General features: G+C 64.0%; 51 protein-coding genes (1 of these 51 cut by a window edge). 27 read left to right on the plus strand and 24 right to left on the minus strand.

The window, feature by feature from the left end; genetic code table 11:
• Both IF809_RS24735 and IF809_RS24740 read left to right on the plus strand, forming a co-directional pair.
• On the plus strand, window positions 1–290 hold a 290-nt coding region (locus IF809_RS24735), incomplete at its 5' end, for an SMP-30/gluconolactonase/LRE family protein (RefSeq protein WP_462838804.1).
• A 130-nt stretch (window positions 291–420) separates the two neighbouring features.
• The gene (locus tag IF809_RS24740) at window positions 421–1446 is read left to right on the plus strand and encodes a histone deacetylase family protein (RefSeq protein ID WP_462838805.1); all 1026 of its coding nucleotides are present in this window, start codon (window positions 421–423) and stop codon (window positions 1444–1446) included.
• Between the two features lie 122 nt (window positions 1447–1568).
• Here the strand turns inward: IF809_RS24740 and IF809_RS24745 are convergent, their stop codons facing one another.
• The 4 genes from IF809_RS24745 to IF809_RS24760 form a co-directional block, all read right to left on the minus strand.
• Window positions 1569–2549 (minus strand): LLM class flavin-dependent oxidoreductase, encoded by a 981-nt coding sequence (locus IF809_RS24745; protein WP_462838806.1) that lies wholly within the window; start codon window positions 2547–2549, stop codon window positions 1569–1571.
• Window positions 2546–3277, minus strand: a complete 732-nt coding sequence (locus IF809_RS24750; protein ID WP_462838807.1) for a 4'-phosphopantetheinyl transferase family protein — start codon at window positions 3275–3277, stop codon at window positions 2546–2548. The genes IF809_RS24745 and IF809_RS24750 overlap by 4 nt, the downstream gene beginning before the upstream one ends.
• A 228-nt stretch (window positions 3278–3505) precedes the next feature.
• A complete protein-coding gene (locus IF809_RS24755) occupies window positions 3506–3673 on the minus strand; it encodes a hypothetical protein (protein WP_164938853.1) in 168 nt (55 codons plus the stop codon).
• A 139-nt stretch (window positions 3674–3812) separates the two neighbouring features.
• Window positions 3813–10196: an amino acid adenylation domain-containing protein gene (locus IF809_RS24760; protein ID WP_462838808.1), complete on the minus strand. Its 6384-nt coding sequence runs from the start codon at window positions 10194–10196 to the stop codon at window positions 3813–3815.
• Between the two features lie 182 nt (window positions 10197–10378).
• Here IF809_RS24760 and IF809_RS24765 point away from each other — a divergent pair, with 182 nt between their 5' ends.
• From IF809_RS24765 to IF809_RS24775, 3 genes are all read left to right on the plus strand, one after another.
• A complete protein-coding gene (locus IF809_RS24765; protein WP_462838809.1) occupies window positions 10379–13843 on the plus strand; it encodes an ATP-binding protein in 3465 nt (1154 codons plus the stop codon).
• Window positions 13836–14630 carry a protein-L-isoaspartate O-methyltransferase family protein gene (locus IF809_RS24770; RefSeq protein WP_462838810.1) on the plus strand — a complete coding sequence of 265 codons (795 nt, stop codon included), beginning with the start codon at window positions 13836–13838 and terminating at the stop codon, window positions 14628–14630. Before IF809_RS24765 ends, IF809_RS24770 begins: the two co-directional genes overlap by 8 nt.
• Window positions 14631–14725: 95 nt before the next feature.
• The gene (locus tag IF809_RS24775; protein WP_462838859.1) at window positions 14726–15676 is read left to right on the plus strand and encodes a DUF6492 family protein; all 951 of its coding nucleotides are present in this window, start codon (window positions 14726–14728) and stop codon (window positions 15674–15676) included.
• Window positions 15677–15693: 17 nt separating this feature from the next.
• Here the strand turns inward: IF809_RS24775 and IF809_RS24780 are convergent, their stop codons facing one another.
• Both IF809_RS24780 and IF809_RS24785 read right to left on the minus strand, forming a co-directional pair.
• The gene (locus IF809_RS24780) at window positions 15694–16761 is read right to left on the minus strand and encodes an endo-1,4-beta-xylanase (protein ID WP_462838811.1); all 1068 of its coding nucleotides are present in this window, start codon (window positions 16759–16761) and stop codon (window positions 15694–15696) included.
• A gap of 99 nt (window positions 16762–16860) precedes the next feature.
• Window positions 16861–17943, minus strand: coding sequence for a glycosyltransferase (locus IF809_RS24785; RefSeq protein ID WP_462838812.1), 1083 nt, complete (start codon window positions 17941–17943; stop codon window positions 16861–16863).
• Window positions 17944–18228: 285 nt separating this feature from the next.
• Here IF809_RS24785 and IF809_RS24790 point away from each other — a divergent pair, with 285 nt between their 5' ends.
• The 7 genes from IF809_RS24790 to IF809_RS24820 all read left to right on the plus strand — a co-directional run bounded on the left by IF809_RS24790 (window position 18229) and on the right by IF809_RS24820 (window position 26802).
• Complete coding sequence (locus IF809_RS24790; protein ID WP_462838813.1) at window positions 18229–19665, plus strand: lipopolysaccharide biosynthesis protein; 1437 nt, start codon at window positions 18229–18231, stop codon at window positions 19663–19665.
• Between the two features lie 254 nt (window positions 19666–19919).
• A complete protein-coding gene (locus tag IF809_RS24795) occupies window positions 19920–21152 on the plus strand; it encodes a branched-chain amino acid ABC transporter substrate-binding protein (protein ID WP_453980315.1) in 1233 nt (410 codons plus the stop codon).
• A gap of 120 nt (window positions 21153–21272) precedes the next feature.
• Window positions 21273–22220 (plus strand): branched-chain amino acid ABC transporter permease, encoded by a 948-nt coding sequence (locus tag IF809_RS24800; protein ID WP_128968067.1) that lies wholly within the window; start codon window positions 21273–21275, stop codon window positions 22218–22220.
• On the plus strand, window positions 22217–23509 hold the full coding sequence (locus tag IF809_RS24805) for a branched-chain amino acid ABC transporter permease (protein ID WP_462838814.1): 1293 nt from the start codon (window positions 22217–22219) through the stop codon (window positions 23507–23509). Before IF809_RS24800 ends, IF809_RS24805 begins: the two co-directional genes overlap by 4 nt.
• Window positions 23506–24255 (plus strand): ABC transporter ATP-binding protein, encoded by a 750-nt coding sequence (locus IF809_RS24810; protein ID WP_128968065.1) that lies wholly within the window; start codon window positions 23506–23508, stop codon window positions 24253–24255. The genes IF809_RS24805 and IF809_RS24810 overlap by 4 nt, the downstream gene beginning before the upstream one ends.
• Window positions 24255–24950, plus strand: coding sequence for an ABC transporter ATP-binding protein (locus tag IF809_RS24815; protein ID WP_462838815.1), 696 nt, complete (start codon window positions 24255–24257; stop codon window positions 24948–24950). Before IF809_RS24810 ends, IF809_RS24815 begins: the two co-directional genes overlap by 1 nt.
• Before the next feature lie 289 nt (window positions 24951–25239).
• A complete protein-coding gene (locus IF809_RS24820) occupies window positions 25240–26802 on the plus strand; it encodes a L,D-transpeptidase family protein (RefSeq protein ID WP_462838816.1) in 1563 nt (520 codons plus the stop codon).
• Between the two features lie 33 nt (window positions 26803–26835).
• Here the strand turns inward: IF809_RS24820 and IF809_RS24825 are convergent, their stop codons facing one another.
• The 3 genes from IF809_RS24825 to IF809_RS24835 form a co-directional block, all read right to left on the minus strand.
• Window positions 26836–27648: a class I SAM-dependent methyltransferase gene (locus tag IF809_RS24825; protein WP_462838817.1), complete on the minus strand. Its 813-nt coding sequence runs from the start codon at window positions 27646–27648 to the stop codon at window positions 26836–26838.
• Window positions 27649–27747: 99 nt separating this feature from the next.
• The gene (locus IF809_RS24830) at window positions 27748–28287 is read right to left on the minus strand and encodes a VOC family protein (protein WP_128968062.1); all 540 of its coding nucleotides are present in this window, start codon (window positions 28285–28287) and stop codon (window positions 27748–27750) included.
• A gap of 22 nt (window positions 28288–28309) precedes the next feature.
• Window positions 28310–29317 (minus strand): Bug family tripartite tricarboxylate transporter substrate binding protein, encoded by a 1008-nt coding sequence (locus IF809_RS24835; protein WP_462838818.1) that lies wholly within the window; start codon window positions 29315–29317, stop codon window positions 28310–28312.
• 162 nt (window positions 29318–29479) lie between these two features.
• Between IF809_RS24835 and IF809_RS24840 the strand changes: the two genes are divergently transcribed.
• The 6 genes from IF809_RS24840 (at window position 29480) to IF809_RS24865 (ending at window position 34444) form a co-directional block, all read left to right on the plus strand.
• On the plus strand, window positions 29480–30172 hold the full coding sequence (locus IF809_RS24840) for a TetR/AcrR family transcriptional regulator (RefSeq protein WP_462838819.1): 693 nt from the start codon (window positions 29480–29482) through the stop codon (window positions 30170–30172).
• Window positions 30150–30701 (plus strand): carboxymuconolactone decarboxylase family protein, encoded by a 552-nt coding sequence (locus IF809_RS24845; protein WP_128968060.1) that lies wholly within the window; start codon window positions 30150–30152, stop codon window positions 30699–30701. Before IF809_RS24840 ends, IF809_RS24845 begins: the two co-directional genes overlap by 23 nt.
• 9 nt (window positions 30702–30710) lie before the next feature.
• On the plus strand, window positions 30711–31556 hold the full coding sequence (locus tag IF809_RS24850) for an SDR family NAD(P)-dependent oxidoreductase (protein ID WP_462838820.1): 846 nt from the start codon (window positions 30711–30713) through the stop codon (window positions 31554–31556).
• A gap of 75 nt (window positions 31557–31631) precedes the next feature.
• A complete protein-coding gene (locus IF809_RS24855) occupies window positions 31632–32216 on the plus strand; it encodes a HutD/Ves family protein (protein ID WP_462838821.1) in 585 nt (194 codons plus the stop codon).
• 126 nt (window positions 32217–32342) lie between these two features.
• A complete protein-coding gene (locus IF809_RS24860) occupies window positions 32343–33563 on the plus strand; it encodes an adenylate/guanylate cyclase domain-containing protein (protein WP_462838822.1) in 1221 nt (406 codons plus the stop codon).
• 83 nt (window positions 33564–33646) lie between these two features.
• On the plus strand, window positions 33647–34444 hold the full coding sequence (locus IF809_RS24865; RefSeq protein WP_462838823.1) for an adenylate/guanylate cyclase domain-containing protein: 798 nt from the start codon (window positions 33647–33649) through the stop codon (window positions 34442–34444).
• A gap of 54 nt (window positions 34445–34498) precedes the next feature.
• On the opposite strand, the gene IF809_RS24870 is transcribed toward IF809_RS24865, so the two are convergent.
• Entirely contained in the window at window positions 34499–37696 is a 3198-nt protein-coding gene (locus tag IF809_RS24870) for a tetratricopeptide repeat protein (protein WP_462838824.1), read from the minus strand.
• A 5-nt stretch (window positions 37697–37701) separates the two neighbouring features.
• Between IF809_RS24870 and IF809_RS24875 the strand changes: the two genes are divergently transcribed.
• Window positions 37702–37872, plus strand: coding sequence for a hypothetical protein (locus IF809_RS24875; protein WP_164938850.1), 171 nt, complete (start codon window positions 37702–37704; stop codon window positions 37870–37872).
• A gap of 21 nt (window positions 37873–37893) precedes the next feature.
• Here the strand turns inward: IF809_RS24875 and IF809_RS24880 are convergent, their stop codons facing one another.
• Window positions 37894–38262: a rhodanese-like domain-containing protein gene (locus tag IF809_RS24880; protein WP_128968054.1), complete on the minus strand. Its 369-nt coding sequence runs from the start codon at window positions 38260–38262 to the stop codon at window positions 37894–37896.
• A 128-nt stretch (window positions 38263–38390) separates the two neighbouring features.
• A complete protein-coding gene (locus IF809_RS24885) occupies window positions 38391–39113 on the minus strand; it encodes a c-type cytochrome (RefSeq protein ID WP_462838825.1) in 723 nt (240 codons plus the stop codon).
• A 116-nt stretch (window positions 39114–39229) separates the two neighbouring features.
• On the opposite strand from IF809_RS24885, the gene IF809_RS24890 reads away from it, so the two are divergent.
• A complete protein-coding gene (locus tag IF809_RS24890) occupies window positions 39230–39988 on the plus strand; it encodes a CBS domain-containing protein (protein ID WP_462838826.1) in 759 nt (252 codons plus the stop codon).
• Window positions 39989–40033: 45 nt separating this feature from the next.
• Here the strand turns inward: IF809_RS24890 and IF809_RS24895 are convergent, their stop codons facing one another.
• The 7 genes from IF809_RS24895 to IF809_RS24925 form a co-directional block, all read right to left on the minus strand.
• Window positions 40034–40198 (minus strand): hypothetical protein, encoded by a 165-nt coding sequence (locus IF809_RS24895; RefSeq protein ID WP_462838827.1) that lies wholly within the window; start codon window positions 40196–40198, stop codon window positions 40034–40036.
• Window positions 40199–40226: 28 nt separating this feature from the next.
• Complete coding sequence (locus IF809_RS24900) at window positions 40227–40427, minus strand: hypothetical protein (RefSeq protein WP_462838828.1); 201 nt, start codon at window positions 40425–40427, stop codon at window positions 40227–40229.
• A 221-nt stretch (window positions 40428–40648) separates the two neighbouring features.
• Entirely contained in the window at window positions 40649–40828 is a 180-nt protein-coding gene (locus IF809_RS24905) for a hypothetical protein (RefSeq protein ID WP_462838829.1), read from the minus strand.
• 22 nt (window positions 40829–40850) lie between these two features.
• Window positions 40851–41573 (minus strand): CBS domain-containing protein, encoded by a 723-nt coding sequence (locus IF809_RS24910; protein ID WP_462838830.1) that lies wholly within the window; start codon window positions 41571–41573, stop codon window positions 40851–40853.
• A 70-nt stretch (window positions 41574–41643) separates the two neighbouring features.
• Complete coding sequence (locus IF809_RS24915) at window positions 41644–42162, minus strand: Hsp20/alpha crystallin family protein (RefSeq protein WP_453992801.1); 519 nt, start codon at window positions 42160–42162, stop codon at window positions 41644–41646.
• Window positions 42163–42397: 235 nt separating this feature from the next.
• Window positions 42398–43393, minus strand: coding sequence for an alpha/beta hydrolase (locus tag IF809_RS24920; RefSeq protein WP_462838831.1), 996 nt, complete (start codon window positions 43391–43393; stop codon window positions 42398–42400).
• 16 nt (window positions 43394–43409) lie between these two features.
• Window positions 43410–44333, minus strand: coding sequence for an MBL fold metallo-hydrolase (locus IF809_RS24925; protein ID WP_462838832.1), 924 nt, complete (start codon window positions 44331–44333; stop codon window positions 43410–43412).
• Between the two features lie 243 nt (window positions 44334–44576).
• Between IF809_RS24925 and IF809_RS24930 the strand changes: the two genes are divergently transcribed.
• A complete protein-coding gene (locus IF809_RS24930; protein WP_462838833.1) occupies window positions 44577–45524 on the plus strand; it encodes a LysR family transcriptional regulator in 948 nt (315 codons plus the stop codon).
• 30 nt (window positions 45525–45554) lie between these two features.
• Here the strand turns inward: IF809_RS24930 and IF809_RS24935 are convergent, their stop codons facing one another.
• The gene (locus IF809_RS24935) at window positions 45555–45866 is read right to left on the minus strand and encodes a c-type cytochrome (RefSeq protein WP_462838834.1); all 312 of its coding nucleotides are present in this window, start codon (window positions 45864–45866) and stop codon (window positions 45555–45557) included.
• An 81-nt stretch (window positions 45867–45947) separates the two neighbouring features.
• Window positions 45948–46160, minus strand: coding sequence for a hypothetical protein (locus tag IF809_RS24940; protein ID WP_462838835.1), 213 nt, complete (start codon window positions 46158–46160; stop codon window positions 45948–45950).
• A gap of 530 nt (window positions 46161–46690) precedes the next feature.
• On the opposite strand from IF809_RS24940, the gene IF809_RS24945 reads away from it, so the two are divergent.
• Complete coding sequence (locus IF809_RS24945) at window positions 46691–49735, plus strand: EAL domain-containing protein (protein WP_462838836.1); 3045 nt, start codon at window positions 46691–46693, stop codon at window positions 49733–49735.
• Between the two features lie 95 nt (window positions 49736–49830).
• Here the strand turns inward: IF809_RS24945 and IF809_RS24950 are convergent, their stop codons facing one another.
• The gene (locus IF809_RS24950; protein ID WP_453980291.1) at window positions 49831–50148 is read right to left on the minus strand and encodes a hypothetical protein; all 318 of its coding nucleotides are present in this window, start codon (window positions 50146–50148) and stop codon (window positions 49831–49833) included.
• 574 nt (window positions 50149–50722) lie between these two features.
• The gene (locus IF809_RS24955) at window positions 50723–51658 is read right to left on the minus strand and encodes a hypothetical protein (RefSeq protein WP_462838837.1); all 936 of its coding nucleotides are present in this window, start codon (window positions 51656–51658) and stop codon (window positions 50723–50725) included.
• Between the two features lie 776 nt (window positions 51659–52434).
• On the opposite strand from IF809_RS24955, the gene IF809_RS24960 reads away from it, so the two are divergent.
• From IF809_RS24960 to IF809_RS24970, 3 genes are all read left to right on the plus strand, one after another.
• Window positions 52435–53580: a bifunctional DNA primase/polymerase gene (locus IF809_RS24960; protein WP_462838838.1), complete on the plus strand. Its 1146-nt coding sequence runs from the start codon at window positions 52435–52437 to the stop codon at window positions 53578–53580.
• Window positions 53581–54222: 642 nt separating this feature from the next.
• Entirely contained in the window at window positions 54223–54924 is a 702-nt protein-coding gene (locus tag IF809_RS24965) for a recombinase family protein (RefSeq protein ID WP_462838839.1), read from the plus strand.
• A gap of 138 nt (window positions 54925–55062) precedes the next feature.
• Entirely contained in the window at window positions 55063–55173 is a 111-nt protein-coding gene (locus tag IF809_RS24970; protein ID WP_462838840.1) for a LysM peptidoglycan-binding domain-containing protein, read from the plus strand.
• Window positions 55174–55265: 92 nt separating this feature from the next.
• On the opposite strand, the gene IF809_RS24975 is transcribed toward IF809_RS24970, so the two are convergent.
• Window positions 55266–55553, minus strand: a complete 288-nt coding sequence (locus IF809_RS24975; protein ID WP_462838841.1) for a hypothetical protein — start codon at window positions 55551–55553, stop codon at window positions 55266–55268.
• 654 nt (window positions 55554–56207) lie between these two features.
• On the opposite strand from IF809_RS24975, the gene IF809_RS24980 reads away from it, so the two are divergent.
• Both IF809_RS24980 and IF809_RS24985 read left to right on the plus strand, forming a co-directional pair.
• Window positions 56208–56609 carry a hypothetical protein gene (locus IF809_RS24980; protein ID WP_462838842.1) on the plus strand — a complete coding sequence of 134 codons (402 nt, stop codon included), beginning with the start codon at window positions 56208–56210 and terminating at the stop codon, window positions 56607–56609.
• Window positions 56606–56764: the 5' end (the start) of a hypothetical protein gene (locus IF809_RS24985; RefSeq protein ID WP_462838843.1), read on the plus strand. The gene runs 429 nt beyond the window's last position; 159 of the gene's 588 nt are visible here — the first part of the coding sequence; the start codon lies at window positions 56606–56608; its stop codon lies beyond the right edge, outside the window. The genes IF809_RS24980 and IF809_RS24985 overlap by 4 nt, the downstream gene beginning before the upstream one ends.

Here is a 56764-nt window from a genome sequence, read left to right on the forward strand (position 1 = left end):
ACCCAAAGCTCGTCAAGGCATTCCAGCCCGACACCATCGACGGCCTCCGGACCGATGTCGCCGGCCGCCTCTACATCGCGCGCATCCTCAAGGGCACGATATCGCTGATGAAGCCCAACGGTGCGGTCGAGCGCGAGATCGCATTGAAGGCCAAGGAGCCGACCAATCTCGCCTTCGGCGGCAGCGACGGCAAGACCGTCTTCGTCACCCAGCGTCAGGGCGGTTTCATCGAGTCCTTCCGCACCGACAGGCAGGGCCGCGAGAACTGTCTCCAGCGTGGGCGCTGCTGAACTTCTCGGGCGATCTGCTTCCGACGCAGAGCGGCGCGGCAGGTGCGGCATTCTTCTTGCTTGCATCTGGCCGCCGCAGCGATCAAGACATCTGTGGCCCTGTCAAAGAGCGCGATCACGGAGTGTTTGAGTGAAAGCCGTCCATACCGAACTGCACCGCAGCCACGATCCGCAATTCTTCCTGGTTCGCGGGCTCGTCAAGCGCACCACCGAGCAGCCCGAGCGCGCTGATCGTCTGCTCAAGGGCTTGAAGGATGGCAAGCATCAACTGGTCGAGCCGACCACATTCGGCCAGGGCCCGCGCGCGCGCATTCACAGCCCGGAATATCTGTCGTTCCTGAGCGAGGCCTGGGACGCCTGGACGGCGCTCGGCGATTCCGGCCCGGAGATGATCGGCAACATCCATCCCGTGCGCCATGCCGCAACCTATCCCACCCACATCGTCGGCAAGCTCGGCTGGCATACCGCCGACACCGCAGCCCCAATTGGTCCGGGCACCTGGGCGGCGGCCTGTGCCGCGACGGATGTTGCGGTCACCGCAGCGCAGATGGTGTTGGACGGCGAGGATGCGACTTACGCGCTCTGCCGCCCGCCCGGCCATCACGCCTATCGCGACATGGCCGGCGGCTTCTGCTTCCTCAACAACAGCGCGATCGCGGCGGCGCATCTGCGGCAGAAGCACGAGCGCGTGGTCATCCTCGATGTCGACGTCCATCACGGTAACGGCACACAAGGCATCTTCTACGCACGCCCGGATGTCTACACGATCTCGATCCACGCCGATCCGACCGCCTACTATCCGTTCGTGTGGGGCTACGCGCATGAGCGCGGTGAAGGTCCGGGCCTCGGCACCAATCTCAACATTCCCTTGGCGATCGGCACCGGCGATGACGGCTATATTCAAGCCCTGGATGTCGCGCGCAAGGCGATCGAATCCTTCGCGCCCGGCGCGCTCGTGATCGCGCTCGGCCTGGATGCCTCCGAGCACGATCCATTGAAGGGCCTCGCCGTCACCACGCCGGGCTTTCGCCGCATCGGCCGGGCCATCGCGAAGATGGGCCTGCCGACCGTGTTCGTGCAGGAGGGCGGATATCTCTCGGATATTCTCGGTGCCAACCTGACCTCGGTGCTGGCGGGGTTTGAAGAGGCGCGGTGAGGCAGGCTCTTCACCGCGTAGGAGGTCGTCATGCCCGGGCTTGTCCCGGGCATCCACGTCCTTCGTGCTGTGTGGCAAGGCGTGGACGGCCGGGACAAGCCCGGCCATGACGCGAGGGATATCTAAAATATGCCACTTGCTTTCAGCGCCTTGCAGACGTGCCGCATCTCGCTCTCGTCGGCGACCATGTCGAGCATGATGGTGGTCAGGCCTTTCGCGGCAAATTCCTTCAGCCTAGCGCCGATTTCGGCATAGCTGCCGACAAGATAAGGACAGTCGGCCTGGAAAGTGAGATAGGGCAGCAGCCAATAGCCATTGTCGGTGAGTTCGCCGCTTTGCCCTTCATACAGCCGCCGCTTCCAGACGGAATCCGAGTTCTCCACCGTGAGTGCGAGCAGCTCGCGGTCGTCGGGGTCGTCGCGGAAGCGGGCCTTGGCGGCCCGTCGCGCCTCCTCGCTACTTTCGCGCGCGAAGATACCAAAATTCATGCCTGATGCGCCGAGGCCGCGATCGAGATCGGGCGGCAGCATCTGCATCTTGATGCAGCCGGTCTCCTCTGCGACGCGCTGCGCCGCATCCGATTGCCCCGCGACGAGAAATTCAGGCATCAGTTCGGGCGGCAGCCGTGGCCGCAGTTGCAGATTGCTGGCGCGGTAGAACCGGCCGCTGACATTCACCGGGCGGGGGTTCGCGAGCAGCTGGCGCACCAGGGTGACGAACTCGCCGAGCCTGATATAGCGGTCGGCATGCGACTGCTGGTCGCCGAGTCCCTGCAGGTCGCTGATCGCGGTGCCCGTGATCATGTTGAGATAGACCTTGCGGCCGTAGAGCTGCGCCAGGGACGACACGAACTTCGCCGCCGTGAACGGGTGCATGTAGACCGGATTGACCGCGATCAGCGGCGAAGATCGCGTCGTCGCGGCCATGATGTGCTGGGCCATCGCCCAAGGCTCGACAAACACGTCGTTGCCTTCGAACAGCAGAATGCCCTCGAAGCCGTTGTGGTCGGCGAACTCCGCCACCCGCATCAGCTCGCCGACATATTTCCTCGGATCGCGCTTGCGCGAGATTGCGGGAAAGATGCGCAGCCGCGCCGGCATCATTCCGCCGCTTCCTGGAGCGGCCAGGCGTTGCGGATGATACGAAGGCCGCCGGCCGCACGGGAGCCGTCGGCGATCGCCAAGCGGTGCGAGGGCGAGGGCGAGCACAGCGAGAAGCGCCAGCCTGCGGGATCGTCGGCGATGTCGGGCTTGAAGCTGATCCCGATTGCCTCCCGCGAGACCCGCATCGCGAAGGCATCTAGCGGCAGATTGAGGCCGAAACCTCTGGCCTTCAGATAGGCCTCCTTCAAGGTCCAATAGTCGAAGAAACGCTCGATTGCGGCCGGCTCCGGCAGGCCGCGCAGCGTTTCGACCTCCTCCGGCGCAAAGAAGCGGAGCGCGGTCGATAGCGGCGCGACACGCCGCGACACGGTCTCGACGTCGACGCCGACGGCCTCGTGCTTTGAAACGACGCAGGCGACACAGCCGTCGGCATGCGACAGGCTGAAATGGAGGGCCGTCGCCTGCCTGGGCGTTGCGACAAAGGGCCGTCCGTAGCGGCCGGTCGAAAACGACCATTCGGTGGGGGCGACATCGGGTGCCGCGTGCGAGAGCGCCATACGCAACATCGCGTGCGCGAAGATATATTGCCGCTGATGCCGCTCGAACTTGAAGCGGTCGGCGCGGGTCCGTTCGTCGACGGAGAGCAACCTCCGGCACGCATCGACCGCGCCCGGCGTATCGATGCTCTCGATCAGTCCGACAAACAGTTCAATTCCGTCGTTTGGCATCAAATGGGCCCATAGCGCCAGGTGGAGGCCAAATCCGGCCCTGACTGAAGAATCAACCGAACAGGAAGCGACTGAGCGGATCGCTTCTAGCGGTCCACCCGGGCAAATTCTTGTCGATCGCTGGCCGGATTACAGCCGCAAGCTTGTGCGAGACCCCAACTCGACAGGCGAGCGGCCCAATTCAAGAATTAGATCGGAAGATTCGTGCGGCGTCCCGGCCGCCGAGTCCTACTTTTTCTTCTTGGCCTTTTTCGAGCCACCCAGCACCGAAAGGCTGGCATCGACTTCCTTCAGGGCCGACTGGAGCTTCTTCTTCTCGTCGGTCAGCAGTTTTTGCAGGGCCTTGCGGTCCTTGTCGCTCAGCGAGGTGCCTTTGGTAAATTTGATGAAACCCATAACACTCCCCCGGTTTGAAATATCGTCCAAATCAAAACACGGGAATAATCTTGCGCGCTGGCGCCAAAGAATCAAGATGCAACTTCACCATGCGCAGCTTTGGCGAGTGGATATCCGTTCGGCGCCGACGAACGGCTGGTCATGCCGCGCGGCGGTCGAGTAGCCGATGGAGCACTGTATGGGGCTGGGAGAGGGCCCCCGCCAGCAGTGCGACGAGATCCTCCATCCACGTGCCGACCATGCCGCCGTCGAGCAGCTCGCGCTTGTAATTGCATGAACCGGTGATCCCGCTCGGGCGCTCCTTCAGCATCAGTGACAGCCAGGTCTGGTCGACGGGCAAAACCGGTTGGCCCTCGCGCGCGACGTTTCCAATCGACCGCACCGCGACATCGGGCAGGTCGAGCGGTTGGCGCAACGGATTTTGCAGGGTGAAGTAGACTTGGAGCAGCGACGCGGGGTCGATGCCCTCCTGCTCCAGATGGTCGGCCAGAATATTGAACGGCAGCTCCTGTCGCGCATGGCCCTCGAGCACGCTTTCCCGCACTCGCGCCAGTGCTTGCGTGAACGACAGATCCGGCGTGATTCGGCTACGGACGATCACCGTGTTCTCGAACGGACCCACGATTCGCTCGGTGTCCGGCTGGGCGCGGTTGGCCATGGCCGTGGCGACCGAAATGTCGGTGCGCCCGGTCCGCGCCATCAGCAGGGCCTTCAGGCCGGTGAGCAGGCACATGAACAGCGTGGCATTGTGCTGTCGTGCATAGGCCGTGAGCCGGGCGACGAGATCGCGCTCCAGGCTGAGCGGATGATGGCCTGTTGATGCTCCCGGCCGCGCTTCGCCGTCGAACAAGGGGGCTGTACCGCGCAAATTCTCGGTCCAGTCGGCCGCCTGCCGGCGGGCCGCCTCGGTGCCGCACCACCAGCGTTGCCAGCGTGCGATATCGGAGAATGCGAGCGGCACTTTTGGCAAAGGCGCCGATGGACGGCCCGCCAGCGCGGCATAACGACTCGACAATTCCTCGAACAGAACACCGATCGACCAGCCATCGGCGATGGCATGATGCAGCGTCAGCAGCAGGATGTGGTCCAGATCATGCAGCCGCAGCAGTCGCGTCCGCAGCAGCGGCGCCCGGGCGGCGTCGACCGGGGTATAGGTCTCCTGCGCGATCAGGAGTTCGATCTTCCTCGCTTCGAGCGCTTTGCGCCGCTTGTTGTTGTGGGGGCGCCCGTCACCGACCGTCTCGACGGTCAGCACCGGGCCGAGCGCAGCGGGCGCGGCGATGTGGCCGACTGGCTCCTCCCCATTCCAGCCGAACGCCGTCCGCAAGGAGTCGTGGCGGCGCACGATGTCGTCGATGGCCTGCGCCAGTAGTCGCGGATCGACGGGCCCGTCGAGGTGGAAGGCGAAGGGCAGGTTGAACAGCGGCAGATCGGGCAGGTGCCGCTCAATCCGCATCATCTGGTCCTGCGCGATCGACAGCGTGGAAGGTCCGCTCTCCACCAGGCGTGGGATCGCGGCCACTGGACCTTGCGATTTCGTGGCAGCAGCCTCGTCGACGCGTCGGGCGAGCTGCTCGATCGTCGGCGCTTCGAAGATGGTCTTGATCGGCAGGGAGACCCCGAGCGCGCGGGCCAGGCGCGCCATCGCCTGGCCCGCCAGCAGCGAATGGCCGCCAAGGTCGAAGAAATTGTCGGTGACGCCGAGACTCTCGACCCCCAACAGGTCGATCCAGATGTCCGACAGGACTTTTTCGGTGAAGCGTCGCGCCGGCACGGAAGCGTCGGTGCTTGCGGCCTCCTGCTGCACCGGGGTCGACAGGGCTGAGCGATCGAGCTTGCCGTGGGCATTCAACGGCACCTGATCCAGAAACAGGAACGCGGAGGGGATCGCATGAACAGGCAGGCGGCTCTTGAGGAAGTCGCGCAGCTCGCTGGCGCTGATCTGGGTGCCGGCCCTGGCGACGACATGGGCGATCAGCCTGACATCGCCATTGGCATCGCGGCGCGGCTCGACGATGCCGGCGCGCACGCTCGCGTGGTCGGCAAGCGCAGCCTCGATCTCCTTGAGCTCGAGGCGGTAGCCGCGGACCTTGACCTGCAGGTCGGCGCGGCCGAGGCATTCGATGGTGCCGTCGGCACGGCGGCGGGCAAGGTCGCCGGTGCGGTACAGCCGGCTGCCTTTCGCCCGCGCGAACGGATCGGGGATGAAGCGTTCCCGGCTTTGTGCGGGATCGTTGATGTAGCCGCGCCCGACGCCGGCACCGCCGATGCAGAGCTCGCCGACGACGCCGATCGGCTGTGGCTCCAGATTTGGATCGAGCACGTAGAGCTGGGTGTTGGGTAATGGCGCTCCGACCGGAACATTGGTCGTCGCCGTGTCCGGCGCCTTGGTCAGTCGATGCAGCGAGACGTCGTCGGAACATTCCGAAGCCCCGTAGGCGTTGATCAGCGGCACCTTCGGGCAGCGTGCGAACCAGGCGCGGCTGAGCTCGACCGGCAGCGGCTCGCCCGTCGAGATCAGCAGCCGCAGCTTGGCGAAGGCGCGCAGCATCGGCGCTTCGTCGAGGCGTTCCAGGATGACGCGAAGCAGCGAAGGGACGATCTCGAGCACCGTGATGCCCTCGCGTTCGATCTCCCGCGCCAGCATCATCGGGTCCTGCACGACCGAATTGCCGCAGACATGGACGCGCGCGCCGGTCATGGGACCGGCCAGGAACTGCCAGACCGAGATGACAAAGCTCTGCGGGGCCGTCTGGGCGATCACGTCCTTAGGGGTGAGGCGAAGCTCGGAAATCAGCGACGCCAGATGATTGGACAGCCCGCGCTGCTCGATCATGACGCCCTTCGGCGCACCGGAGGAGCCGGAGGTGTAGACGAGATAGGCAAGGCTCGTGCTTGTACGCTGCGCCGCACGGGCGGGCTTCGTCGGTTCGAGCGCGATCGCGTCCTCGAGCTCCGCCACGCGGATGCGCTCAACCAGCGGTTCGAGCAGGGCATCAACCATAGCCGACCTTGCGCGCCCCACGAGCAGCACGGTTGCGCAGCTTGATCCCAGGATGGTTGCGAGCCGCGCCGGCGGCTGCTCGGGATCGAGATTCAGGAACGCCGCGCCTGCGCGCTGCACCGCGATCATCGCCGCGAGCAGATCCGGCCCCCGGTCCGCCAGCAGTGCGACCACGCTTTCCGCGCCGACGCCTTCGCGGCTAAGCCAGCGTGCGATCGCCTGGCTGCGGCGCGCCAGCTCGCGATAGCTCAGGGCGAGATGCCCATCGGATATAGCGATGGCATCCGGCGTCTTCTTCGCCTGCCGTTCGAACCGTTCGCAGAGATTGCCGCGTGTGGCAAAATTGGCCGGCCTGCCTTTCGCCTGTAACCGCCGGCGTTCCACCTCCGTCAGCAGCGGCAGACGCGAGATGCGCTGCTCGGGATTGGCGATGACGGCCTTGAGCAGAGTTTTGAACTGATCCGCCATGCCCCCGATTGTGGCTGCGTCGAACAGGTCGGTGGCGTATTCGAAGAAGCCGGTAAAGCGGCCCTCGGCCTCGACCAGCTCCAGCGTGATATCGAAGCGCGCGACCTCCGGGTCGACCTCCAGCCGGCGTGAAGACAGGCTCGGGAAGCGCGCGGCCTCGATCGAAGCATTCTGTAGGATGAACATGATCCGGAACAGCGGATTGCCATCCGTCCTGCGCGCGATTTGCAAAGCGCGCAAGACTTCCTCGATCGGAAGGTCCTGGTTGCGATAGGCATCGAGCGTGACCTGGCGCACCCGCCGCAGCATTTCGCTGAAGGTCGGATCGCCGCCGAAATCGTTGCGCAGGATCAGCGTGTTGGCAAACAACCCGATCAGGCGTTCGCTCTCGATCTGGTTACGGTTCGCGATCAGCGATCCGGTCGCGACATCCTCGTGCCCGGTATGGCGGAACAGCAGACACTGAAAAACGGTGAGCAGCGTCATGAAAGACGTCACGCCCTGATCCTGACTCAGCGTGCGAATGCCGGCCGAAAGGCTTCTGGGAAATTCGAAATAGTGGCGGGCGCCGTGACCGCTCCAGATCTCCGGCCGCGGCCGGTCGGTCCGCAGCGGCAGCGTGGTGACGCCATCGAGCTGCGCCCGCCAGTAATCGAGCTGCTCCTTTGCTGCGGGCGTTTGCGCCCAGCTCAGCTGCCAGCGAGCAAAGTCGCGATATTGGAAGCTGGGCCGGGGCAGCAGCTCCGCCGTGCCTTGCTTGCGTGCCGCAGAATATGCGGCGGCGAGGGCCTCCCAGAACAGCCGCTGCGACCAGCCGTCGGTGACGAGGTGATGGACGTTGACAACCAGCGCATGGCTGGATCTGTCGAACGAGAGCAGCGTCACTTTGAGCGGCGGCTCCCGGGCCAGATCAAATGCGTATTGCGCGCGCTTCAGCGCCTCGCGCCGAATGAGCGCAGCCCGCCGGTGCGCAGGGCAGGGTTTGAGCTTGACCCGCTCGAGCCGCGGGCGTGCCTGAAGCACGCGCTGCACAGGTGCGCCCTCGCATTCGACGAAGACCGAGCGGAGCGCCTCGTGGCGCGCGCAGATCGCAGCAAGGCCCGCCTCGAGCGCGGCGAGGTCCACCTCGCCCCTGAGGAGAGCGACCTCGACCACGTTGTAATTGTAGCGCGTCGGATCCAGCCGCGAGAGCACATACATCCGCTGCTGCTGGAACGAGAGCGGCGCGTCTTCGTCGGAAGCCATGTGGCGCCATGCTGGTAGCATCCCGTCGCGATGCGTCGTGGCCTCGATCCGGGCCGCAAGACCACCGACGGTGGCGCAATCGAAGATGTCCTCGAACGAGAAGTCCACGTTGAAGCGCTCGCGCAGGCGCGAACGCATTTGCGTGACCGCGAGCGAGTCGGCGCCGAGCGCAAACACGTCCTGATCGACGCCGACTTGCGGAAGCTCGAGCAGACTGGCCCAGATCTCCGCGAGCTGGGTCTCCAGCGCGTTGCGCGGCAGCTGCGTATCGTCGTCGTCATGGGCAACCGAAATCAGCTCGGCCAGCGCATTGCGCTTGACCTTGCCGCTCGCGCCCTTCGGCAGAGCGGCCACGCTGCGGATCAGGCTCGGCACCTTGTAGGCGGCAAGACGCTTGCGTGCGAATTGGCGCAACCGATCCGAGCTTACCTCGGAATCGGGACGCAGAACCACGAGGGCGGCAACGTTCTCGCCTAGCTTTGCGTGCGGAATTGGGAAGACTCCGGCTTCCAGCACTGCCGGGTGGGCCAGCAGCACCTCTTCGACCTCCAGCGGCGACACCTTCTGGCCACCGCGGTTGATGATGTCCTTGATGCGGCCGACGATGAAGAGATAGCCGTCGGCATCGAGGTAGCCGAGATCGCCGGTCCGGAACCAGCCGTCGCGGAACGCGGCCTGGGTGGCCGCTTCGTCATTATGATAGCCGCGGCTCATGTTCGGCCCGCGCAGCACGATCTCGCCACGCTCGCCGGGCGCGAGCGTCCGGCCGGTTTCGTCCATGATCGCGATCTCAGGACCCGCGGCGCGGCCAACCGATCCGACCTTGCGCAGCTCGAACGGATTGGCAGCAATCTGCGAAGCCGCTTCGGTCATCCCGTAAGTCTCGAGCACGGGGACGCCGAACGCCGCCTCCAGGCCGTTGAGGATGGCGGGCGCGAGCGAAGACGAAGCCGAGCGGATCACGCGCAGCGATGACGATCGGACACGTTCGGGGCTGGCTTCCGCGGCTGTCAGCAATGCGCGATGAATGGTCGGCACTGCCGTGTACCAGGTCGGTTGCAGATCCCGCATCCAACCGAAAAAGGACGGTGCGTCGAACCCCCCGGTCACGATCACGCTGGAGCCGGCCGCGAGCGCCGTCAGCAGGCCGGAGATCAGGCCGTGGGCGTGAAACAGCGGCAGGACGTTGAGCAGGCGATCGTGCGGGGTGAGCGACAGCACGCGTCCGGCGTTCTGGGCGGAGAGGCAGACGTTGCGATGTGTCAGCGGCACCATTTTCGGTCGCGCCGCCGTGCCCGATGTCAGCAGGATGAACGCATCGTGCTCGGCGCTCGCTGCGCCGCCCGTGCTGGCCGGACCGATTGTCGGGCCGAAGAATCCACACTCGCCGAGATCCGTCTCCGGCCCCGGCACGAAGTCGATCACGGGAATGTCGAGCGTCCTGGCGATGTCGCGACTCGGCGAATTCGTGTCGGCTCGCGTCACCAGCGCCGCCAGCTTCATCTCGCTGAAATAGCGTTGCAGCTCGTCCATCGTCAGATCGGGGTTGACGGGGACACAGGCGCAGGCCGTGGCAACCGCGATCAGAGCCAACGCGCTGTCGGCCCCGCGCGGCAGCGCAACAGCAATCCGATGGGAGGGTGCGATGCCGAGCCCGCGCAGCGTACCGACGAGATGCTCGAGCCTGGCGCCCAGCGCGCCATAGCTCAAAGGCGGCCGGCCGGGGGCCAGCAGGGCAGGTGCTGCCGGAATGGTTCGCGCATGGAAGGCGAGTAGCCCGCCGATGGTATCGGCTCCGGCGCCCATGCCGGCCGACCCACCTCGCGCCCGGGATGCAATTGCCGACAATGCCATTCCCTTTTGACCTGATTGGGCTATTCTTTCCCGGAGTTAGGGAACGCGTCCAGTCTGAGGTGACGTTTGGGCCCCAAAATCTGTGGTTGAGGGCGCTTAAGCCCTTCGACGGAGGGAATTCGGGCGGAATCACCATGCTGGAGAAAGAGCCTCAGACGGAAGCCGGGTTGAGGCGCTGGCTCGAAGGCGCCGGCCTCGGCCACTACACCGACCTGTTCGCGCAGCACCGCCTCGATCTCGACGTCATTGGGGACCTCACCGAGGCAGACCTCGCCGAGCTCGGCCTGCCGCTCGGCGATCGCAAGCGGTTACAGCGTGCTATGGCCGCGTTGTTCCAGGCCGAGACGGCGGAAGCGTCGGTCGCACCCGCGCACCCGCCGGCCCGTACCGAAGTCGGCGCCGAGCGGCGCCAGCTCACCACCATGTTCTGCGACATGGTGGATTCCACCGCGCTCTCGGCCCAGTTCGATCCGGAAGACGTGCGCGACATGATCGCGAGCTTTCGCGAGACCTGCGTGCGCGTGGTCAAGCATTACGAAGGCTTCGCCGCCCGCTTCGTCGGTGACGGCATCCTGGTCTATTTCGGTTATCCGACCGCACACGAGGACGACGCCGAGCGCTCGGTGCGCGCCGGGCTCGAGATCGTGCGGGTGCTCTCGACGGCGCGTGCGATCGAGCCGCGCGGGGCGCTCAGCCATGCCCCCGCCGTCCGTATCGGAATCGCGACCGGTCTCGTCGTGGTTGGCGACCTCGTTGGCCAGGGCACCGAAGAGCGCGACTCCGCGGTCGGCGAGACCGTCAATCTGGCGGCGCGTCTGCAGGCGCTGGCGCCGCCCAATGGCGTTGTGATCTCCGCCTCGACGCAATCGCTGCTGAAGGGGAAGTTCGATTACCGCAATCTCGGCACCCATGCCCTGAAAGGTATCTCGGAAAAAACCCAGGCCTGGCACGTCGTGCGGGCGACCCGGGTGGAGACCCGCTTTGCCGCCGCCATGGGCACGCGGCTGACGCCGCTCGTCAATCGCGAGGAGGAAATCGCGCTGCTGATGGGGCGCTGGCAGCAGGTCAAGGAGGGCGACGGCCAGGTCGTCGTCAAGTTCGGCGAGCCCGGCATCGGCAAGTCCCGCATCATCCAGGAGATTTTCGAGCGGATTGCGGGCGACCGGCACGGCCAGGTCTCGTTCCAGTGCTCGCCCTATTACACTTCCACCGCGTTCTATCCGTTCGTCGAGCAGCTCAAATTCTCGCTCGGCCTCGATCGCGAGGATGCGTCCGCGCTGTCGTTGGCGAGCCTGGAGACGGCGATCGCCGCCGCGCACGGCGATATCGAGCAGGTGGCGCCGCTGTTTGCCGCGCTGCTGTCGATCCCGACCGGGGAGCGCTATCCCCCCCTCGACCTCTCGCCGCAGCAGCAGAAGGACGCCACGGTCGCAGCTCTGGTTAACCATTTCCTCGGCCTCGCACGCGAGATGCCGCTGGTGATGGTCTTTGAGGACCTGCACTGGATCGATCCGACCTCCCGCGAGGTGGTCGACCTCCTGGTCGACAGGGTGCAGAACCGGCCGATCCTGGCCATCCTCACTGCGCGCTCCGAATTCCAGCCGAGCTGGAACGCGCATTCGCACATCACCACGCTGGTGCTGAACCGGCTCAGCCGGCCGTTGCGCACGACGCTGGTCGAACGTGTCGCAGGGCGCGAGCTTCCCAAGGAGGTCGTCGAGGAGATCATCGTCAAGACCGACGGCGTGCCGCTGTTCCTGGAGGAGCTGACGAAGACGGTCCTCGAATCCAACCTCCTGACCGAGCGGCACGGGCGCTATGTGCTGTCGGGCCCGTGGCGGCAGCTTGCCATCCCGGCAACGCTGACGGATTCACTGATGGCGCGTCTCGACCGGATGGGCCCGTTCAAGCGTATCGCGCAGATCGGCGCCACCATCGGCCGCGAATTCTCCTACGAGACGCTGCACGCGGTCGCCAACACGCCGGCGGAGCAGATCGAGGCGGCGCTGACGCACCTGGAGGAAGCCGGGCTGATCATGCGCCGCGGTCATCCGCCCGATGCGCTCTACTCCTTCAAGCACGTCATGATCCAGAACGCGGCGCATGCGAGCCTGCTGCACAGCGAACGGCGCAAGCTGCATGCGAGCATCGCCCAGGTGCTTGTCGAGATGTACCCGGAGAAGACCGAGCGCGAGCCGGAGCTGCTCGCCCATCACCTCACCGAATCTGGCCAGAGCGAGGGCGCGGCCAGCTTCTGGCTCAAGGCCGGCAAGCAGGCGGCGAGGAGCGGCGCCAATCTGGAGGCGATCGGACATCTGCGCCGGGGCTTGAGCGTCGTGCAGGCCAATGCGCGTATGCAGGGCGCCGACGAGATGGAACTCGAGTTGCGCATTGCGCTCGGCAATGCGTTGATCGCAGCCAAGGGCTATGCCGTGCAGGAGGTCGAGGAGAACTATATCCGTGCGCTCGAGCTCGGCCAGCAACTCGAGGACGACGAAAAGGCGTTTGCAGCCACCCGCGGCCTCTGGGTCTGTCACTTCATCCGCGCCGATCTCACCCGCGCACACGATCTCAGCGTTGAGCTGCTGAAATTCGCCAAGCGGGAGCGGTTGAACGAGCAGGCGGAGCCGGCGCAGCAGACCGGCTATCTGATCGAGGCGCACCGTTCGATCGCGATGACGATGCTGTATCGCGGGCGCTTCGCCGCCGCGCAGCATCATCTGCATCGCTGCATCGATCTCTACAGCCCCGACCTGCACTCCGATCTGATGGAGCGTCACGGCACCGATCCCGGCGTCGTCTCGTTGTCTTATCTCGGCTATCTCCTCTGGTTCCTCGGGCAGCCTGACGCGGCGCGCCAGCACAGCGAACAGGCAATCCAGCTTGCGGAGAAGATCCGCCATCCTTTCTCGCTCGCCTTCGCATTGGTGTTCGGCGCCTATCTCAGCCAGCATCTGCGCGACATCGAGGGCACGCGCGACCATGCCAATCGCGCCATGATCATCGCCACCGAGCACAATTTCCTGCACTGGAAGCAGCAGGCCACGATCCTGCGGGGCTGGGCGCTGGCGCAGCTTGGCGAAGCCGAAGAAGGCATCACCCAGATGCGTTCCGGCCTCGATGAATACGAGGCGATGGATTCATGGCTCGCCGGCTGCTGGTTCCGCTGCCTGCTCGCGGAGGCCTACGCCAAGGTCGGCATGCGCGATGCCGCCCTGCGTGCGCTGGACGGTGCTCTTGCGACCGCAAGACGGACCGGCGATCACTCCTACCTCGCCGAGGTCTATCGCCTGCAGGGCGAGATCACGCTATCGGATGGCGATCCGGTCTCGGTGCAGGAGGCCGAAGACCTGTTCGGCCTGTCGCTGGAGACAGCGCGCAAGCAGAGCGCTTTGTCGTGGGAGCTCAGGACCGCCGTCAGCCTGGCGCGGCTGTCGCTCGAGGCCGGCAAGCGCGAACAGGCGAGCCTGTTGCTCTTGCCGATCGTCGGCAAGTTCAACGAGGGGTTTTTGACGCCCGACCTGAAGCTGGCCATGCAGCTCGTGCACGAGCTCGGGGGCGAAGCGCCCGTTAGTCCGCAAATCCCGCGAAATGAGTGAGCTGTCCGCCGCGCGTGCCCGCTACGCAGCGCTGATTGCCAGGCGGGAGCGGATTGCTTCGCCACGCTTGCTCGAAGCTCTGGCGAAGGTGCCGCGCGAGGAGTTTCTTGCGAAGGGCCCTTGGCGGATCAAGAGCGCGGCGGCACGCAGCTATCGGCTGACGCCCGATGCCGATCCCGTTCATCTCTACGACAATGTGCTGGTCGCCATCGACGCGCGCCGCAAGCTCGACACCGGGCTGCCGAGCTTGTGGGCGCACTTTATTGATCTGCTCGATGTCGGAGAAAAGGATCGCGTGGTTCAGATCGGATGCGGGCTCGGCTATTTCTCGGCGGTCCTGTCGGAGACCGTGGGTCCGAAGGGCAGGGTGCACGCCATCGAATGCGATGAGCGGCTCGCCTTGCGCGCCGCAGCCTATCTTCGCGCTTATCACAATGTCGAGGTCATTCATGCTGACGGCTGCACGGACATCATCGATCGGGCCGACGTCATCATCGTGCATGCCGGCTTCTCGCATCCGCATCCGCTCTGGCTCGGTGCGCTCCGCCCGCGCGGCCGGCTGCTGGTGCCGCTGACGCAGCGGGACCGCGAGGGTGCCGCCCTCAAGATCACGCGCAAGGGCAGGGGGTTCGAGGCCGAGGCTGTGCAGCAGATCCGGATCTTTCCCGGTCATGGCCGTGGCGTGACGGCGCTCGACGATCGCGTCGCCGATTGGTGGCAGCGAGCAGCGTCGCTGGCGCCGCTGCGCTTTCGCGGCATCGCGCAGGGGCTGCCGTCGGATGGCTAATAATTCGTTTCGTTTTACCTTGATTGCGAATCGAAGTTTCAAATACATCGCCTCGCTTGTATGAGTGCGGTCCGATGGCCATTTGAGCACGCATGATGCATTCCGTTGCCCTGCTGACCGCCAGCTATGCCAAGGATATCGAGCGCTTCTCGCTGCTCAGCGAGAGCATCGACACCTGGCTCTCGGGTTACACGCGGCATTATGTTCTTGTTAACGATGAGGACGTGCCGCTGTTCGAGCGGTTCGCGTCCGACAAGCGCGTCATCGTTCCGGCTTCGCGCTACCTGCCGAAATGGCTCTGGGCGCTGCCGCCGGCGCTGAAATTCATCAGCAACCGCCGTGTCTGGCTGTCGCTGCTGTCGTCACCTGTTCATGGCTGGCATATCCAGCAGATCCTGAAGATCGCCGGCGTGCTCAACGCTCCCGAGCAACGCGTCTGTATTCTGGATTCGGACAATCTGTTCTTCCGCGAATTCGACGTCGGCCAGTATGCCGGCGCGGAGAAGACGCCACTGTTCGTCACGCGCAACGGCATCGACGCCGATCATCCCCTGCATGTGCTGTGGCTCCGCACCATCGATCAGCTTCTCGGGATCAAGGATCGATCGTTCCCGGCCGACGATTACGTCGGCAATGCGCTGGTCTGGGACAAGGACGCTGCGCGCGCGATGACCGACGCCATCAAATCGGCGACGGGCCTCAGCTGGGCTCTGGCGCTGTGCCGGAAGAAGAAATTCTCCGAGTACCTGCTTTACGGAAACTTCGTCGCGAACTCGCCCAAACATCTGGCGGCCCATCGCGTGACGGAAGACAGCATTGCCGTCTCGCATTGGGACGACACCCGCCTCGACCGCGCCGCGATCGAAGCCATGATGGCTGCCGCATCGCCCGAGCAGGTCGCGCTCTGCATCCAGTCTTATTCGTCGACGTCGATCGACGACATCAGAGACGTGTTCCGCCTGAATTCGCGGGACCGTCGCGGTCCGAGCCTGTCTCCCGATCACATGGGCGATACGACCGCATTCGAGGCGCCGAAGACGCGCTAGAAACCGCGCGTCGGGCTTTACGCATCCTTCGTGAACTTGCTGATCACGTCCATGAACGGTTTTGGCTTGAACTCGCCGTCGAGCGGCAGCGGGCGGTTCGGCTGCTTGTCCACGCGTTTGAAGGTGCCGTTGATCCAGCTGTAGCGATCCGAGATGCCCCAGGTCAGGATCGAGCGAACCGGTCCACTGGTCGAGATCGCCGTCAGCAGGTCGTCGACGCGCTTGGCGACGATGGCGTCGCGCTCCGAAGCAGTTCCGGTGAGCTTCTGATCGTCGACGTCGAGTTCGGTGACGAAGACCTCGAGGCCCCATGATCTCAGCTCGGTGACGAACTCCGCGAGTCCATGGGTGTCGATCTCGAGTTCGGCATGCAGATGCGATTGCAGCCCGACCGCGTGCAGCGGCACGCCCTGGTCGAGCAGGCTCATGATGAGGTTGCGATAGGCCGCGCGCTTGGCGATGAACGAATCTTTTGCGGACTCGATGTCGTATTCGTTGATCGCGAGCTTGACGTAAGGGTCGGCCGCGGCCGCGGTGCGGAACGCCAGCGGAATCCAGCGATCACCGAGGTGCTGCGTCCAGAACGTATCGCGCCGGTCGGTGACGCCTTTGGGATTGTCCGGGATGGGCTCGTTGACGACGTCCCACGAGGTCAGCTTGTCCTTGTAATAGGACACGACGGTGTTGATGTGATCGACATAAGCGCGCTCGACGCCTTTGGAATCCTTGATCTGCTTGGTCCAGTCTGGAATGTCGTGATACCAGGCGAGCGCATGGCCGCGCATGCTCAGGTCGTTCTTCTCGGCGAAATCATAGATGGCATCGGCGCGCTCGAAGGCGAAGGTGTGCGGGTCCGGCCGCAGCATCGGCCATTTCAGTTCGAGCACCGGCACCACTTGGGTGCAATAGGTGCTGATGGCCTCGCCGAGCCGCGGATCGGCTTGCAAATCCCACAGCGTGGCGGCGGCGCCATAGCCCTGATGGCGCTGCGCAAATTTCGATACCGGTGCTGCGGATACTGACGCGCCCGCCGCGAGCGCGGCGGCGCTGCCGAGGAGGAATTCGCGTCTGTCGAGCTTGGTCACGTGGCTGCAGTCCTTTCGGAACCAACGCGCCATCGTACCAAGCGGCGCCTTCCGACGCCGCGGTTTCCTGTTGTTGGGTTAATTGTCGCGAACAGTCTGTCAGCGCATCCGACGCTGCATCACCGCTTCAGCGATCCCGTAGTAATGGAGCGCGCCCTTTTCGAGCGTGAGATTGTCCATCACATAGTCGCGAGGCGCGAAGCCGCCCGCCGTCACCTGCGACCAGAAGTCGCTCCAGCCCGAGATGAAGCCGGCCGCGTCGATGAAGGTGCGGCCGCAACGCGCATCGAAATAGGGCACCGAGGACACGCCGCCTTCGTATCGCACCTTGTCCGGAAAATATTCCGGGTCCTGCCACGGGCCGCCGCGATCCCAGGCGAACACGGGCACGCCGCTCGACAGCGCCTGCTGGCAGGCAATGCCCTGGCTCTCGTGCTCGCACAGGAAGACCATGCTGCGGCAACGGGCCAGCGCCGCCTTGTAGTCGTCTTCGTTGTAACGGCCGTAGCGGATCACCTCGACCGAGCGGCCGCTGGCTTCGAGATGCCTGCGGATCGGACCGATTAGCTCGCTCTCATAGCGCTCGTGGTCCCAGCGCACCTTGTCATAGAGCAGCACGTCGATGCTCTTCTGCGCTGTTGGTGTCGGGGTCCACAGATCGGTCTCGATGCCGACCGGCCAGACCTCGATATGGGGCCAGTACGGCCGGCACATCTGCGCATACCAATCGCAGGGCACCAGGATGGTCCTGGTGTGGAGGTCTTTCAGATGCCCAGGCGCATCCACCGGATGGTTATACATGGCAACGCCGAGCAGGAGCGGGTTCTTCCATTCGAACCAGTCCAGCACGAAGGGGCGCCCGATGATGCAGGCGAGCTCGTTCGGGTGCTTGCGGATATAGCCGTAGTCGTTGACGCGATAGCGGATGCCCACCCGGTCGAGCCCCGCACAGAGATTGAGGAACACGCGCCGCTGTCCGCTGATCCAGGACTTGCCGAGCAGCATCCGCCGCAGCACCGGGCGGACGTGGCGGTCGCCCGGAAACCAGCGGTCATCCCGCTCCTCGAAGAACAGATTGAGCGTCATCCGCTCGTCCCCGGGGGCGGCCGGAACCAGGGACGCATCTGTCCCGCCATGGGGCAGGGAGGCCGAATTTGCCCTGATACGCTCGGCAACATCCATCTTAGTCACGTCCACGCATTGTCTGGAGGTCGGGCGACCTCCTGAAATCATGGTTTCTTTTCGGTGATCGCGGCGGCCCGTTCAAGGACAGGGCAAATTTAACGCTAACGCGCGAAAGCGGTGGGGCGGCCCCATTCGGCCGCCGATTTGCAGACTTAAATGACTATCCTGGGAGATGCTGCGACGCGGTCCATCGCCAAGCCTTCGATCATCAAGCCTCTAATCGTCACGCCAAGGTCCAACTGATTAACGGCCGCTCGATTTCAAGGCCGGTCCCGTGCACGCATGCTGAATCGCCATTTCTCCATTTATCTCGTTGCCTACATCCTGCCCGCGGCGGTGGGCTTCTTCGCCGTCACCGCCTACACGCGGCTGCTGACGCCCGCGGAGTATGGCGTCTATGTCGTCGGCATCAGCATTGCCGGCATTTTGGGCGCGATCTTCTTCGCCTGGATCAAGCTGTCGGTGTCGCGCTACCAGGCCATGTCGGCAGAGGTGGATTTTCGCGGGACGGCGATGGTCGCGTTCGCGCTCACAGGCGTTGCCATGTGCGCCGCGACCCCGCTGGTGTTCCTGTTCCGCAGCGACGTCAGTGTCGAGCTGGTGCTCGCCAGCATGTTCGTCGCGATCATGTCGAATGCGGTCGATGTCGGCCAGGAGTTCGAGCGCGCCAAGCTGCGTCCCTATCGCTTCGCGGCGATCTCGATTGTGCGCAGCGTGTCGAGCGTCGGCTTCGGCCTGCTCGGAATCTGGCTGGGCTTCGGCGGCATGGGCCTGCTCGCGGCGTTCGGCCTGGGCTCGCTGACCGGCATCGTTCTCAATCTCGCCGGTGATCGCACCAAAATCGCCGCTTTCCAGCGCAGCCAGTTCATGCAGCTGGCGCGCTACGGCCTGCCGCTGACGCTGGCCGGACTTTCGGTCGCGGTCTACTCGGCCAGCGACCGCCTCATCGTCGCCTATCTCCTCGGCAAGGACGCCGCCGGCATTTTCGGCGTTGCCGCCGACCTGCCGCGCCAGTTCATGGTCATGATCGCCTCCAGCGTCGCCGCGGCCACGGTGCCGCTGGTGTTCCGCTCGCTCTCGGAGAAGAACAACGACGCGACGCGGGAGCGGCTGACCGAGAGCCTCGAACTGCTGCTCGTGGTCGTCGCGCCCGTGGCCGTCTGGCTTGCGCTCGCGGCGGACCATGTCGCCGGCACGCTGGTCGGCGTCGATTTCCGCGCCGGCGTCTCGGCGCTGCTGCCGACGCTGGTGCTCGCCCGTTTCTTCGGCATCGCCAATCAGTTCTACGTCCAGATCAGCTTTCAGCTCGCCGAGCGGCCGTTCATGCTGGCGGCGCAGTCGTTCCTGACGCTGGTCGTGAGCATCGCGTTGATGTTCGCACTGGTCGCAGGCTACGGCATTTACGGCGCCGCGCTGGCGACGCTCGCGACCGAGGCGATCGGCTTCGTCGTCGCCGTCGCGCTGATGCATCGTGCCTATCCCGTGCCATTCGATGTGATGAGACTCGCCGGCGTTGCGGCGTCGGCCGCGGCCATGGCGGGGACGATCTGCGTCGCGCGGTCGCAGGTCAGCGGCACTGGCTTCGTGGCGCTCATCATCGTGAGCGTTGCAGGCGGTCTTGCTTACATCACGGCTGCGTGGCTGTTGAACGTCGCGAACGTGCGGACGCTGTCGCTGCGCTTCCTCAGGACCTTCAATCGCAAGCCACTGGGCGTCTGACCGCCCGACGCAGCGCAGCCCGGTCCAAAGCGCCGCCTGTCGCGCACTATTTCTCCTTGCGTTCTATTCCTTGTCGCGGAATGTTGCAGACGAGCCGGGCGACCGTGTCAGTTTTCATGCCGGCCGGGCCGAGCCATGCTCCGTTGCGCTTGAAAAGCAAGGTTCGTTCTGCTCATTAGGGTTTCGAAATTGCGCTGCATCATGCGCAAAAAAGCCCGTCGACTAAAGTCGATAGCCAGCGAGGAAACAAAATAATGCGCAAGCTCACTTTGGCCATTGCCGTGATTGCCCCGATGCTCGGCCAAGCAGCGTCGGCCGAGGATACCATCAAGATCGGCTATATCGATCCGCTTTCCGGCGGCGGTGCCAGTGTCGGCGAGGGCGGCCTCAAGACGTTCCAGTATCTGGCCGACGAGATCAACGCCAAGGGCGGCATCCTCGGCCACAAGGTCGAGATCCTGCCGCTGGACAACAAGACCAATCCGCAGGAAAGCCTGGTGCAGGCCCAGAAGGCGATCGACGCCGGAGCCCACTACATCACCCAAGGCAACGGCTCCTCCGTCGCCGCTGCACTGGAAGACTTCGTCACCAAGAACAACACGCGCAATCCCGGCAAGGAAGTTCTGTACTTCAACTACGCCGCTGTCGATCCGAGCCTGACCAACGAGAAGTGCAGCTTCTGGCATTTCCGCTGGGATGCCAGCTCCGACATCAAGATGGAGGCGCTCACCAACTACATGAAGGACGTCCCGTCGATCAAAAAGGTCTATCTGATCAACCAGGACTATTCGTTCGGCCAGTCCGTGCGCTCCGATGCGCGCAAGATGCTGGGCGCGAAGCGGCCTGACGTCCAGATCGTCGGCGACGAGCTGCACCCGCTGCTCAAGGTGACGGACTTCTCCCCCTACATCGCCAAGATCAAGGCGTCGGGCGCCGATAGCGTCGTCACCGGCAATTGGGGCCAGGACTTCGCGCTGCTGCTCAAGGCAGCGGCCGATGCCGGCCTGAAGGTCAACTGGTACACCTATTATGCCGGTGGCGCCGGCGGTCCGACAGCGATCAAGCAGACCGGTCTCGATCACCAGGTCTTCCAGATCACTGAAGGTTTCCCCAACTCCGGCAATCAGACCGCGATGGATTTCGAGAAGGCCTTCCGCGCCAAGGTGAACCTATCCCTGTGGTATCCTCGTGCCGTCAACGAGATGCGCATGTTCAAGGCTGCGGCCGAGAAGGCGAATTCGATCGATCCGGTAAAGGTCGCAGCGGCGCTCGAGGACATGAAGTTCGACGTCCTCGACGGCGGACAGGGCTTCATGCGCAAGGACGACCATCAGTTCTTCCAGCCGATCTACGTCTCTTCCTTCGGCAAGCTCGCCGCCAACGAGCCGTTCGACGAGGAGGGCACCGGTTGGGGCTGGCATCTGGTTTCCAAGGTCGATACGCCGCAGGCCATGGTCTCCACGACCTGCAAGATGGTTCGCCCGTAATCACCGAGCACGTCGCTCTCCCGCGGCCACGAACGGTTGCGGGAGGGCGGCCGAAATGGATTTGATCGCTTGGACGAGGTTCGCCGGGGCCATGCGGCCCCGGATATTCATGAGTGAGCCGTGCTTGAACTCGTTGTCATTTCGACCCTGAACGGTGTGCTGTTCGGCATGCTGCTCTTCCTGCTGTCGAGCGGGCTCACCGTCATCTTCAGCATGATGGGCGTGCTCAATTTCGCCCATGCCAGCTTCTACATGCTCGGCGCGTTCTTCGGCTTCCAGCTCACCAAATGGATCGGCTTCTGGCCAGCGCTGGTGCTGGCGCCGCTTCTGGTCGGCGCGATCGGGATGGCCGTGGAGCGCTACGGCCTGCGCAACACCCACAAGCACGGCCATGTCGCCGAGCTGCTGCTGACCTTTGGTCTGGCATTCGCGATCGAAGAAATCGTCTCGATGATCTGGGGCAAGAGCCCGCTCGATTACCGCGTGCCGGCTTTGCTGGATTTCCCGGCCTTCACGATCTTCTCGACCAACTATCCGGCCTACAAGATTTTCATGCTGGCCGTCTCGGTCGTCATTTTCGTGGCGCTTCTGGTCGTGCTCAAGCGCACCCGCGTCGGCCTCATCGTGCAGGCGGCGCTGACGCATCCGCACATGGTCGGGCATCTCGGCCATAATGTCGGGCGTGTCTTCATGGCCGTGTTCGGGGTCGGCAGCGCGCTGGCCGGTCTTGCCGGCGTCATTGCAGGTCCCGCGCTGGTGACGCAGTCCGACATGGCCGCCTCGCTCGGGCCCATCCTGTTCGTGGTCATCGTGTTCGGCGGCCTCGGCTCCCTGCCGGGCGCCTTCATCGCCTCGCTCGTCATCGGCCTGGTCCAGACCTTTGCCGTGGCGCTGGATGGCTCGCTCGCGAGCGCCTTCGGGCCGCTCGATCCGTCGGCGGGTCCGTCGGTTCTCACCGACATCTGGAATGTCACGATCGCGCAGGTCGCGCCGATCGTTCCGTATCTTCTGCTCGTGATCATTCTGATCGTACGCCCCATGGGCCTGATGGGGACGCGCGAATCATGACCACGGCCCCGACTTCGACTTCCAAGGTGGCGGCGGATGCGTCCGGCGGAAGCCTGCGCTTCTACGGCGTCTGGCTGCTCGGCATCGCCGCGCTGATCGTGCTGCCGATGATCTTCTCCTCCGGCGGCTCGCTCACCTCCTTCAGCCTGATCGGCATCGCGATCGTGTTCGCGCTGTCCTACAACATCCTGCTCGGCCAGACCGGCCTGTTGTCGTTCGGTCATGCCGTGCATTACGGCCTCGGCGGCTTCGCCGCCTGCCACATGATGAATGCGGTTGTGTCGCACGGCTGGCCGATCCCGCTGCCTTTCATCCCGCTGTTCGGCGGGCTCGGCGGCCTTGTCTTCGCTGTTATCATCGGCTGGGTGATGACCAAGCGCGCCGGTACGGTGTTTGCGATGATCTCGCTCGGCATCGGCGAATTGGTGGCGTCCTCATCGCTGATCCTGCGCTCGGTGTTCGGTGGCGAGTCCGGCATCACCACGGACCGCACCGCGTTGCCGAAGATGCTCGGCTGGTCGTTCGGGCCGCAGCTTCAGGTCTATTATCTCATTGCGTTCTGGCTGGTGCTGTCGGCAATCGCGATGTACGCGCTGACCCGGACGCCGCTGGGACGGATCAGCAATGCGGTCCGCGATAATCCCGAACGCGTCCAGTTCATCGGCTACGATCCGCACGTGGTGCGCTATCTCGCCTTCTGTTTCGCCGGGTTCTTCGCCGGCGTCGCGGGCGGGCTTGCCGCGATCAATTTCGAGATCGCCAACTCCGCCTATCTCGGCGCAATCCAGTCCGGCCTCGTGCTGTTCTCGACCTTTATCGGCGGCACCGCCTATTTCTTCGGCCCGATCCTCGGCGCCATCCTGGTGACCTACCTGCAACTCGGGCTGACCAACCTCACCGGCGTCTGGCAGCTTTATTTCGGCATCATCTTCATCGGCATCGTGATGTTCTCGCCCGGCGGCATCGCCGGCCTGTTGATGATGCACCGACCGCTGATCCGTGCCGGGACGCTGTGGACGGTGATCCCATCCTATCTCGTTGCGATCCTACCCACGGTCGCACTCGCCTGCGGCGTCATCCTGACAATCGAGACCGTCGCACGTTTCTCCGGCGGCGATCCCATCAACCTGTTTGGCATTGCCTTCAACCCGACCTCGCCGGTGACCTGGATTGCCGCAGCCGTTCTCGTCGTTGGCGGCTTCTTCGTCGCGCGGCTGACCTGGCGACGGATCGCAGATGCGTGGGACAGGGCTGCGACGGTCGCCCGTGACCGGGGGTATCTGGCATGAGCGCAGCGATCGAAGTCCGCGCCGTCGAAAAGCGTTTCGGCAATGTCAGCATCATCCGCGACCTCAATCTCACCGTCGCCAAAGGTGAGCGTCACGCCATCATCGGCCCCAACGGTGCCGGCAAGTCCACGACGTTCAATTTGATTAGCGGCCACATCAAGCCGACCTCGGGAGAGGTGAGGCTGAACGGCGACGTGATCTCGGGCCTGCGGCCCTTCGAGATCAATCGTCGTGGCTTGTCGCGTTCGTTCCAGGTCACCAACGTGTTCGCGCGCATGACGGTCTGGGAGAACGTGCGCTGCGCCGTGCTGTGGGCGACGGGGCATCGCTACGCGTTCTGGAAGAATGTCGACAGTCTGCCCGAGGTGCGCGAACGCACCGCGCAGATCCTGGACGATATTCATCTCACGCATCGGCGTGACGTGCCGGCGGGTCTCTTGACCTACGCCGAACAGCGCGAGCTCGAGATCGGCATCACCATCGCCAGCGGTGCCACCGTCGTCATGCTGGACGAGCCGACCGCGGGCATGAGTCACGCCGAGACCGACCGCGCGGTGTCGCTGATCCGCCGGCTGACCGAGGGCAAGACGCTCGTCATCGTCGAGCACGACATGAGCGTGGTGTTCGGCCTTGCCGACCGCATCTCGGTGCTGGTCTACGGCCATATCATCGCCTCGGGCACCCCGGAAGAGATCCGGCGTGATCCCAAGGTCAAGGAAGCCTATCTCGGCGAGGAAGCGCACTGATGCTCGAGGTCAGGGATCTCCACGCCTATTACGGCAAGAGCCACATCCTCCAGGGCGTCGATCTCGACGTCGCCGCCGGTGAGGTCGTGAGCCTGCTCGGCCGCAACGGCGTCGGGCGTTCCACCACGGTCAAGGCGATCATGGGCGAGGTCGCCCCGCAAGGCACGATCCGCTTCAAGGGCAAGGACATCGCGGGCCTGCCCAGCTACAAGATCGCGCGTCTCGGCCTTGGCTACGTGCCTGAACATCGCGATATCTTCCCGAGCCTGACGGTGCGGCAGAATCTGCTGCTCGGCATCAAGGACACGCGCCGTCCCGGCAAGTGGCGGCTTCAGGACATGCTCGACATGTTCCCCAATCTCGCCGCCCGCGCCGACACGGCCGCGGGCGTGCTGTCCGGCGGCGAGAAGCAGATGCTCACGACGTGCCGGACGTTGATGGGCGATCCCGATCTGATCATGATCGACGAGCCGACCGAAGGGCTCGCGCCGCTGATCGTGCAGCAGGTCGGCGATCTCATCGCCCGCATTGCGGAGGTCGGCGTCGCCATTCTCCTCGTCGAGCAGAAGCTGTCGATCGCGATGCGTATCTCCAAGCGCGTCTACATCATGGGCCACGGCCGCGTCGTGTTCGAAGGCACACCTGATGATCTCAAGGCCAACGCCGCCGTGCGGCAGGAATGGCTCGAAGTCTGAGCGCTGATCAGCGTGTGGGCGGGGCGCTAAACCAATTCTCTGTGATTCGGGTCACACCCCTGCCGCCGCTCTAGCGGCGGGCATTCTGCCGCAGTGCCGCCGCCAGCTTCGGGCCAGCCCCGGCGGCGAGCCGCCCTTCCGCCTGCGCGGACCGTCGTATATGAGAGTTTCGCCGGTGGAACGGACCCAATATCGCCGGAAACGGAACAGATGGTGGCTGCGAATTCTTAATCCAAACAGCTCAATCTGACCGATGATCGAAAGTGCGGACAGGCAATCGGGGAATGGCATGAAAGACCTGATGACGACGGCGCAATCCAATGGAGCGATGCGGCGTTGGGGGCCTCCCGGAATTGTGATGTTCGCAGCGGCGCTCGCCCTGACCACGCTGACCCCCGCCGCCATGGCGGCGAAGCAGCCACGCCAGACCGCCGAGGCGGTGGCGCCGCGCGAGGCCGGCGAGCCGATCATGGCGATCGTCTCGATCAAGAGCCAAAAGGTCACGTTTTATGATTCCGAGGGCTGGATCCTGCGGGCGCCGGTCTCGACCGGCACGACCGGGCGCGAGACGCCCGCCGGTGTCTTCGCCGTCGTCGAGAAGGACAAGGACCATCACTCCTCCATGTATGACGATGCCTGGATGCCGAACATGCAGCGCATCACCTGGAACGGCATCGCGCTGCATGGCGGGCCGCTGCCCGGCTACGCGGCCTCGCATGGCTGCGTGCGCATGCCGTTCGGTTTCGCCGAGAGCCTGTTCGACAAGACCAGCATCGGCATGCGGGTGATCATTTCGCCCAACGACGCGGCTCCGGTCGATTTCTCGCATCCCTCGCTGTTCGTGCCGAGCAGGGAGGCCCTTGCGGCGGCGCCTGCGCGTGCCGACAAGCTCTCCGCCGAGGCGGAGGAGGTCGCCCAGGCCGCCGACGAAGCCAAAAAGGCCGCGGCGGCAGCGGCGAAAGACGCGCAATCGATCCCGGCACAGCTGCGCAAGCTCGAACAGCAGAAGGCCCGCGCCGATGCCGAGAACGCCTATGCGGACAAGCTGGTCGCGAATGCCAAGAACGACCAGGCCAAGGCAAAGGCCGACGAACTGAAGCAGAAGGCCGCGACCAAGGCCGCGGATGCAGCAACCCAGCTCGACGCCGCCAAGGCCGCCGCACAGCCCAAGCGCGATGCTGTGGCCACCACAAAGGAGGCGGCCAAGGTCGCCGCCGCCAAGAAGGCCGATGCGGTGAAGGCTGCGACCGACGCCAAGCTCGCGCTCGAACCGGTCTCCGTCTACATCAGCCGCGCAACGCAGAAGCTCTACGTCCGTCGCAATACCCACAAGCCCGCGCCGGATGGCGGCGGCGAGGTGTTCGACACCAGCATCGAGGTTCCCGTCACTATTCGCAATCCCGACCAGCCGCTCGGCACGCACATCTTCACGGCGATGGCCAAGACCGACACGGGCCCGCGCTGGAGCGTGGTCAGCATCGACGAGGGGGACGATGCCAAGGACGCACTCGATCGCATCACCATCCCGCAGGAGGTGTGGGACCGCATCGGGCCGACCGCCTTGCCGCGCTCGTCGATCATCGTCTCGGACGAGCCCTTGAGTGCCGAGACCAACTACCGCACCGAGTTCGTCGCGGTCCTGAGCAACCAGCCCCAGGGCGGCTTCATCACCCGCAAACCGACCGCGCCGATGGCGATCGCCAGCGACGATGGCTGGGATAACGGCGGCAACGGCTTCGGCTTCTTCTTCCAGCCGCGCGATCCCTATGTGCAACCGGCCAATCCGCGTCGGCGCGGCGGTCAATACCAGTACTACCAATCGACGCAGCCGATGCAGCGGAGCTTCTGGTAACGCGTGACGCCGGGAGCGCAGCGGCTCCGGCCATTACGGCCGGGCTGTGATTACCAGGGCCTGAATCTTGGCTTCGATCGGCCCCGGGCCGTGGCGTTTGCGGATCGCCTCGGCGACGGCGTCCGTTGCGGCCTCGAGCTTGCTCGTATCCCTGGCTTCGATCTCGCCGCGCAGCGGCGTTCCCTGGCAGTACGCGATCGCCACGTACTCGGCTGAGGGTCCGCGGCTCATTGCCGTCTTGGTTTCGATCGAGATGTCGCGGAAGCCCGCGCGCTCCAGGTCGGCTTTGATGGCGGCCTTGTCGTGATAGCCGTGCGGCGTTCGCGCCATGAAGAGCGGCGGATTGTCGGGAAACATCTTGCCGAGCGTGACGGTCGCATCATCCGCGAATACATTGTCCTCGATACGGTCCCAGACGCTGAACAGGTACGTGCCGCCGGGCTTCAATACGCGCTTCGCCTCGGCATAGCCCTTGCTGCGATCAGGAAAGAACATCGCACCGAACTGGCAGCAGACGACGTCGAACGTGGCATCGCCGAAGGGCAGCATCAGCGCATCGGCTTGACGCCAGGTCATGCGGGGATCCTCGCCCTGACGCTGCTTCGCAACTGCGAGCATAGGCTCGTTGAGGTCGGTCGCGACATAGCGGACGTCAGGAGGCAACAGCGCTGCCACGGCTCTGGTGACGGCGCCGGTGCCGGCGGCGACCTCGAGCAGATCCGAGGGCGACAGCGCAGCGATGCGCCTCGCAAGATCGTCGGCGTAGACGGAGAAGATCAGCGGGACCAGATATTCGTCGTAGAGCTTAGGGACCGAGCCGGCGAAAACCTTGTCAGTCGCAGACATGCTTGCCTCGCTGAACCCTGGGACGGGAGGCGACATGCTAGCACGGATCCTCCGCCCGGCAACGGCGTGACCCGTCCCGGCACCGGCGAAGCAGAGGGCTTAAGGCTTCGCGCCGCCGACCTCGCGGATCGGGCGCGTACCGTCCCAGCTCAAAGCCGCCAGCCTGACCTTCTCGAAGAACGGACCCTTGGTGCCGCTGATGTCGGAGATCTCGACAATCGTGCCCGGATGCGCCTGCGTGTCGAAATAGGCGAAGCGTCCCTTGTCGCCCCCGATCTGGCCTTCGTGGCCGATCCTGTAGCCGAGCCCGATCGCCTTGTCGTAGAGCGCCTGATAATCGTGGCTCCAGTACGACATGTGCTGGAGGCCTTCGTGGCCGGCGTCCAGAAACTCCCTGTACAGCGAGGGCGCGTCGTTGCGCTGCTGGATCAGCTCGATCTGGAGATCGCCGGAATTCGCCAGCGCAATGCTCATCTCGACCGCGGAATCCCGGCCGCGATGGCGGAACCAGTCGGTCTTGACGCGGTCCATGTAGTACCAGGGGCCGACACCCATGACCTCGATCCAGTGCTTCATCGCGGCCTGGATGTCGCGCACCACATATCCGTTCTGGCGCACCGCGCCGAAGATGCGGCTCATGCCCGCGCTCCTCTCAAGCTGATCACTTGACCTCGATGCCGGCGTCCCTGGCAACCTGCTTCCAAGCCGCGATGTCGCGGGCGTTGATGTCGCGCTGCTCGTCGCCGGGGACGAATTGCGGGGTGATGCCGAGCCCCAAGAGCTTCTCCTTCACCTCGGCATCGCCGAGCGCCTCCTTCAGCGCCGCCGACAGCTTTGCTGCGATCGGTGGGGCGAGGCCCGCGGGCGCATACATGGCCCAGGACAGGCTGCGGTCGAACGGCACACCCTGCTCCTGATAGGTCGCAACCCCGGGCAGGCTCGGCGAACGTTCGCCGCAGGCGGCCAGCGCCTTGATCGAGCCGTCCTTCACCAGCGGTGTTGCGGTCGCCATGTCGAGTGTCGCCAGCGCGATGTGGCCGCCGAGCAAATCGCCGGCGAGTTTTGCGATGCCGTTGAACGGCACGTGCTCCATCTTGATGCCGCTCTGCTGCATCAGGATCTCGGCGCAGAACTGCCCGGTCGAGCCGATGCCCCAACTGCCGTACTGAATCGGCTCGCCCTTCCTGGCGAGCGCGATCAGGCCCTTGATGTCGTTGGCGGCAAAATCCTTGGTCGCCACCAGCATGATCGAGGACGTTCCGATGCGACCGATGGTCGTAAAGTCCTTGATCGAATCGTAGGGTAGTTTTGGATAGATCGCCGGCGCCAGCACATGCGTGGTCATGCCTCCGACGGTGATGGTGTAGCCGTCATTCGCAGAGGTCGCGACCATCTGCGTGCCGAGCGTGCCGGCCGCACCCGTGTGGTTCTCGATGTAGATGCTCTGTCCGAGCGTCTTGCCCATCCTGTCGGCGAGCAGCCGGCCGATCACGTCGCCGCCGCCACCGGCCGCGTAAGGCAGCAGCATCCTGATCTTGTGAGTCGGGTAGGCGGCGGGGTCTTCCGCGCGCGCCGGCAGCGCCGCGGATAGGGTGAGCACCGACATCGCAACGATAGGCAGCGTCAGGATGGTTTGCCGCGCGGGCAAAAGGCGAGCGAAGCGCGCCATGGCGTTGTCCCCCAAATTGCTGTCCGCTTCTCAGATCGAGCGGAGTTGAATGCGGCCGTTTTTTTTGCAGAGCCGTAGCTGCCGCGAATTGCGTTCGCCCGCGGGGACGAACCATCGTTCGTCAGGTTGACTACCGAACGATCGTTCGTTAGTCAAGGCGACATGGCTGTCCACACCACAAGCGCGGCGGGAGCGGCCGCGCCCACGACCCGCGAGCGCATCCTCGACGAAGCGCTCAATCTGTTTGCGCAGAGCGGTTATGGCGGCGCCTCGATGCGAGAGCTGGCGCGCCGCGTCGGCATCCGCGAGAGCAGCCTTTACAATCACTTCTCCGGCAAGGCGGCGATCCTGGAGGCGATCGTCAGCGAACACGGTCCTGCAAGCTCGGCGAGCCGGCTGGAGGAGCCGCGCTACAAGCAGCTGGCGCGCCAGCCCGCCGCGTTCTGCCGGCAATTCGCGCTCGATCTCGTCGAGCAATGGTCCGATCCGCGCGAGCACCAGTTCCAGAAGGTCATCACCGCCGAGCGTAACCGCGTGCCCGGCATTCGCGCCAAGTTCGCCGACCAGTTTTACGCGCGCGAGCAGCGTCTGATGACGGACTATTTTCGCGGCTTTGCGCTCGCCGGCCTCGTCGCGACGCCTGATGCGCGCGAGACCGCGCGGCTGTTCGCGGCCGGCCTCATCTATATCAGGCTCGAACATTACGTGATGGGCGCGGCACCTTCGCCGCGAGCGAAGGTGATCGAGGCGATCGACCGTTATCTCGCCTTCTTCCTGTCGCTGATTGCGGCGGACAAGGACAACAAGAAGCGAAAACCCAAGGGAGAGAACCGTGGCAAGGCTGCCCCTGATTGATCCGGAGACGACGAGCGGCGATATCCGCGCCTCGTTCGACCGCATGCCGGTCAAGCTGAACATCTTCCGCATGATGGCGCATGCCGAGGCCAACATGATTCCGGCGATGCGGCTCGGCAATTCGATCCTGCACAAGCAGAAGCTCAGCGCGGTCAACCGCGAGCTCTTGATCTTGCAGGCGGCCCAATTGGAGGGCGGCGCCTATGAATGGCGCCAGCACGTGCCGATCGCGCTCGGGGTCGGCTGCACCCAAGCTCAGGTCGATGCGGTGGAGCACGCCGACTACGATGCCGCCGCGTTCAGCGAAGCCGAACGCGCGCTGCTGAAGTTCGGCCGCGAGGTGGTCGAGAACGTTCGCGTTTCCGAGGCAACCTTCACCGCTGCCCGGAAACATTTCAGCGACCAGGAGATCGTCGAATCCATCGTCGCACTCGGCTTCTACATGATGATGGCCCGCGTCACCGAAGCCACCGAGACCGATCTCGATCCGGCGGCCGGCATGAAGGTCTATGAGGGCGGCAAGAAGTAGGTAGCCGAGATGGCCGACACCGAGAGCAAGCCGGAACGCTACGTCCGCCCGCCCAGCACGGAGTCGTTGGGGGAAGCGCCGGGCAGAGACCGTCTGAAAGGCCGCCGCATCCTGATCGTCGGTGGCGGCCAGCGCGTGTTCGACGCGGCGACCGATCCGATCGGCAACGGCCGTGCCATGAGCATCCTTTGTGCGCGCGAAGGCGCGAAGGTTGTGGTGGCCGATCTCAATCGCACATCCGCCGAGCAGACGGTGAAGCGCATCACCGACGAAGGCGGCGAGGGCTTTGCGATCGCGGCCGATGTCACGTCGGAGACGGATGTCCAGCGCATGGTCGAGGAGGCCCAACGCGCCATGGGCGGCCTCGACGGCATGGTGCTGAACGTCGGCACCTTCGGCAGGACCGGGCTCGACAATGTCAGTCCCGACGAGTGGAACAGGATCTACGACGTCAATGTCCGCGGCCCGATGCTGTGCTGCCGCGCGGCCATGCCGCAGTTCGACAATGGCGGCGCCATCGTCTTCATCTCCTCGATCGCCGCGCTCAAGGCCGGTTCGCAGATGGCGGTGTACGATTCGTCGAAAGCCGCGCTCGGCGGTCTGATGCGCAACATCGCCCATCTCGGAGCGCGCCGCGGCATCCGCGCCAATCTCGTCTATCCCGGCCTGGTCGACACGCCGAACGGCCGCGAGGCCGGCGCCGGCCGCCCCAACCGCGGCAAGGGCCACATCCCGTTCGGCCGCCAGGCCACCGCATGGGAGATCGCCTATGCCGTGCTGTTCTTCCTGTCGGATGAAAGCGTCTACGTCACCGCGCAGACCCTTGCGGTGGATAGCGGGCTGAGCGGAATGTAGCGCCGCGCCTGTCGATGCATGCCGGCCCCAGATTCACGTTGCGCCCGCAATGATGTGCCAACATAGTCCGCGGACATGAAAGCTACGCTTCTGAAATCCGAAGACTATACCCGCTCGCCCTGGAAGAACGGCGGCGGCGTCTTTACCGATATCGCGGACGCGCATCGTCCCGGTGTGACGACCAGGGATTGGGACAGCCTGCTGTGGCGGTTCGCGTCCACGCCGATTGTGGCGCCGGGACCGTTCTCCCACATGCCCGGCATTGATCGCCTGCAGATGGTGACAGGCGGGCGCGGGCTGGTACTGAGGGCGCCCGGGCAGGAGTTCGACGAGCGCGAGCCCTTCATGACCGTCCGTTTCACCGGCGAGATGGAGATCGTGACCGAGCTCGAAGCCGGCCCGGTCGAGGTCGTCAACCTGATGGCGCGGCGCGGGGCGGCGGAGATCGAGCTCCTGGCGCTCAAGGAACCCCGCGAGCGGCCATTGCCCGCCGGCACGCACCTCATCTATGCGGTGTCCGGTGATTGCTGCATTCAACTGGAGGGCGAGGAATATGTCATTCCAAGCGGCTGCACATTGAAGATGGAGCTGTCTGCGGCCTCGAAGCTGAGCTTCGTTTCCGGCCTTGCCGTGCTGGGCTCGATCCGGCTCGTCGGCTAGGCGGCCGCCGCTACGCACAATCCGTGCAACTGGCTAGGTTGACGCAACCCATTCGGAATACGATATCTGCGACGATGCGGACCGCCGCCCAAGGACCGCCGCCAAGGCAAGTTAGATGGCCAGGACATGAACGCGCCCGACAACAATCCCGCTGCCACGCTTTCCGACGGCGTCATCGATTGGCTGACCAACGGCACGCGCGACCAGCGTTTCATCGACAACATCTTTGCCGAGATGTGCATTCGCCTGCAGCAGGCGGGCATTCCGCTCAAGCGCTCGACGCTTCATGTCCAGATCCAGCATCCGCAATGGCTGGGGGCCCGTATCATGTGGTCCGACGGCATGCGCGAGGCCGAGATTGGGCGCGTCGATTTCGACGTGAGGGGGCGTTCCGAATATATCGGTAGTCCCGCCAACGAGATGCAGGACGGCGCCACTGAAGTCCGCGAGAACCTCGAACGAGATCCCGCACTCGGCCGCAAGCACGCGCTCTATGACGAGATGCGGGCCAAGGGCCTGACCGACTATGTCGCCTGGCCGCTCTATCACACCCTCGGCAAGCGCCATCTCATCACCTTCGCGACGGACCGAAGCGGCGGTTTTGACGATGCGCATATCGCGGCGCTGAAGAAGGTGCTGCCGGTGCTGGCGCTGGTCAGTGAGATCCGCGTCAAGAATCGCCTGGCGCGCACGCTGCTGGAGACCTATGTCGGCTCCCATGCCGGCGAGCTGATCCTCGCCGGCGCCACCAGGCGCGGCACCGGAACGACGGTGCGCGCCGCGATCATGATCTGCGACCTCAGGGATTTCACCAAGATCTCCGATAATTGGCCGCGCGATGACGTGATCGATCTCCTCAACGATTATTTCGACGCGATGTCCGAACCGATCGCTCGGCACGGCGGCGAGATCCTGAAATTCATCGGCGACGGGATGCTCGCCATCTTCCCGCTGAGCCAGCCCAATGCCTGTGCCAACCTCCTGCGTGCCGTCACCGAGGCCCGCGACGCCATGGTCGCGCTGAACGAGCGGAACAAGGGCACAGGCCGCGCGCCGCTGAATTATGGCATCGGCGTTCATGTCGGCGACGTCATGTACGGCAATATCGGCTCGAGCAGCCGGCTGGACTTCACCGTGATCGGCCCTGCCGTCAACATGGCCTCGCGCCTCGAGGCGCTCACCAAGCAGATCGGCAAGCCGGTGCTGCTGTCGCGCGATTTTGCCGAACTGGTGGCGCCGGAGTTCGAGCTGGAGCGCGTCGGTCAGCACGCCGTGCGCGGCTTCAGCGAACCGATCGAGCTGTTCGCATTTCAGCCGGGCGCCGGGCTCAACGACCGGGTTGCTTGATCGCGCGCTGTTGCCAAGCCGCAAACGTCCAACTACGTTTCGTTCAGGTCCGCCAAGATGGCCCAGCGATTGGCCGTAAATTCATGCCCAAATTCCTCCGCATCGGCCTGCATCAGTCGAACGTATCGGGATACACGTCGAAGGCATGGTGCGTGCGGCGGGTCGGCTCGGCGGTGTTTCTGAAATGGGGCGCTGTCGAGGTCCAGGGCGCCGGCAAGAGCCGTAAGGTTTATTGGACGCGTCTGCCGCAGGAGAAAACGATCCGCTGCGGCACGGCGCAGCGCGCCCAGGACTACACCAGATCCGCGATCGCGCGGCGGCGCAGCCATGATTATGAGCCGCTGACAGGCGCCATTCTGGCGCGGCGCAAATCCGCCAATGGCAGCGCCGAGCTCAAGCAGGCGCTCGCCACGATCCTGATCGTCGACATCGTCGGCTCCACGGCAAAAGCGGCAAAGCTCGGCGATGCGCGCTGGACCAAGGTGATGGGCCTCTATTACGCGGCGGTTCGCAAAGAGCTGAAGTCCTCGCGCGGCAAGGAGGTCGTCACGACCGGAGATGGCGTGCTCGCGACCTTCAAGGCGCCGGCAGCCGGCATCAATTGCGCGACCGCGATCCAAAAGGCCGTGCGCACGCTCGGCCTGGACATCAGGGTGGGCCTGCACGCCGGCGAATATGCGATGAGCGGTGGCGAGATGGTCGGTCTCGCCTTCCATATCGGCACCCGCGTCGCCGCGAAGGCGCGCGCCGGCGAAGTCCTGGTCTCGAGCGCGGTCAAGGATCTGCTCGCCGCGCAATCACAGATTCGTGTGAGGGATCACGGCAGCCACCAGCTCAAGGGCGTACCGGCGCGGTGGCGGCTGTATCGGGTCGAGGACTGAAGGGGCTATGCCCCCTGCGCAACTGGTCCACTTCTGAGGCGAGGTCAGCCCTGGTCAGCGCGTTGGATGGCTGACGCGTACGCCGTTCGCTTTGTCGCGGTTGCGCCGCCCCGAAGCGAGCTCCTGGAGTTCGCGCCTGACAACATCCACGACGCCGACCCAGTCGCCTCGCTTGGGTTGCCTGAACAGCCGCATGGACTGATACCACGGGCTGTCGTCGCGGCGGAGCAGCCAGCGCCAGTCCGGGGTGAACGGCAACATCGTCCAGACCGGCGCGCCAAGCGCACCGGCAAGGTGCACGACGCTGGTGTCGACCGAGATCACCACGTCGAGGCAGCCGATCAGCGCGGCTGTATCGCTGAAATCCGCGAGCTGCTCCGTCAGGTCGATGATCTCAGGACGTTCGCGGAGGAAGGCCTTGTCCTGATGTCGGACGCCTTTTTGCAAGGAGACGAACTGGACGTCGCAATCCAGCAGCGGCGCAAATGTGCCCAAGGGGACCGAGCGGTTGTGATCGTTTTTGTGATCTGGATTTCCCGACCAGACGAGACCAACGCGGAGGCGGTTGCGGGGACCGAGCCTCTCGTCCCAGGCCTTCACCTGCGCCGCGGTCGCCGCCGGAATATACGAGTCCGCGAAGGGGATCGTATCGAGCCGCGTTCCGAACACCAGTGGCAGGCCCCCGAGAGGGCAGTGCAGGTCGAATGCCAGCGACGTTGCAGACGGCCGAGTGACACAATGGGCGACGCCGGACACCCCGGCCAGGAGCTGCCGGATCGGCGCCTGAACCTCCAGAATGACACGTGCCCCGAGTGCGGCGGCCATGGGCGCATAGCGCGCGAACTGAATGGCATCGCCCAATCCCTCTTCGGAATGGAGCAACAGGGTCTTGCCCTCGATCGGCTGGTCGCCGCGCCAAAGGGGCTGGGCAAAGCCGCGTTCGGGCAAACCGACAGGAAGTTTCCAGCGCGCTTCGCGTCCAAGCCAGCCGCGCTCGAAGTCTCCGGTCATGAGCTGAAGCGTCGCCAGATTATAGGTCGCCGGCGCATTGCCCGCCTCGACCGTCAGCGATCTGTGAAAAGTCGCCGAAGCGTCATCCAGCAACTGCAGATTCATCAAGGCCAGCGCCTTGTTGTTGAGCACGGCAGAGAAATCCTGACGAAGTTCAAGCGACCGATCGAAGCATGCAATGGCCTGCTCGAACCGGCCAAGCCGCGAATGAAGCAGGCCGAGATTGTTGTGCGTCTCCGCCAGGCCGGAGTCCAGCGCAATGGACTTCTCGTAATCGGCCTCTGCTTCCTCGAACCGGTTCGCCTCCTGGAGGCAGGCGCCGCGCATTTGATACAGGGCTGCGGAATTCGGATCCAGCTTCTCGGCGATATCGAGACATTCCAGCGCCTCCGCATAACGGCCGAGGTTGAAGAGCAGGCAGCCGCAGCTGTTCGCAGCTTCCAGGTATTGCGGATCAAGTTGCAGCGCCCGCTGGAAATGCAGCACAGCCTCTTCCATGCGCTTGCGTTGCCAGAACAGATGGCCGAGGCAATTCGAGAGGACCGCCTCCTGTGGTTTGGCGGTCGCGGATTTGCTCTGGTGCTGCCGTGCTCCCGGTCGCCATGCGGAAACCAGCCCTTCGAGTTCGCAGCGAACGCTGTCCACGACGCTGGCCCAGTCGCCTCGCTTGGGCTGCCTGAACAGCCTCATGGACTGATACCACGGACTGTCGTTGCGGTTGAGCAGCCAGCGCCAGTCCGGATTGAAGGGCAACAGCGTCCAGACCGGCGCGCCCAGTGCGCCCGCGAGGTGGACGACGCTGGTGTCGACAGAGATCACGAGATCAAGGCAGGACACCAGCGCGGCCGTCTCGCTGAAATCCGTGAGCTGCTCGGTCAGGTCGACGATGTCATGGCGTTCGCTGAGGAAGGCGCGGTCCTGATCGCGGACGCCCTTCTGCAGGGAGACGAACTGGACGTCGCAATCCAGCACAGGCGCAAGCATGCGCAGGAGGATCGACCGGTTGTGGTCGTTCTTGTGACCCGGATCCCCCGACCAGACCAGGCCGACACGCAAGCGCGTGTGCGGGCCGAGCCGGTCGTCCCACGCCTTCACGCGCGCCGCGGACGGCGGGGGGACATACGATTCTGCCAACGGGATCGTGTCGAGCCGCGTTTCGAATGCCAGCGGCAGGCTGCCGAGAGGGCAATGCAGGTCGAATGCCAGCGAGGGCGTCGACGACCGGTCGATGCAGGTTGCAACGCCGGGCATCCCGGCCAGCAGCGACCTGACTGCAGGCCTGACCTCCAGGACCACCCGGGCCCCCAGCGCGGCCACCATTGGCACATAGCGCGCAAACTGGATCGAGTCGCCCAGTGCCTCGTCGGCATGAAGCAATATGGTCTTGCCTTCGATAGACTGCTCCCCAAGCCAGAGCGGCTGGGAAAAGCTGCGACCGGCGAGGCCGAGAGACGACGCCTTCCACCGGACCTCGCGTCCGCGCCAACCCCGCTCGAAATCGCCAGTCAGCATCTGGAGCAGCGCCAGATTCCAGATCGTGTCCGCATTGCCGGGGTCGACGGCCAGCGATTGGTGAAAGATCGCAAAAGCCTCGTCCAGCAGGAGCTGGCTCCACAACGCCCGCGCCTTTTCGTTGAGCGCCGCGGGGAAATTCGGACGGAGCGCGAGCGCGCGATCGAAGCACGCGAAGGCCTGCTCCATCCGCTCCAATCTCGCATGAAGCGTGCCGAGATTCTTGTGCGTCTCCGACTCGCGGGGGTTCAGCGCAATCGATCTCTCGAAGTCGGCCTGCGCCTCGTCGAACCGGCCCAGCCGCTGCAAGCAAAGTCCGCGCGTCTGATAGAGAGGGGCGACGCCGGGATTGAGCTTGTCGAATGCGTTGAAGCATTCCAGCGCTTCCGCATACCGGCCGAGATTGAAGAGCGATTGGCCTCGTTTCGCGGCTTCCAGACTTTGCTGCACGGCGGCGAGACTTGGCGCTGCGACGTTCCGGGATGGCCTGGCCGCAGACCGGCGCTCTTGACGGTTCATAGGCTGATCAGAAACTGGAGGATATCGGGTTGCTGCCGAGCGCAATTGTGGCATCCCGGTCGACGCAGTTTCTGGTGCGAAGCTGGTGTGAGGCTGGCGCAGGTGGTGCTTTCGCACGCATCTGCGTCCGCTAGGAACCAAGGCTTGGCTTGCTGGTTCGCTCGGCACGCCTGCCGAAAGGCCGCTCCGCCGGTGGGCGAAGCGGGTCATCCTCTATGCATTACGACAAGGTTCGAGCGATGGAAAAGCCCACCCAGGAACAACTGGCCGAGCTCAGGAAATTGAGCAGGGAAGCGCGCGTGCCGGACGAGTCCGAGATCGTCACCTCCAGGGAAGAGGCCGAGCGACGGATCCGGGACCTGAAAGACAAGAGGTGGATGGAATAGGCCGGCGGCTGTGACGCCGCCCTATTTCTCGACCGCCCCGGTCCAGTCCTTGAATCCGCCGACGTTGAACACTTTCTCGTAACCCATGTCCTTGAGCAACTTGCCTGCCAGCGCCGATCTGCCGCCGGACGCGCAGTAGAGAATCACGGTCTTGCTCTTGTCGAACGCTTTGTCGTGATAGGGCGACTCCGGGTCGGCGCGAAATTCCAGCATGCCGCGTGAGACGTTCACGGCGCCGGCGATCTTGCCGCTGGCCGCGACCTCCGGTGCGTCGCGAACGTCCAAGACAAGCGTATTGCCGTTCTTGATCATCTCGGAAGCCTGTTCCGACGTGATCTTGGGAACTGCCGCATTCGCTGCTTCGAGCATTTGCTTGACGCTGGTGGCCATTGGTTCTCTCCGGTTCTTTCTGTTGCCGCCGGAGAAGATAGCATATCGCTCGCGCTTCGCCTCCTCCTATCGGAGGAGTATCGCGGTTTTGGGCGCGGAGCCATGGGCGCTGGGAAGCAAGGCACGGCCTAGCGCGACGAGCGGGCCTTCAATGTTTCGAGATACGCCACGATCGCGTCGATCTGGTAATCCGCAAGTCGCGGGTTGGGCATGGCTTGGTCGGGTCCAAGCCTGCGGTGGCTCGACGTCAGGAATTGCCTGAGGGCATCAGCGGAGAACGAAGGACGATTGATGATCTCAAGGAAGCTCGGTGGCGAGGGGCGGTACGCCGGCGATTCCTTGGCGGCATCCTCCACGATATGGCACGGTCCGCAGGACCCATGGGCCTGCGCCCGGCCTTCCGCAATCTGATCGACGAACAATTGGTTCTCGACCGGCGGCCGAAGCGGTACCTGGATTGTGATCGCGGCGAACCCGCTGGCTCGATGGCAGCTGTTGCATTCGTCCGTCAAGGCCGAATAGGCTTTGGTGAACCCGGGTACATCTTTCTGCTGTATCGCTTGTCGCACCGCTTGCAGTTGAAGCTTGGCCGGCGCGGTGCGTGCCGGATCAGGCAAGAGCTTGCCCACCCTTTCAAGGCCGTCGTCCAATTGCAGGGTTTCGTAGTTCGCCAGGCTCCAATTGCTGAGCTTGCCCGCAAACCACAGCTTGGCATGCTGCAGCTGAAGCCGGGTCATGAGGTCGGAAAGCGCGGCGGAGCCGCCGACGGACGTGCCTTGAGCCGGCGCCTCGACGTTCGATGCGGCCACTGCCGTCAAGATCGCAGCGATGAGCAAAGCTGGCAGACGCATGGCCAATATCCCGGATTTCACGGCAGCATGACAGTCGATCGCGGCCGGGAGTTGATCTCAATCAAGACCCCGTTGGAGCCAGCAACTACCTGTAGGCTCTCTGCGGAGTGTAAGACATGCGCGCGCACCAGATAATGTCCCGGCGGGTCATAACTATTCGGCCTGAAGCCTCCATCGCTCAGGCCATCAAGATCATGCTGGCGCATCACATCAGTGGTCTGCCGGTCACGGATCCGGCGGGAAAGCTGGTCGGCATCATCTGCGAAAGCGACTTTCTCAGGCGGGCGGAGCTGGAAACGGAGCACAGCCACAACCGGCTGCTGAGCGTCCTGCTTGGAGCGGACCGGATTGCGCGCGAGTTCGTGAAGGAGCATGGGCGCAAGGTCGAGCAGGTGATGACGCGCGATCTCGCGACGGTCGAGGAGGACGCGTCCCTCGAGGAGATTGCCGATCTGATGGAGCGCCGGCATCTCAACCACGTCCCGATCATGCGCGATGAGCACATCGTCGGCATCATTACCCGCTCCGACTTCCTGTCTGCGGTTGCCGGTCCCCTGATGGGCGCCTCCGGCTATTCGGAGGACGATGACCAGATTCGCCGAACCGTTCTCGCGGCGATGGCGGGGAAGTCCTGGCAGCCCCTCGGCTTGAACGTCAGCGTCAGGAACGGCGTGGTGACGCTGCGAGGCGTCGTGAGCGGCGACAATGCGCGCCAGGCGGCGATCGTGGCATGCGAGAACGCTTCGGGCGTTCGCGAAGTCGATGACCGCCTGTGCCTTCAGTCGACCCGCCCCGATCCGGAGGACGAGTATGGCGGTGGGGACTTCGTTTCGGTGCAGGCGGAGCCATCCACGCTGGATGATGAGCCGTTGTAACGCCCGATCAGGAGACCGGGATTTGATTGGGCGAGCAGCGATTGCCTAGTCTGCTGATGCGCGACGGGTGAAATTGCGCGCTGCGTGGGGGCCGTCGTTCGAACGGACCGGCTGCCTGGCAGGTCTGGCCATCGAGGAAAAATAGAGTGCGAGTTCGAGAACGCCAAACATCGCGAGAACCATCAGCGCCTTGATTGCTTCGTTGGTCATCTGGATATCCTCCGCAAGGCCTTCTCTGCTAGCGTTGTGCGATCCTGGTCAAAACATGGGCCGGGTGAGGCTGGTGAACCGCCACCGTCGTCGGCTTCTGCACGTCCATGTCAGGATAGGTCAGGTGCAAGGCCAAAGCCGTCCCGACGATCGCGGTGCCGGCAATCAACCCGGCCACGACTACCTTCAGATGTGTTGCTCTGTCTGCCGTGTGGATCGAGTGATTCATTGCAGGCCCCTCGCTGGTGCGTGCTGATGAATCCTTTCTAGGGCATAAATTCTCCGCCCGAAATTTGGGAGCATCACCTAAGGGGATGTCCGTAGCTGCGCGGGAGAGACAGCAGCCGTCACGTCCTCGAATCCCGCCGGACCGTGGACACTCAATCGGTTCGGCAGCAGCCGGAGAACCAACGGGTCGGGAATGAGGACGCCGCCGCGTCCCGCCGGCCGCTACCGGGGGGCTTGTCGGTCTCGCCCGGAGAAGGCGGCTATCAGCCCGACCAAGCCGGTGACCAGCAACATGGTCACGATGGTCTGGATCAAGCCGAAGTTCAGGGCATCACGTGCCACGAACAGCGCCGTGATCGGCGCTGCTATGGCAAAGAGAATCCGAACGATCCATCCGAGCATTGTCGCTTCGCTCCGCGGGCGTTCAGCCCGCGGCCTTCATGTCGTCGGGCGATTCCACGTAGAATCCGGAATAGGTGTCGACGAGGCAGAGATGGTCGTGGACTTTCCTGACGCCGGAGGTGTTCTCGGCGGCGACGATTGCGGCTTGACGGGCCTCATCGGTGGTAATCAGGCCGTGCAGATGCACGACACCCTCGCGGACATTCACTTCGAAGCCGATCGGGCGCCAGTCGGTAGCGTTGACGGCGCGTGTGATGCGTTCGCGGATGTGCTCGTCATCGGCGGTCGGATCGGGAATTTCATGCACCAGGCTCGCCACGGCCTGCAGCATATTCGTCCTCGTGACAATTCCGATCGGCGCCTTGCCGCGCAGGACGGGGACGCGCTTGATGTCGTTCTTCTCCATCAGGTCGACCAGTTCGGCCAGACCGGTATCTTCCTGCACCGCGATCACCTGCCTGGTCATGACGTCCTCGACCTTGCGGCCGCGCTCGTGAACGAACTCCGCAGCTGCCCGTCCCGGTCCCATGAAGAATTTCAACCATGCAGCGTGCCTGCGGCCGGTGCCGATCTCGCTGCGACGCAGGAAGTCGCTTTCCGAGACCATGCCGACGAGATTGCCCGCATCGTCGATCACCGGCAGACCGCTGATGTGCATCTGGAGCATGATCTTGGCCGCCTGCTCGATCGTGGTGTGCGGTGTTACGGAAACGACGTCTTTTGTCATGATATGATGCGCGCGCATGTTCGATCCTTGTTCGCCGGCGAATGGGTGAGGCGAGGCTGCAGTGCTCGCAGCCTCGCGTCGGTGGGCCTCAGGCGGCCTTCACGTCGATGGTCTTGGCCGGCTTCTGGGCCTCTTCGGTCTTCGGCAGGACGACCTTGAGCACGCCGTTCTTGAACGTCGCCTCGATCTTGTCGGCATTGACGCCGTCCGGAAGCGCGAAGTAGCGCTCGAAAGAGCCGTAGCGGCGCTCGGACACGTAATAGTCCTTCTTCTTTTCTTCGGTCTCTTCCTTCTTCTCGCCGCGGATGGTGAGACCGCCGTTGACGAGCTTGACGTCGATGTTCTTCTCGTCGAGGCCGGGAAGCTCAGCCGTGATCTCGTAGGCCTTCTCGCTTTCCGCGATGTCGACGGCCGGCGCATTGAAATTCCTGGACAGGTCACGCTCGAGCCGGGCCAGCGAGCGGAACGGCCGCTTCCAGAAGCCGTTGCCGAAATCGTCGAAGATCTGGTCGATTTCGTTTCTCAGCGCCTGGAACGGCTGCCACGCCTCGCCGGTCGCGGGGGCGGCGGAGGTTTTGGTGACGGGTAATTTGGTCTCGGTTGCCATGATCATGCTCTCCTTTCGCGGTCGACCATTCCGGTCGCCGCGAAGCGTAGTCCCGGCTCCTGATGCACAGGTTGATTTCGCGCAAATTTGCACGCGGCGTCGGTGCATCAGTTGCATGGCTGCGAGTTGCCGGGATCATGGCCAAGTCGGCTTGCAGCGCGTGGATACCTGCTCAATCAAGCATCATAGGACAGCCTTGCAGGCGTTTTTGGCCGCCGGTAGTCAGCGGTGTCCTTCATGTGCAGCGTTCGGCCAGGAACTGACTGATGGCATTGAAAGCCTGCAGCCGGTTCTTCTCGAGCAGCACCATGTGGGTGCCTTCGCCGATTTCCACCCATCGCCGATACGGTGCCCGTTTGAGCGAGAGGAAGAGATCCTGCGTCGAGGACATGGTCACGTCGCGGTCCCATTCGGCGTGGACGAGCAGCACGGGAACGCGAATGTCGCTGGCGTCATAGAGCGGCTTGCCGGCGGCCCAGTAGTCGCGGATGTCCTGGATCGGACCGTTCACCGCGCGCATCACGCGGGGGCGTTCGGTGTTGCCTTGCGGATCCGTCGCGAGCGAGGCTTCCGCCCAGCGCTCGAACCAGCCCTCCGGAATGAGGCTCGCGCGTGCCGCCTCAGGCGCCGCCGCGAGCCAGCGCTCCCTGAAATCCAGCACGGGGACCTTGCGATAGGCACCAAGTGCGCCCCCGGAATCGATCGGAGCCGGAGTGTCCAGCAGCCACAGCGGCGCGATCAGCGCGAGCTTCTCGATCTTGTCGTTGTTGTCGGCGGTGTAGGCGCCGGCCACCGAGCCGCCCCAGGACATGGCGACGAGATTGAGCCGCGGGATGCCGCGACGCTCGAGGATGTACGCGACCGCACGGGCGAGGTCGCGCACCGCGACATCGGTGCGAACGAGCGGCGGCGAAGCCTCCGCCGGCGCGTCCATCTCCGGTGGCCGGGTCGATCCGCCATAGCCGCGCACGTCGAGCGCGAAGACATCGTAGCCCTGCGCGGCGAGATGATCCATGAAGGAGGTGCCGCCGAGCGGCACATCGAACAGGCTCGCCGACGAATAGGTCGCGCCATGGACCATCAGGACGGTCCGCTCGGCGGAGCAAGCCTTTTGCGCGGCGGAGCGCTTGTTGCGAAGGTGAAGCGAAATGCCGGCGCTGTCGCTTGGGATCATGAAATCCTCGATGACGAGCTCGGCGCTGTATTCATGTGGAGGAACGTGCTGGTCCATCGTCGTTCTTCCCCGATCAAAGGAACTGCCAGGTGAAGCGCTCGCCGTTGCGCGTGATGCGCCCGGCGGAGGATTGCGCGAAATGGGTGGTGAAGACGGCAGCGTCGCGCTCGGCCGCGTCCTCCAGCGCGAATTTGCGCGAACGGAGCGCTGCTTCCGGGAATTCGCAGAAGCAGGAGTTGAGCGAGGGCTCGTAGACCTGGAGCGGATGATGCATCACGTCGCCGGCGAACAGCGCTGTCTCGCCGCGCGAGACGAGGCGGATCGAGGCGTGGTCGACGCTGTGGCCCGGCGTCGGGATGAACGAAATCCCCTCCAGGACCTCGCCGCCGTCGACCGTGACGAGCCGTGCCAGGCCGGCATCGATCACCGGCCGCACGCTGTCGTCATAGACCCGATCGGCGGGCTTGCGCAGGGCAGGGCCGAGTGCCGGATTCGTGTCCGGCTCCGCGCCCTTGGCCAGGCTCTCGCCATAGGCCTGCTCGGCGCGCGAGAAGATGTAGGTCGCGTTGGGGAACGTCGGGACCCAGCGACCTTCGACAAGGCGCGTGTTCCAGCCGACGTGATCGGCATGGACATGGGTGAGGAGCACATAGTCGATGTCCTCCGGCGTGACGCCTGCAGCGGCGAGCCGCGCGAGGAAGGGTTGGTTCAGTCGGTGCAGCGGCGGTATGTCGGGTCTGTCCTTGTCGTTGCCGGTTGCGGTATCGATCAGGATGGTGTGGTGCGGCGTTCTGACCAGCCAGCTGTGGATGCTCTGGATGAATGTGCCGGTCGCAGGATCGAACGATCCGGCTTCGAGCCGCCCCCGCTGGCGTTCCAGCGCCTCCGGTTCCGCGCCGGGATAGAGCGTGCCGAACTGAAAGGCCGCCAGCGCCAGTTCGTCGATCCGCGTGATGGCCGCATCACCAATGTGGTAGGTTTTCGTCTCCTGCGTCACCGAGGCCTCCTTCGCTTCGCTCGAGGCCGGACGCGGCGTAATTGCCGACGTCCCGGACCCGCCGTGGTGGCCGTGAGGTACGAGCCGGGCTGCGCCGCCGGGAGTACCGCGAGCTCGATAGGTCTCATCGATGCCGGTGATGCCGCGGGCTGGCGGCCTGCCTTTTCATGCCGGCGCGAAAGCCCTAACTGTGTCTCCGCGGCTCATCCGGCCGCGCTCGTCTGCGTAAATGGAGATGTCTCGATGACGGATGTCGAACGTGGTCCGGGCCGGCCGGTCGACGATTCCGATCTCGCCGAGATCGACCTCGGCCTGCTGCTCGCTTTGGAGGCGCTGCTGCGCGAGCGCAACGTCACCCGTGCGGCGTTAAGGCTGAACATCGGGCAGCCGGCGCTGTCGGCCCGGCTGAACCGGCTGCGGCAGGTGTTCGCCGACCCGCTGTTCGTGCCCGCAGCGTCGGGGCGTGGCGTAGTGCCGACGACGCGGGCCGTGGAGCTGCAGGCGGAGCTCGCAGAGGTGCTCGGCCGGCTGCGCCGCATGGTCGAGGGACCGGCGGTCTTCGACCCTGCGCGGGACCAGCGCACCTTCGTCGTTGCCATTCACGAGAATCCGGCGGTGACGCTGGCGTCCGGGTTCGTCGCCCAACTGACCGCGATGGCCCCGCGCACGCGGCTTGCGCTTGTCCACCCCACGCCCGATATCGTCGATCGCCTCGAACGCGGCGAGATCGATGTTCTGGTCACAGGGCCCGACCGGACCAGCGGCGAGCTGATGCAGCGTCCACTGTTCGAGGACAGCTTCCTGACCGCGCAGCGGAAGGGCCACCCGCGCGGAACAGGCGCTCTCGATCTCGACACGTTTTGCGCATCCGACCATCTGCTGATCTCCGCGGATGGCGGCGGCTTCGCAGGCCTGGTCGACGACGCGCTGGCTGCGCTCGGCCGTTCCAGGCGCGTCGCCGTCTCGATCCAGACCTATGCGCTTGCCCCCGTCATCCTCGCGCACAGCGATTGCATCTGCACGCTGCCGCGGCGCTTCCTGATGCGCTTCGCCCACGAGCTCGACCTCACGCCTCCGCCGCTCGACCTGCCGCCCGCCCGCATCGTCGCGCTGTGGCACCCGCGCAACCAGGAGGATGCAGGTCACGCCTGGCTGCGCGATCGGCTCTACCAGGCAGCTGCGGCGACGTGAGGGCGGCCGCGGCCAGGGCGCCCGTGTCATTCATTTCAGCGAACGGATGTAGTCGGCGAGGTCGGAAATTTCGGCCCTGTTGAGCGAGACCTGAGGCATGTTCGGGTGCGGCATGAGCAGCAGGAACGCGAGCTTGTTCTGATCGAAATCAGGCGATCGTGCCAGGTAGGAGAATGGCGGAGCCTGGTCCGTCGCGTTCGTTTGGCCTTTCTCGACGATGTGGCAACTCGCGCACCAGCGCGTCGCGATGTCCTTGCCATGAATTGCATCGGCTGCGGTCGCCGGTTTGGGAGGTGCAAACACGACCACGGCAAGGATCAAGAGACTCAGCGCTTTCGACATGCCAGACCTCCGGGCTTCGGGGAGAGAAATGGGGCCGGGCCGCTCGGGACTTCGACCCATGGTGAGACCTTTTGCTCGAAATCAGGATGGAAAATCGGCCGGGTCCACTTTGATGCGATCGGCATGCAGAGACCACTCCTCCGTGCCGTGCATTCGACAGAAGCGATCCTTGGCCTTTTGCTCGGCTTCTTCCGCATTGCGAGCGTCCAGCTCGACGGCCGTCTGACAGACTTCCGAGCTCTGCCCTCTTTCGCCGAGCACCTCCTTCATGAAGCGAACGATGAAGCGGGTCATGGTGGCTGCTGCTCCTTCACGTGACGTTCTGCGTCCCTGGCAAAGGCGCCGCCGGAATCCGGCCAAGCCCTTACGTACTGCTCCGCAATTTCGCTGCCGCGTGCGAAGGCGCATATTGGGTCCATGGATCGCAACATCCTCTTCAAGTGCCCTCGCACGGGCATGAACGTGCAACACCGGCTTTCGGGTCCGTCTGCCGACGTATCCGAGGCGGGGAACTCGCATCTTTCCGTCACGTGCCTCGCCTGCGGCTCGGTCCACTTCGTCAATAGCGCGACCGGCAGGCTGCTGGCTGACGAGAGCCACGGTCGCCTCGCACGAGCGCAGTTGGATCGGCGGGAGCGGGCGTCCTGATCCGTCGCCCCCTCGACGAGACGGAGGGCATGGAACTCGCTCTCTCCATAATTTCAGCACTCCGTTAAGCTCCGAGACACCAAGCGCTTTTACGGGTCCTTCGCCTCTTGCCCCTAGCCTTCGGGTGGCTGGGACAACAGGTGATGGGCTTCGCGCGGCTTCGCAACTCTTTCTCCGTGGGTGATACGACCGATCCTCTCGGTCGTTCGCTGCTCGTCGAGCAGTTCCGGGTGCTGCGCGAGCAGGTGCCGGTTCTCTATGCCGTGCTGCTCGTCAACAGTATCAGCGTAGGTCTGTTTCTTCCCAACACGGTTTCGCCCTGGCTGAGATTTGCCTTGCCGGGCGCTCTCCTGACGGCCTGTCTCTTCAGGCTGGCGCAGTGGCTCCGGCTGAAGAAGGCCGAGTTCACCGCCGAGGAGGCGCATCGGGAGCTTGCAAGGGTTCGCCTCGCCACGGTGGTGATCAGCTCCGGCTTCGTGATCTGGATCCTGGCGCTGTTCATGGTGGTCGATCCCGCCCTGCGCGCCTCGATCGCCCTGCTGCTCTTCATGGGATGCGTCGGGACCGCCTATTGCCTCGGCAGTTTCCCGCCCTCGTCCCGGCTGGCGATGCTGATCGCCGGCGTGCCGATCGGCACGCTGCTGCTGCTCTCGGGCGAGGGGATGCTGGTCTCGGTCGGGATCAATCTGCTGGCGCTGCTTGTCCTGCTTGCCCGGATGATCGGCACCAATTTCCGTTCTTTCGTGAAGCTGGTCGAGACCCACGCCCGGCTGTCCGAGGAGGGCGACCGCGCCCGCGCCGCCGAGCAGACCGCGACCGCCTTCGCCGAGCGCTTCGACAGGGCGCTCAACAACATGTCCCAGGGGCTTTGCTTCTTCGACGAGGATCAGCGCCTGATCGTCTGCAACAGGCAGTATCTCGAGGTCTATGATCTCGATCCGAAGCTGGTCCGGCCGGGCATGCAGCTGAACGAGATCGTCGATCTTCGCTACTCCGTCGGCAGCGCGCCGAAGATGGAAAAGCAGGACTACCTGGTCTGGCGAAACAGCGCCGCTGTGATTGCCGCGCCGTCGGACACGACGGTCGAACTGACCAATGGACGCATCGTCCGCATCCGGCATCGCCCCATGCAGGGCAACGGCTGGGTCGCCACCCACGAGGACATCACGGATCGTCACCGGACCGAGAGGGCCCTTGCGGAAGCGAAAGCGGCGGCCGAGCAGGCGGAAGCTGCCGCGCGCGCCGCTCATGCTCACCTGACCGAAGCTCTCGATGTCGTCCCCGAAGGTCTGGCCGTGTTCGACAAGGACGATCGCCTGGTCCTCTGGAATCATCAATACGCCGAATTCTACTCGGCAAGCCGGCAGGCGCTTGCGGTCGGCACGCCGTTCGAAACCATCCTCCGGACTGGCCTCGCCGGGGGACAATATCCCGATGCCGCCGGGCGCGAGGCGGAGTGGTTCGCGGAGCGCATGGCCCACCACGCGCTTCCCCATCACTCGCACGAGCAGCATCTGGCGGGCGACCGCTGGATTCGCGTCGAGGAAAGACGCACCGTTGATGGAGGCAGCATCGGGGTTCGCATCGATATCACCGACCTCAAGCGCCGTGAGGCTTCCTTCCGCCTCCTGTTCGAGGAGAATCCGCTTCCGATGTGGGTGGTGGATGCGAAGACGCGGCACCTCATTGCCGTGAACGGCGCGATGTGCCGGCACTACGGCTATTCGCGCCAGGAGCTGCTGGCGATGTTCGAACATCAGCTCGAATATGGCGAGCAGCAGGACGCCGAAAGCGATCACGGATTGCACAGGACGGCCGACGGTGAGGCGATCGAGGTCGTGATCGAATCACGGCCGCTCGTCTACGAGGGGCGGCCGGCTCATGTCTGCGTGGCCTTCGACGTCACCGAACGCAACCGGGCACAGCAGCGGGTGAGCTATCTCGCCGGCCACGACGCGCTCACCGAACTGCCCAACAGGGCGGCCCTGGACCAGCAGATCGGCGCCGCGATCGAACGCGCGGACATCACCGACAGTCCATTCGCCGTGCTCTGTATCGATCTCGACCACTTCAAGGCGATCAACGATCGTTTCGGCCATGCCGTCGGCGATGCCGTGCTCCGCGAAGCTTCGCGGCGCCTGCAGGACGCCGCGCAAGGCTCGTATGTGGCGCGTGTCGGCGGCGACGAGTTCGTCGGCATCACCGACCGCTTGCCGCTGCCGGCGGCGGCCGAGCTGCTCGCTACGCGGATGCGGGCCGAGTTCGAGCATCCGATCGAGGTCGATGGTCACGCCCTGAAGATCGACCTCTGTGTCGGCGCGGCGATGTATCCCCGCGACGCGGACAATGCCGTTTCGCTGCTGGCGAACGCGGACGCTGCCCTTTACCGCGCCAAGCACGAGGGCAGGGGCGGGATACGCCTGTTCACCAGTGCCATGGACCAGCAGCTGCGGGACCGCCGTGCGCTGGAGCACGATCTGCGCCTCGCCGTGGAGCGCGGGGAGCTCTATCTGGAGTACCAGCCGCAGCAGCATCGGGACGGCACTCTTGTCGCCTACGAGGCGCTGGTGCGCTGGCGGCATCCGGTGCGCGGTGTCATTCCGCCGGGAGAGTTCATTCCGATCGCGGAGCAAAGCGGCACCATTGCGCAGATCGACGATTGGGTGCTGATGGAAGCATGCAGGGAAGCGGCGTCATGGGACCGCCCGCTGCGCATCGCCGTGAACGTCTCGGCCGCGCAGTTCCGCCGGGAAAACCTCGACGGCGAGGTTCGCCGGGCGCTGCGGGAGAGCGGGCTTGCGGCCACGCGTCTCGAGCTCGAAATCACCGAGGGCGTGCTGATCGAGGACATGTCCCGCGCCAAGCGGACGATGCACTCGCTCAAGGCGCTCGGAATCCTGATTGCGCTCGACGATTTCGGCACGGGATATTCGTCCCTGTCCTACCTCGAAGCGTTTCCGCTCGACAGGATCAAGGTCGATCGGTCTTTCGTCGCCGCGCTCGGCCAGAGCGAGCGCTCGCTCGCCATCGTCCGGGCGGTGATCGGGCTTGCCCATGGGCTCGGAGTCCCGGTTCTCGCCGAGGGCATCGAGACCGAAGCCCAGATGTCGCTGCTCGTCGAGGAAGGCTGCGACGAGATGCAGGGCTATCTGCTCGGCCGCCCGCAACGGCTCGAGTCGTCCGATCGCAACCGGAATATTCCGATACGAGCGGTGTCCTGAACGACCGGCGAGGGAAGACTCCATCCTCGACCGACAATTAGCTCCGAACGTCATTAGGAGAGAGGCCGCCTCCAGGGGCGGCCTCCGCTTGGGCTTTACCAGCGATCGGGTCCGACGCCGATGGTGACACCGGGGCCGTCATATCCGCGATCGTAATAGTCGCGATCATAAACGGTGCGGGCCGGCGCCCGATAATAGCCGTAGCTGTCCCGCCACCTGGCGTGGCGATGACGACAGTTTCCGACGCCGGCCATCAACTGACCGCCGTTCATCGCGGGGCCTTCCACGCCGACTGCGCTGTTGCCCGAGCTCGTGCAGGGTCCGGGACCCGGCCCTTGAGCAAAGCTCGGAGAAGCCACCGCAGCCGCGACGAGCGACGCTGCAATCAATCCAATGCTTGGAACAATTTTCATCTCTGTCCTCCAGTTTCAGCAGGGGTCAACGACCCGCAGCTTTCGACGTTCCCATCGCGCGGGGGAGCTGAGGCGGGCGTCCTGGGAAGGAACGGGTTATCGTCGGGCTGGAACCTGGCGGGGCCGACGGATCTTCAACAGCCTCGGAGGAGCGCGAACGAAAGGCTACTGACATGCCGCTCGGGGAACACCGTCGGGCAGGGTCATGAGGTTGCGATGGCTGATCGCGGGTGTAGCTGCTGCTGTTGCGGTAGCGCTGGCGTATCTCGTGCTCACCCGGCCTCAGCGAGGCACCGTAGTGACCGCTCCGTGCAGCAGAGCGGCCTTGGGAGAGACGGTCTGTCCTCCTGAATATCGTCCGCCGGGGTAGCCGTCAGGATTCGTCAGTACTGCCGTGGCAATGCACTCAATTGACGAGTGTAGGCATTGCGGCGCCTGGTGGTTGCGCGCAGTCACCGTAGTCTTCGTTCGCTCTCTCTTATCGCTGGTTGTTGGTTCAAACGCGGCTATGCAGATCTGCGGTGAAGGGGCTCCGTGTCGATGCAGCCATCGAGGAAGAAGAGGCATGTGCTTTCTAACGGGACACCAACGGTTGAACAGCCGTTAAAGCGCTCTGAAAGTCAGCCTTAAGGGTGACAAGCTGCTTGAGACTCGCATCCACCGACTGAACGCTGAAATCGCCCGCTATGAGCTTCTTGTTCTCGGTGATCACTGCGTCAAATACGACGTCCTTGAGGGGAGACGAACGCAATGTCGATCGCTTCGCAATGTAGTCTTTGTACGCCGCGTCCAGTTCAATGCCGCTATTCTTGCCAAAGACGAAGCTGTAGGGTTCGTACTTGACCACCCCTCCGCTGGGTTCATCTCGAATGTATCTGAGCTTCTCCAGCGCGCAAGAATTCCACCTTTTATATAGTTCGGTTTCGGCGGCGGAATACGCAGGGTAAAGCTTTTTGATAACGCCGATGGCAGCTTCGAGGGTCGGCTCCATATCGAAGGCGACTTTCTTCATCGCGTATACGTTAAACTCCGTAATGCCGTCCTTAATCACTGTTGTAAGCGGACCGATTGCAGCTTTGGCAACAGCGGCATTAGGCGCGAGACTTGCGATCGAGCTCGAAATTCCGGAAATAGCATCGGCAGTTTCCTGCTCGTTTTTATTCTGCGCGACGATTGCGTTTAACGCGTTCAGGTAGCCATCGACGAACTTCTGTGCCTTCACAAATCTCTTGTCGATCTTGATTCCAGACACGACTTTGGCTGGATCGTTATCAAGCAGGCTGGCTATCTGAACAGGATCGTCACAGCTGTAATGTCCCTTCGACAGGAAGCGAAGGGTTTCGTCGTCTGATTGCAGCTCCGAAACAAGTGCGCGCTCTCGATCAATCTGCGAAGTCAATCCGGTGGATAGTGCTTGACCTGAAGCGCTTGCGAGCTTTGAAGGATCGAAAACCGTGCCGCATGCTCCAAGCGGTAGCGACAGAAAGCCAACAACAAATGCGTACCTCATTTATGCCCCTCAAGAAAGGTGCATTAAGGCATATTGCCTCCCGCTAGTTGTGCCGCATTCATCTGGTTGTGCGCGCAATCCACAGGATTTGAACAACCCGTGGCTTTTGATGTTTGGCCCCGCTTGCCCAGCCGAAGCTCGCTGCAGCACTCCGTCTACGCTTCCGCTTCGCTCCAGCTACGCCGGACACCACGCTTTGCGCTTATCGGCCCAGCCCGCCTTTGCCCTTTGGGCTTCGGCGCGGCAGCCTTCACTCCCTTCGCTTCTGATGTGTGGCACTGGCTTCCGAGCCGAAGCTCGCGAAGCGAGCGAAGGCTGGTGGGCCCGGCAGGACTGTGGCGCCCAAGTGAATATAAGCACTTAGCGCATCATGAGACAGCCGGAAATCCCGATATTTCCAGATGTTTGTCTCAGCGGACGATCTCGGCATGATCGACCGCCTTCGCTTCCGCCCGCGCAAGCCCGCCGTGCCGTTGCCGCGGTGATGCCGTATCCAACCGAGCCAATCGTGCAAGACGAAACAGGCGGCTGGTCTGTCTGGCACGATGACGCGCGCCACCCGTCACACAACTTCGCTCGCGACGTCTGGCTCGAGCACAGCACGCGGCACTCGCACACACGGATTTCGAACTGAAAACGACAACGCCTCCGGCGGCAAATCCGGAGGCGTTGAAACTAGAGGCAGTGACGTTCACCAAAGATCAAGATGCCACAGCATACTGTGATTTTCAAGGATCTCCGCGTCGCCACCTCGCAGATAACGAGGATAGACGACGATGGGACTTGCACTTGCTGCCGCTGAGACCTACGCGCGCTTCAATATCCCAGCAATTCCGCTAGGCCGTAACAAGCGCCCCTCCGTCGGCAATTTCACTGTTGCCGAGCTGACGGTGTCGCGATCGATGGCGTGGTTTCGACAACGGCCCGATGCCGATGCCCTTGGCGCTCCTGACGGCCGCCAAAGCGGAATTGTGCGGCTCGATATCGACGAGCGCGGGATCGAGGAAGAGGTTTTCCGCCGCGCTGGTTACACGCCTGTTATGGCGGTGACCGCATCGGGGAAGCTTCATGGCCTCTACCGATACAACGGTGAGCGCCGACTAACGGGCCAGCCAGGTCGCGCCAATGCTCGTCCGTGGGACGATCTCAAGGTCGATCTGTGCGGGGGCGGCGGATACAGCATATCACCGCCCAGCGTCACCGCCGGCGGGGACTACGTGTTTGTCGGCGGAATGACGCTCGAGCAGGTGCTCGCCCACCGCGACGAACTGCCGGTCATTAAGGGCTTGCCTGATCGGGCCTATAAGACAGAGCTCGAAGATCCGGTGGTGCCGCCCGACGATATCGGCACGCTGTCCTCGCCTGACGTCGACTTTAGCCAGGTGCAATCAGGCGATCGCGACGCCGCAATAGTGCGCCCAATCGCACGACTGTGCCGGCGCGTATTTCTAGACGGCGGTGACCGGGACCAGGCCATGGTCGAAGCGCTCGGCATCAACGCCCAATTCCCCGAACCCCAGCTTGAGAGCTGGGTAAGGGCAAAGGTTGACTACTGGTGGAAACTGACGCTCGAGCACAAGAACCAGTTCGGCGCCGGGTATCAAAGGAGAAATTGGATGCAGTCGCTCGTGGGCGACCCTCCGATGCTTGCGCTCATCTCCTGGCTGAAGGAGCAGAATAGGCCCCACTCAACAGGATTTATGGTCGCAGACGGGCTGGTCGGGCCTCACCTGAAGGATTGGTGGTCGGTACTCAAATTGCGCCATTACCGACGGCGCCTGCTCGAAGAAGGCTGGATACAGATGATCAGGAAGCCAACGAGGGGGGTCGCCGCGTTGTACCGATGGGGGCCGACCGCGTTCGAAGAGCTGTTCCCGCACGAAGAATGGCCTTCGATTTTCGATACCCTATCCTCCAAGTAACACCGCGGCCACCCCCGCCGCCCCCCGCCCAGTAGTTAGGAGAGATAGCATTGGAGGCCGTGCCAGCCGCCCGAGACATTTGGACGGTCCGCCGCGCCGCTCCCTACGTAATCCACCCGAGGTGCGAGCTTCGGTCGGCGAGAGTAAAAAGGAGCAATGAGCCACCCTATCCTCATCCAGTGTCCCCGTACGGGGATGAGCGTGCAGCACTCGCTTCCTGACACTCCCGAGGAGGCCGGGGGCTCGCAAGTCGTTATCACTTGCCCGGCATGTGCCCGCATCCACCTGGTCGACGTTCGGACAGGCAAGTTGTTAGGGCAGAAGTAACATACTGACCCAACTGCCGCCCCCATTTTCCTGGGCCCCAAACGCCCAGGCCCGCGAGGGGCACATCTTGAAAAAATATCAAAGAATCGGTCGGCTACCCCCGCGATTAAAAAATCTGGCCGTGAAAAGGCCCCGGCACCCGGGGGAGATGCCGAGGCCAGTTTGGAATGTTGGAGTAGAGACGTCGGAGAGATCCTGTCCTCCGACGCTTTGCGCTACGTCGTTCCAGAAAAGGTCCCCCGACACTCGTCTTGACAGCCGCGGTGCGTCCGTTACAAAGTCCTCAACGAACGTTGACATGTTTGTAACGGGCTCATGGCACAGAACAGCGGCAAGTTCGTCTGCTACTATAGGGTCTCCACCGGCAAGCAGGGCAAGAGCGGTCTTGGCCTGGAGGCGCAGAGGGCCGCTGTCGCGACCTACCTCAACGGCGGCGATTGGCAGATCGTCGACGAATACACCGAAGTCGAATCCGGCAAGCGTTCGGATAGGCCCGCGCTGGACAAGGCGCTGGCTGCTGCGCGGCTTCACCGCGCATCGCTGGTGGTCAGCAAGGTCGATCGACTGACACGCTCTGTGGCCTTTCTATCGCGCCTCCTCGAGGCTGGCGTCGATGTGCGATTTGCCGATCTCCCGCAGATTGAAGGCGCCCAAGGCCGATTTATGTTGCAGCAGATGGTCGCTGTGGCGGAGCTCGAGGCCGGTCTGATCTCTGATCGCACGAAAAAGGCGCTCGCCGCTGCAAAGCGCCGTGGGGTCAAGCTGGGTGGCAACCGCGGTGTAAAGCCGACGGCGAAGATGCAGCGAGCATCTAAGGCGGCCCTCCACGCGCGTACAGCACAGAGGGCGGCAGACCTTGCTCCGGCGATCAAAGCCCTACAGGAGGCCGGGAGAACGAGCCTCAGGGCTATTGCCGAAGGGCTAAATGCTCAGGCGATCCCCACGGCGCGCGGGTCGGGCCGTTGGTCCGCCGTGCAGGTCAAGCGCGTGCTGGAGCGGTTGGGTTGCTCGTCCTAGATCGGAACCAAGCTCTGAAGATTCCATTGTCCCTCCAAGGCAAAGGAGGAAGCGCAATGAATGGATTGATCTACCTTGTCGGACTCATCGTCGTGATCGGCGTGATCCTCTCGTTTTTCGGGCTCAGGTAAGCCAACGTTGCAGCACCAGGAGGCGCTCGAGGCGCTCCAGCGCCGCGCAAACGGCGAGACGCTGGCCTCAATCGCTAGGAGCTACGGCGTCAACGTCAGCATGATCAGCCTGCTGTAACCCCGTTTCTCTTCATAGATCGTTGAACAAACAAAAGCCCCGGACAGCTTTGTTCGGGGCTTTGAACGAGGCGATCTCGCGCCTTCGTTTTGTTACCACTCTGGCCCGTAATATTCCCGGCGCTCGTAATAGGGCTCGCCGTACCCGTAGGGGCGATCATAGTAGCCGCGATCATACGCGTAGCTGTGACGGAAGGGTGCGGTCGCAATAGCGCCAGCCGTTCCGATAGCCATGCCAGCGAGGCCAGCGGCGGCGCCTACAGGACCGACGCCATAGTGGTGGCCGTAGTAGTGGCCCCGATGGTGCACGACGCGCGCTTCCGCGGGTGCAGCTATCAAAGTCGCCACCGCCGCGGCGGCAGCCAAGAGTTTCAGATTCATGATTGTATTCTCCTCTAAGCGGATTCAACGTCACTCAAAGGCCTCAGTTCCGGACACCAACTCCGCGCCCGGCTCACCAGCCCACGATTCCTAGGAGGGTCAGCCCGACACCGCCCAGCACGGGCAGCGCGACCAACGTTCCCACGCTGAAGATCGCCAGCTCCTTCTTCGCATTCTCAGTCATCGCACCTTCCCTTGAGTTTGCTCAAAGCAACCTCTCAGGCCGGCTGCCGTTCCGGACTTTCAGGAGTGAAGTTCGCTCTCTGAGCCGACGGTGCGCACTGCCTTGTGGCGGCAGTTATGGCCTCCGGGAGCGCTTGCGCAACTTCGAGCTGCTCTGTGCCGGTTTCTGGTCGCTGGGCCGTCGTTTTGCTTGAGGGCCGGTGTTGCGCACGGCTTGGCGCAGCATCTCATATAGCTCGCTTTTGCTCAGCTTCGGCGGGTTGTTCGTGGGCATCGAATCTCACCTCCGTGCAGATAACGGACAAAGGCATGCCGGAGTTTCGCCACGTCCGGTGGACGCCTTGAGATGTCGGAGCAGGCTGCGTCTGTAGGAGGATCGCCACCTACCGTCCGTAGCGGCACCACACGCGCGTGACTACCACATTTAGAAGATCTGTTGCATTTTGCGGCGAGTTCGTGCATATTTCGTGCATGGATTCGTTAGATGATGCACAAGTCATGCGTCCCTTTCGGGCAAACTCCCGGGACAAGATTTCCAACGGCAGCCGCTTGCTGCCTGTGGGGATCGACATGCGATCGGCTGCCGGCCGGCGATATCGGGAACTGGTCCGGAGCTATCGGTCCGAGCTGGGTCGTGATCTGTCAGACGTTGATGAGGCTCTCGTCCGGCAGGCTGCGGGGCTGACTTTGGCCGCTGAGCGTCTCTCAAGCGACGTGGTGAGCGGCGCCGCGATCGACAGCGACAGCCTCGTCCGCATCAACAGTGAGGCCCGGCGGATCCTCAGTGTCTTGAGGACGAAGGCATCCAAGATCAAGGCTGCGCGTCCGGGCTGGTCGCCATTGCTGGCCCGCCACGGGGGGTCCGAGGCATGAGCGACGCCAACGCCGTGTTTCAGCGGGTCCGGCAGGAAACTGCGGTCATGTTGGGGTACGACGTAGAAGCCCTTACCTCTGCTCAATCAGTCCGTCTCGATCGGGCTGTGGCGCTTCGGATCGAGATCGACCGACTGCAGGCCGCCCAGCTCGAG

It is taken from the genome of Bradyrhizobium sp. UFLA06-24 (genome assembly GCF_054967145.1).

Bases quoted from the DNA above. Each gene is read 5' to 3' on its own strand.
- IF809_RS24840 (WP_462838819.1), top strand. From the start codon at position 29,480: ATGGCTGTCCACACCACAAGCGCGGCGGGAGCGGCCGCGCCCACGACC.
- IF809_RS24905 (WP_462838829.1), bottom strand. From the start codon at position 40,828: ATGCTCGGATGGATCGTTCGGATTCTCTTTGCCATAGCAGCGCCGATC.
- IF809_RS24965 (WP_462838839.1), top strand. From the start codon at position 54,223: ATGGCACAGAACAGCGGCAAGTTCGTCTGCTACTATAGGGTCTCCACC.
- IF809_RS24975 (WP_462838841.1), bottom strand. From the start codon at position 55,553: ATGAATCTGAAACTCTTGGCTGCCGCCGCGGCGGTGGCGACTTTGATA.
- IF809_RS24940 (WP_462838835.1), bottom strand. From the start codon at position 46,160: ATGACCCGCTTCATCGTTCGCTTCATGAAGGAGGTGCTCGGCGAAAGA.
- IF809_RS24765 (WP_462838809.1), top strand. From the start codon at position 10,379: ATGCTGGAGAAAGAGCCTCAGACGGAAGCCGGGTTGAGGCGCTGGCTC.
- IF809_RS24920 (WP_462838831.1), bottom strand. From the start codon at position 43,393: ATGGACCAGCACGTTCCTCCACATGAATACAGCGCCGAGCTCGTCATC.
- IF809_RS24895 (WP_462838827.1), bottom strand. From the start codon at position 40,198: ATGACCAACGAAGCAATCAAGGCGCTGATGGTTCTCGCGATGTTTGGC.
- IF809_RS24795 (WP_453980315.1), top strand. From the start codon at position 19,920: ATGCGCAAGCTCACTTTGGCCATTGCCGTGATTGCCCCGATGCTCGGC.
- IF809_RS24770 (WP_462838810.1), top strand. From the start codon at position 13,836: ATGAGTGAGCTGTCCGCCGCGCGTGCCCGCTACGCAGCGCTGATTGCC.
- IF809_RS24875 (WP_164938850.1), top strand. From the start codon at position 37,702: ATGCATTACGACAAGGTTCGAGCGATGGAAAAGCCCACCCAGGAACAA.
- IF809_RS24810 (WP_128968065.1), top strand. From the start codon at position 23,506: ATGAGCGCAGCGATCGAAGTCCGCGCCGTCGAAAAGCGTTTCGGCAAT.
- IF809_RS24915 (WP_453992801.1), bottom strand. From the start codon at position 42,162: ATGGCAACCGAGACCAAATTACCCGTCACCAAAACCTCCGCCGCCCCC.
- IF809_RS24775 (WP_462838859.1), top strand. From the start codon at position 14,726: ATGCATTCCGTTGCCCTGCTGACCGCCAGCTATGCCAAGGATATCGAG.
- IF809_RS24880 (WP_128968054.1), bottom strand. From the start codon at position 38,262: ATGGCCACCAGCGTCAAGCAAATGCTCGAAGCAGCGAATGCGGCAGTT.
- IF809_RS24790 (WP_462838813.1), top strand. From the start codon at position 18,229: ATGCTGAATCGCCATTTCTCCATTTATCTCGTTGCCTACATCCTGCCC.
- IF809_RS24955 (WP_462838837.1), bottom strand. From the start codon at position 51,658: ATGAGGTACGCATTTGTTGTTGGCTTTCTGTCGCTACCGCTTGGAGCA.
- IF809_RS24900 (WP_462838828.1), bottom strand. From the start codon at position 40,427: ATGAATCACTCGATCCACACGGCAGACAGAGCAACACATCTGAAGGTA.
- IF809_RS24825 (WP_462838817.1), bottom strand. From the start codon at position 27,648: ATGTCTGCGACTGACAAGGTTTTCGCCGGCTCGGTCCCTAAGCTCTAC.
- IF809_RS24860 (WP_462838822.1), top strand. From the start codon at position 32,343: ATGAACGCGCCCGACAACAATCCCGCTGCCACGCTTTCCGACGGCGTC.
- IF809_RS24835 (WP_462838818.1), bottom strand. From the start codon at position 29,317: ATGGCGCGCTTCGCTCGCCTTTTGCCCGCGCGGCAAACCATCCTGACG.
- IF809_RS24760 (WP_462838808.1), bottom strand. From the start codon at position 10,196: ATGGGCGCCGGAGCCGATACCATCGGCGGGCTACTCGCCTTCCATGCG.
- IF809_RS24930 (WP_462838833.1), top strand. From the start codon at position 44,577: ATGACGGATGTCGAACGTGGTCCGGGCCGGCCGGTCGACGATTCCGAT.
- IF809_RS24885 (WP_462838825.1), bottom strand. From the start codon at position 39,113: ATGCGTCTGCCAGCTTTGCTCATCGCTGCGATCTTGACGGCAGTGGCC.
- IF809_RS24755 (WP_164938853.1), bottom strand. From the start codon at position 3,673: ATGGGTTTCATCAAATTTACCAAAGGCACCTCGCTGAGCGACAAGGAC.
- IF809_RS24870 (WP_462838824.1), bottom strand. From the start codon at position 37,696: ATGACCCGCTTCGCCCACCGGCGGAGCGGCCTTTCGGCAGGCGTGCCG.
- IF809_RS24820 (WP_462838816.1), top strand. From the start codon at position 25,240: ATGAAAGACCTGATGACGACGGCGCAATCCAATGGAGCGATGCGGCGT.
- IF809_RS24980 (WP_462838842.1), top strand. From the start codon at position 56,208: ATGGATTCGTTAGATGATGCACAAGTCATGCGTCCCTTTCGGGCAAAC.
- IF809_RS24890 (WP_462838826.1), top strand. From the start codon at position 39,230: ATGCGCGCGCACCAGATAATGTCCCGGCGGGTCATAACTATTCGGCCT.
- IF809_RS24805 (WP_462838814.1), top strand. From the start codon at position 22,217: ATGACCACGGCCCCGACTTCGACTTCCAAGGTGGCGGCGGATGCGTCC.
- IF809_RS24815 (WP_462838815.1), top strand. From the start codon at position 24,255: ATGCTCGAGGTCAGGGATCTCCACGCCTATTACGGCAAGAGCCACATC.
- IF809_RS24935 (WP_462838834.1), bottom strand. From the start codon at position 45,866: ATGTCGAAAGCGCTGAGTCTCTTGATCCTTGCCGTGGTCGTGTTTGCA.
- IF809_RS24960 (WP_462838838.1), top strand. From the start codon at position 52,435: ATGGGACTTGCACTTGCTGCCGCTGAGACCTACGCGCGCTTCAATATC.
- IF809_RS24785 (WP_462838812.1), bottom strand. From the start codon at position 17,943: ATGGATGTTGCCGAGCGTATCAGGGCAAATTCGGCCTCCCTGCCCCAT.
- IF809_RS24850 (WP_462838820.1), top strand. From the start codon at position 30,711: ATGGCCGACACCGAGAGCAAGCCGGAACGCTACGTCCGCCCGCCCAGC.
- IF809_RS24745 (WP_462838806.1), bottom strand. From the start codon at position 2,549: ATGATGCCGGCGCGGCTGCGCATCTTTCCCGCAATCTCGCGCAAGCGC.
- IF809_RS24950 (WP_453980291.1), bottom strand. From the start codon at position 50,148: ATGAAAATTGTTCCAAGCATTGGATTGATTGCAGCGTCGCTCGTCGCG.
- IF809_RS24865 (WP_462838823.1), top strand. From the start codon at position 33,647: ATGCCCAAATTCCTCCGCATCGGCCTGCATCAGTCGAACGTATCGGGA.
- IF809_RS24750 (WP_462838807.1), bottom strand. From the start codon at position 3,277: ATGCCAAACGACGGAATTGAACTGTTTGTCGGACTGATCGAGAGCATC.
- IF809_RS24910 (WP_462838830.1), bottom strand. From the start codon at position 41,573: ATGCGCGCGCATCATATCATGACAAAAGACGTCGTTTCCGTAACACCG.
- IF809_RS24830 (WP_128968062.1), bottom strand. From the start codon at position 28,287: ATGAGCCGCATCTTCGGCGCGGTGCGCCAGAACGGATATGTGGTGCGC.
- IF809_RS24855 (WP_462838821.1), top strand. From the start codon at position 31,632: ATGAAAGCTACGCTTCTGAAATCCGAAGACTATACCCGCTCGCCCTGG.